The sequence below is a fragment of the Halomonas sp. BL6 genome (assembly GCF_006228115.1).
GTDB classification, from domain to species: domain Bacteria; phylum Pseudomonadota; class Gammaproteobacteria; order Pseudomonadales; family Halomonadaceae; genus Vreelandella; species Vreelandella piezotolerans.
In genome coordinates, this window is the sequence record NZ_VDGL01000005.1 from 284,898 (window position 1) to 340,934 (window position 56,037).

At 56.9% G+C, this 56,037-nt stretch carries 54 protein-coding genes, 1 tRNA gene and 1 pseudogene (1 of these 56 cut by a window edge); 28 read left to right on the plus strand and 28 right to left on the minus strand.

Annotated features, from left to right (window positions below; all coding sequences use genetic code 11):
- Window positions 1-202 precede the first annotated feature (202 nt).
- From FHJ80_RS12570 to yidD, 6 genes are read left to right on the plus strand one after another with little or no spacing between them, the layout of a single operon-like run.
- Complete coding sequence (locus tag FHJ80_RS12570) at window positions 203-1,039, plus strand: ATP-dependent zinc protease (RefSeq protein WP_139527596.1); 837 nt, start codon at window positions 203-205, stop codon at window positions 1,037-1,039.
- A gap of 38 nt (window positions 1,040-1,077) precedes the next feature.
- Complete coding sequence (locus tag FHJ80_RS12575) at window positions 1,078-2,601, plus strand: inactive transglutaminase family protein (protein WP_139527598.1); 1,524 nt, start codon at window positions 1,078-1,080, stop codon at window positions 2,599-2,601.
- Window positions 2,598-3,596, plus strand: coding sequence for an alpha-L-glutamate ligase-like protein (locus FHJ80_RS12580; RefSeq protein WP_139527600.1), 999 nt, complete (start codon window positions 2,598-2,600; stop codon window positions 3,594-3,596). The genes FHJ80_RS12575 and FHJ80_RS12580 overlap by 4 nt, the downstream gene beginning before the upstream one ends.
- 31 nt (window positions 3,597-3,627) lie before the next feature.
- Window positions 3,628-4,077 carry a transcriptional repressor gene (locus tag FHJ80_RS12585; protein WP_139527601.1) on the plus strand — a complete coding sequence of 150 codons (450 nt, stop codon included), beginning with the start codon at window positions 3,628-3,630 and terminating at the stop codon, window positions 4,075-4,077.
- Window positions 4,077-4,550, plus strand: a complete 474-nt coding sequence (gene hisI, locus FHJ80_RS12590) for a phosphoribosyl-AMP cyclohydrolase (protein ID WP_139527603.1) — start codon at window positions 4,077-4,079, stop codon at window positions 4,548-4,550. The genes FHJ80_RS12585 and hisI overlap by 1 nt, the downstream gene beginning before the upstream one ends.
- Window positions 4,551-4,567: 17 nt before the next feature.
- On the plus strand, window positions 4,568-4,879 hold the full coding sequence (gene yidD, locus FHJ80_RS12595) for a membrane protein insertion efficiency factor YidD (protein WP_239286386.1): 312 nt from the start codon (window positions 4,568-4,570) through the stop codon (window positions 4,877-4,879).
- An 18-nt stretch (window positions 4,880-4,897) separates the two neighbouring features.
- Here the strand turns inward: yidD and FHJ80_RS12600 are convergent, their stop codons facing one another.
- Window positions 4,898-5,311, minus strand: coding sequence for a SufE family protein (locus FHJ80_RS12600; protein ID WP_139527606.1), 414 nt, complete (start codon window positions 5,309-5,311; stop codon window positions 4,898-4,900).
- 38 nt (window positions 5,312-5,349) lie between these two features.
- The gene (locus tag FHJ80_RS12605; RefSeq protein ID WP_255303950.1) at window positions 5,350-6,561 is read right to left on the minus strand and encodes a site-specific integrase; all 1,212 of its coding nucleotides are present in this window, start codon (window positions 6,559-6,561) and stop codon (window positions 5,350-5,352) included.
- A 208-nt stretch (window positions 6,562-6,769) separates the two neighbouring features.
- Between FHJ80_RS12605 and FHJ80_RS12610 the strand changes: the two genes are divergently transcribed.
- Window positions 6,770-7,813: a DNA-binding protein gene (locus tag FHJ80_RS12610; RefSeq protein ID WP_139527608.1), complete on the plus strand. Its 1,044-nt coding sequence runs from the start codon at window positions 6,770-6,772 to the stop codon at window positions 7,811-7,813.
- 98 nt (window positions 7,814-7,911) lie between these two features.
- On the opposite strand, the gene nfuA is transcribed toward FHJ80_RS12610, so the two are convergent.
- On the minus strand, window positions 7,912-8,517 hold the full coding sequence (nfuA, locus tag FHJ80_RS12615) for a Fe-S biogenesis protein NfuA (RefSeq protein WP_139527610.1): 606 nt from the start codon (window positions 8,515-8,517) through the stop codon (window positions 7,912-7,914).
- A gap of 268 nt (window positions 8,518-8,785) precedes the next feature.
- On the opposite strand from nfuA, the gene metH reads away from it, so the two are divergent.
- The 4 genes from metH to FHJ80_RS12635 all read left to right on the plus strand — a co-directional run bounded on the left by metH (window position 8,786) and on the right by FHJ80_RS12635 (window position 16,135).
- Entirely contained in the window at window positions 8,786-12,481 is a 3,696-nt protein-coding gene (gene metH / locus FHJ80_RS12620; RefSeq protein ID WP_139527611.1) for a methionine synthase, read from the plus strand.
- An 11-nt stretch (window positions 12,482-12,492) separates the two neighbouring features.
- On the plus strand, window positions 12,493-13,827 hold the full coding sequence (locus tag FHJ80_RS12625; RefSeq protein WP_139527613.1) for an MATE family efflux transporter: 1,335 nt from the start codon (window positions 12,493-12,495) through the stop codon (window positions 13,825-13,827).
- Between the two features lie 120 nt (window positions 13,828-13,947).
- Window positions 13,948-15,606 carry a nitrite/sulfite reductase gene (locus tag FHJ80_RS12630; RefSeq protein ID WP_139527616.1) on the plus strand — a complete coding sequence of 553 codons (1,659 nt, stop codon included), beginning with the start codon at window positions 13,948-13,950 and terminating at the stop codon, window positions 15,604-15,606.
- Window positions 15,593-16,135: a DUF934 domain-containing protein gene (locus tag FHJ80_RS12635; protein ID WP_139527618.1), complete on the plus strand. Its 543-nt coding sequence runs from the start codon at window positions 15,593-15,595 to the stop codon at window positions 16,133-16,135. Before FHJ80_RS12630 ends, FHJ80_RS12635 begins: the two co-directional genes overlap by 14 nt.
- A 55-nt stretch (window positions 16,136-16,190) precedes the next feature.
- On the opposite strand, the gene smrA is transcribed toward FHJ80_RS12635, so the two are convergent.
- On the minus strand, window positions 16,191-16,781 hold the full coding sequence (smrA, locus tag FHJ80_RS12640) for a DNA endonuclease SmrA (RefSeq protein WP_139527620.1): 591 nt from the start codon (window positions 16,779-16,781) through the stop codon (window positions 16,191-16,193).
- Between the two features lie 134 nt (window positions 16,782-16,915).
- Between smrA and FHJ80_RS12645 the strand changes: the two genes are divergently transcribed.
- The 3 genes from FHJ80_RS12645 to FHJ80_RS12655 are packed head-to-tail and all read left to right on the plus strand — an operon-like array spanning window position 16,916 to window position 18,464.
- A complete protein-coding gene (locus tag FHJ80_RS12645) occupies window positions 16,916-17,434 on the plus strand; it encodes a gamma-glutamylcyclotransferase family protein (RefSeq protein WP_139527622.1) in 519 nt (172 codons plus the stop codon).
- 8 nt (window positions 17,435-17,442) lie between these two features.
- Complete coding sequence (gene wrbA / locus FHJ80_RS12650; RefSeq protein ID WP_139527624.1) at window positions 17,443-18,072, plus strand: NAD(P)H:quinone oxidoreductase; 630 nt, start codon at window positions 17,443-17,445, stop codon at window positions 18,070-18,072.
- Window positions 18,069-18,464: a DUF2069 domain-containing protein gene (locus tag FHJ80_RS12655; protein WP_139527626.1), complete on the plus strand. Its 396-nt coding sequence runs from the start codon at window positions 18,069-18,071 to the stop codon at window positions 18,462-18,464. Before wrbA ends, FHJ80_RS12655 begins: the two co-directional genes overlap by 4 nt.
- Window positions 18,465-18,470: 6 nt before the next feature.
- Here FHJ80_RS12655 and FHJ80_RS12660 read toward each other — a convergent pair whose 3' ends face one another.
- Window positions 18,471-19,157, minus strand: a complete 687-nt coding sequence (locus FHJ80_RS12660; protein WP_139527628.1) for a cytochrome b/b6 domain-containing protein — start codon at window positions 19,155-19,157, stop codon at window positions 18,471-18,473.
- A 184-nt stretch (window positions 19,158-19,341) separates the two neighbouring features.
- Between FHJ80_RS12660 and pdxH the strand changes: the two genes are divergently transcribed.
- Window positions 19,342-19,986, plus strand: coding sequence for a pyridoxamine 5'-phosphate oxidase (gene pdxH / locus FHJ80_RS12665; protein ID WP_139527629.1), 645 nt, complete (start codon window positions 19,342-19,344; stop codon window positions 19,984-19,986).
- A 69-nt stretch (window positions 19,987-20,055) separates the two neighbouring features.
- Here the strand turns inward: pdxH and FHJ80_RS12670 are convergent, their stop codons facing one another.
- Window positions 20,056-22,803: a bifunctional acetate--CoA ligase family protein/GNAT family N-acetyltransferase gene (locus tag FHJ80_RS12670; RefSeq protein WP_139527631.1), complete on the minus strand. Its 2,748-nt coding sequence runs from the start codon at window positions 22,801-22,803 to the stop codon at window positions 20,056-20,058.
- 106 nt (window positions 22,804-22,909) lie between these two features.
- Between FHJ80_RS12670 and FHJ80_RS12675 the strand changes: the two genes are divergently transcribed.
- Complete coding sequence (locus FHJ80_RS12675) at window positions 22,910-23,851, plus strand: histone deacetylase family protein (protein WP_139527633.1); 942 nt, start codon at window positions 22,910-22,912, stop codon at window positions 23,849-23,851.
- 69 nt (window positions 23,852-23,920) lie between these two features.
- Complete coding sequence (locus FHJ80_RS12680) at window positions 23,921-24,553, plus strand: helix-turn-helix domain-containing protein (RefSeq protein WP_139527634.1); 633 nt, start codon at window positions 23,921-23,923, stop codon at window positions 24,551-24,553.
- A gap of 14 nt (window positions 24,554-24,567) precedes the next feature.
- Here FHJ80_RS12680 and FHJ80_RS12685 read toward each other — a convergent pair whose 3' ends face one another.
- The 5 genes from FHJ80_RS12685 to FHJ80_RS12705 all read right to left on the minus strand — a co-directional run bounded on the left by FHJ80_RS12685 (window position 24,568) and on the right by FHJ80_RS12705 (window position 26,774).
- A complete protein-coding gene (locus FHJ80_RS12685) occupies window positions 24,568-24,918 on the minus strand; it encodes a TusE/DsrC/DsvC family sulfur relay protein (RefSeq protein ID WP_139527636.1) in 351 nt (116 codons plus the stop codon).
- 3 nt (window positions 24,919-24,921) lie between these two features.
- Window positions 24,922-25,212, minus strand: a complete 291-nt coding sequence (gene tusB, locus FHJ80_RS12690; RefSeq protein ID WP_139527638.1) for a sulfurtransferase complex subunit TusB — start codon at window positions 25,210-25,212, stop codon at window positions 24,922-24,924.
- A gap of 12 nt (window positions 25,213-25,224) precedes the next feature.
- Window positions 25,225-25,590 carry a sulfurtransferase complex subunit TusC gene (gene tusC, locus FHJ80_RS12695; protein WP_139527640.1) on the minus strand — a complete coding sequence of 122 codons (366 nt, stop codon included), beginning with the start codon at window positions 25,588-25,590 and terminating at the stop codon, window positions 25,225-25,227.
- 11 nt (window positions 25,591-25,601) lie between these two features.
- A complete protein-coding gene (tusD, locus tag FHJ80_RS12700; protein WP_139527643.1) occupies window positions 25,602-25,991 on the minus strand; it encodes a sulfurtransferase complex subunit TusD in 390 nt (129 codons plus the stop codon).
- 102 nt (window positions 25,992-26,093) lie between these two features.
- On the minus strand, window positions 26,094-26,774 hold the full coding sequence (locus FHJ80_RS12705) for a Bax inhibitor-1/YccA family protein (RefSeq protein WP_139527645.1): 681 nt from the start codon (window positions 26,772-26,774) through the stop codon (window positions 26,094-26,096).
- Between the two features lie 160 nt (window positions 26,775-26,934).
- On the opposite strand from FHJ80_RS12705, the gene FHJ80_RS12710 reads away from it, so the two are divergent.
- Entirely contained in the window at window positions 26,935-27,711 is a 777-nt protein-coding gene (locus FHJ80_RS12710) for a dienelactone hydrolase family protein (protein WP_139527647.1), read from the plus strand.
- Window positions 27,712-27,801: 90 nt separating this feature from the next.
- Here the strand turns inward: FHJ80_RS12710 and FHJ80_RS17325 are convergent, their stop codons facing one another.
- The 4 genes from FHJ80_RS17325 to FHJ80_RS12725 all read right to left on the minus strand — a co-directional run bounded on the left by FHJ80_RS17325 (window position 27,802) and on the right by FHJ80_RS12725 (window position 30,415).
- Complete coding sequence (locus FHJ80_RS17325) at window positions 27,802-27,972, minus strand: hypothetical protein (RefSeq protein WP_168444447.1); 171 nt, start codon at window positions 27,970-27,972, stop codon at window positions 27,802-27,804.
- 102 nt (window positions 27,973-28,074) lie between these two features.
- Window positions 28,075-29,076 carry an aldo/keto reductase gene (locus FHJ80_RS12715; protein WP_139527648.1) on the minus strand — a complete coding sequence of 334 codons (1,002 nt, stop codon included), beginning with the start codon at window positions 29,074-29,076 and terminating at the stop codon, window positions 28,075-28,077.
- A 39-nt stretch (window positions 29,077-29,115) separates the two neighbouring features.
- On the minus strand, window positions 29,116-30,150 hold the full coding sequence (locus tag FHJ80_RS12720; RefSeq protein ID WP_139527650.1) for a hydrolase: 1,035 nt from the start codon (window positions 30,148-30,150) through the stop codon (window positions 29,116-29,118).
- Window positions 30,151-30,232: 82 nt separating this feature from the next.
- Window positions 30,233-30,415, minus strand: a complete 183-nt coding sequence (locus FHJ80_RS12725; RefSeq protein ID WP_139527652.1) for a hypothetical protein — start codon at window positions 30,413-30,415, stop codon at window positions 30,233-30,235.
- A gap of 123 nt (window positions 30,416-30,538) precedes the next feature.
- On the opposite strand from FHJ80_RS12725, the gene FHJ80_RS12730 reads away from it, so the two are divergent.
- The 3 genes from FHJ80_RS12730 to FHJ80_RS12740 are packed head-to-tail and all read left to right on the plus strand — an operon-like array spanning window position 30,539 to window position 34,835.
- On the plus strand, window positions 30,539-31,204 hold the full coding sequence (locus tag FHJ80_RS12730) for an ABC transporter ATP-binding protein (protein WP_139527653.1): 666 nt from the start codon (window positions 30,539-30,541) through the stop codon (window positions 31,202-31,204).
- Entirely contained in the window at window positions 31,201-33,678 is a 2,478-nt protein-coding gene (locus tag FHJ80_RS12735) for an FtsX-like permease family protein (protein ID WP_176558243.1), read from the plus strand. Before FHJ80_RS12730 ends, FHJ80_RS12735 begins: the two co-directional genes overlap by 4 nt.
- Window positions 33,675-34,835, plus strand: coding sequence for a lipocalin-like domain-containing protein (locus FHJ80_RS12740; protein ID WP_139527655.1), 1,161 nt, complete (start codon window positions 33,675-33,677; stop codon window positions 34,833-34,835). The genes FHJ80_RS12735 and FHJ80_RS12740 overlap by 4 nt, the downstream gene beginning before the upstream one ends.
- Window positions 34,836-34,842: 7 nt before the next feature.
- On the opposite strand, the gene FHJ80_RS12745 is transcribed toward FHJ80_RS12740, so the two are convergent.
- A complete protein-coding gene (locus FHJ80_RS12745) occupies window positions 34,843-37,161 on the minus strand; it encodes a putative inorganic carbon transporter subunit DabA (protein WP_139527657.1) in 2,319 nt (772 codons plus the stop codon).
- Entirely contained in the window at window positions 37,158-38,753 is a 1,596-nt protein-coding gene (locus tag FHJ80_RS12750) for an NADH-quinone oxidoreductase subunit L (protein WP_139527658.1), read from the minus strand. Before FHJ80_RS12750 ends, FHJ80_RS12745 begins: the two co-directional genes overlap by 4 nt.
- Window positions 38,754-38,862: 109 nt before the next feature.
- On the opposite strand from FHJ80_RS12750, the gene FHJ80_RS12755 reads away from it, so the two are divergent.
- A complete protein-coding gene (locus FHJ80_RS12755) occupies window positions 38,863-39,768 on the plus strand; it encodes a LysR family transcriptional regulator (RefSeq protein WP_239295764.1) in 906 nt (301 codons plus the stop codon).
- A gap of 106 nt (window positions 39,769-39,874) precedes the next feature.
- Here FHJ80_RS12755 and FHJ80_RS12760 read toward each other — a convergent pair whose 3' ends face one another.
- From FHJ80_RS12760 to FHJ80_RS12770, 3 genes are all read right to left on the minus strand, one after another.
- Complete coding sequence (locus FHJ80_RS12760; RefSeq protein ID WP_281997200.1) at window positions 39,875-40,594, minus strand: DUF6694 family lipoprotein; 720 nt, start codon at window positions 40,592-40,594, stop codon at window positions 39,875-39,877.
- Window positions 40,595-41,139: 545 nt separating this feature from the next.
- Window positions 41,140-41,230 (minus strand) — tRNA-Ser (locus FHJ80_RS12765).
- Between the two features lie 58 nt (window positions 41,231-41,288).
- On the minus strand, window positions 41,289-42,995 hold the full coding sequence (locus FHJ80_RS12770) for a potassium/proton antiporter (RefSeq protein ID WP_139527662.1): 1,707 nt from the start codon (window positions 42,993-42,995) through the stop codon (window positions 41,289-41,291).
- Between the two features lie 222 nt (window positions 42,996-43,217).
- Between FHJ80_RS12770 and FHJ80_RS12775 the strand changes: the two genes are divergently transcribed.
- Window positions 43,218-44,300 carry an ABC transporter substrate-binding protein gene (locus FHJ80_RS12775; RefSeq protein WP_343218260.1) on the plus strand — a complete coding sequence of 361 codons (1,083 nt, stop codon included), beginning with the start codon at window positions 43,218-43,220 and terminating at the stop codon, window positions 44,298-44,300.
- A 45-nt stretch (window positions 44,301-44,345) separates the two neighbouring features.
- Window positions 44,346-45,731 carry a 3'-5' exonuclease family protein gene (locus tag FHJ80_RS12780; protein ID WP_139527666.1) on the plus strand — a complete coding sequence of 462 codons (1,386 nt, stop codon included), beginning with the start codon at window positions 44,346-44,348 and terminating at the stop codon, window positions 45,729-45,731.
- On the opposite strand, the gene FHJ80_RS12785 is transcribed toward FHJ80_RS12780, so the two are convergent.
- The 3 genes and pseudogenes from FHJ80_RS12785 to FHJ80_RS12795 all read right to left on the minus strand — a co-directional run.
- The gene (locus FHJ80_RS12785) at window positions 45,712-46,515 is read right to left on the minus strand and encodes an alpha/beta fold hydrolase (protein WP_139527667.1); all 804 of its coding nucleotides are present in this window, start codon (window positions 46,513-46,515) and stop codon (window positions 45,712-45,714) included. The genes FHJ80_RS12780 and FHJ80_RS12785 overlap by 20 nt on opposite strands.
- Window positions 46,516-46,531: 16 nt before the next feature.
- Window positions 46,532-47,200, minus strand: coding sequence for a 7-cyano-7-deazaguanine/7-aminomethyl-7-deazaguanine transporter (locus FHJ80_RS12790; protein WP_139527669.1), 669 nt, complete (start codon window positions 47,198-47,200; stop codon window positions 46,532-46,534).
- 180 nt (window positions 47,201-47,380) lie between these two features.
- A pseudogene (locus tag FHJ80_RS12795) lies at window positions 47,381-49,303 on the minus strand (propionyl-CoA synthetase); the annotation flags it as partial.
- A gap of 296 nt (window positions 49,304-49,599) precedes the next feature.
- On the opposite strand from FHJ80_RS12795, the gene FHJ80_RS12800 reads away from it, so the two are divergent.
- Window positions 49,600-49,920: a metalloregulator ArsR/SmtB family transcription factor gene (locus tag FHJ80_RS12800; protein ID WP_139527673.1), complete on the plus strand. Its 321-nt coding sequence runs from the start codon at window positions 49,600-49,602 to the stop codon at window positions 49,918-49,920.
- 26 nt (window positions 49,921-49,946) lie between these two features.
- Here the strand turns inward: FHJ80_RS12800 and sohB are convergent, their stop codons facing one another.
- The gene (gene sohB, locus FHJ80_RS12805) at window positions 49,947-50,993 is read right to left on the minus strand and encodes a protease SohB (RefSeq protein WP_139527675.1); all 1,047 of its coding nucleotides are present in this window, start codon (window positions 50,991-50,993) and stop codon (window positions 49,947-49,949) included.
- Between the two features lie 160 nt (window positions 50,994-51,153).
- On the opposite strand from sohB, the gene FHJ80_RS12810 reads away from it, so the two are divergent.
- Complete coding sequence (locus tag FHJ80_RS12810; RefSeq protein ID WP_139527677.1) at window positions 51,154-51,465, plus strand: SCP2 sterol-binding domain-containing protein; 312 nt, start codon at window positions 51,154-51,156, stop codon at window positions 51,463-51,465.
- A 7-nt stretch (window positions 51,466-51,472) separates the two neighbouring features.
- Here FHJ80_RS12810 and nudC read toward each other — a convergent pair whose 3' ends face one another.
- The 4 genes from nudC to FHJ80_RS12830 are packed head-to-tail and all read right to left on the minus strand — an operon-like array spanning window position 51,473 to window position 54,236.
- Window positions 51,473-52,249, minus strand: coding sequence for an NAD(+) diphosphatase (nudC, locus tag FHJ80_RS12815; protein WP_139527680.1), 777 nt, complete (start codon window positions 52,247-52,249; stop codon window positions 51,473-51,475).
- Window positions 52,242-52,979, minus strand: coding sequence for a DNA polymerase III subunit epsilon (dnaQ, locus tag FHJ80_RS12820; protein WP_139527682.1), 738 nt, complete (start codon window positions 52,977-52,979; stop codon window positions 52,242-52,244). The genes nudC and dnaQ overlap by 8 nt, the downstream gene beginning before the upstream one ends.
- A complete protein-coding gene (gene rnhA, locus FHJ80_RS12825) occupies window positions 52,961-53,446 on the minus strand; it encodes a ribonuclease HI (RefSeq protein ID WP_139527683.1) in 486 nt (161 codons plus the stop codon). The genes dnaQ and rnhA overlap by 19 nt, the downstream gene beginning before the upstream one ends.
- Window positions 53,439-54,236, minus strand: coding sequence for a class I SAM-dependent methyltransferase (locus FHJ80_RS12830; RefSeq protein WP_139527684.1), 798 nt, complete (start codon window positions 54,234-54,236; stop codon window positions 53,439-53,441). Before FHJ80_RS12830 ends, rnhA begins: the two co-directional genes overlap by 8 nt.
- 113 nt (window positions 54,237-54,349) lie before the next feature.
- Between FHJ80_RS12830 and gloB the strand changes: the two genes are divergently transcribed.
- Both gloB and FHJ80_RS12840 read left to right on the plus strand, forming a co-directional pair.
- Entirely contained in the window at window positions 54,350-55,117 is a 768-nt protein-coding gene (gloB, locus tag FHJ80_RS12835; RefSeq protein ID WP_139527686.1) for a hydroxyacylglutathione hydrolase, read from the plus strand.
- A 30-nt stretch (window positions 55,118-55,147) separates the two neighbouring features.
- Window positions 55,148-56,037, plus strand: the 5' portion of a protein-coding gene (locus FHJ80_RS12840) for a transglycosylase SLT domain-containing protein (RefSeq protein ID WP_139527689.1). The gene runs 334 nt beyond the window's last position; 890 of the gene's 1,224 nt are visible here — the first part of the coding sequence; its start codon is at window positions 55,148-55,150; its stop codon lies beyond the right edge, outside the window.

A 56,037-nucleotide genomic window follows, 5' to 3' on the forward strand; every position in this document is an offset into this window, starting at 1 on the left:
GTATAGTTATTGTAGGAGAAAATATGGCGGTTCAATAGATGCCGTTAGCGCGTTGCCATGCTAGACGTTATCCTCAGTTCGCATAATATATATTATGTTAAATCAAGTGAAATGGTCTGATGAAAAACCGCTACCATGTTGGACAAGCGGACTGCCTTCTCCTTATCATTCGTGCTCTTACTGTCCAAGGATATCCCTCGTTATGCGCTCAGGTGTTTTATGGCTAATGGCCGGTTTGTCAATGTCGTTTGCAGGCTGCGCAGTGACACAGCCAGAGTCGAATGAACCGCCGCCGTTGAGCGAGGCCTCGTTCAATAACCGCATCCTTGAACTTGAAGCGTCCCTTTCACAACGTTGTGAAGCGACGACGCAATTGCATGAACAGCAGAGTAGTCAGCAGCAGGTGCTAACGGCCGACGTTCGCGAGGTAGGCAGCTTGTTGCGGCTAATGCGCCAAGATATTGCGAGCTTGGAAGCACGCGGTGAAGAGCCCGTCATCATACGTGAAGAGTGCAGTGTCACAGAGCCTGCAGACAACAAAACGCTGCTGGGACGCAGCGAATGGGTGGGATTACCCAGCATTGGTACTTATCTGAAGGCTCGGGTGGACTCAGGGGCCAACACCTCTTCCCTGTCTGCCGCTGACATCACGCGTTTTGAGCGTGACGGTGAAGACTGGGTGCGTTTCAAGTTAGCGCTCAATGATGACGACGTCGTCGTCGATCAAGTGCGCGATGAGTGGATCGAGGCGCCTATCGAGCGACGCGTCAAAATCGTGCAGGCTTCTGGCGAAGAGTCCCGTCCTGTCATTTCTCTACTCATGACATTGGGCCCCATCCGCGAAAATGTCGAATTCACCTTGAACGACCGTACGCATTTGGATTACCCGGTGCTACTGGGTCGTCGCTTCATGATGGATATTGCCACGATCGATGTGGCCGAAACGTATCTGCATGACCGCCCGGAATTTCCAGGTGGTGAGCCCTCTGAAGAAGCGGCTGACGATGAAGCGGCCGATCAAGACGATACCGAAGAGTAATACCACTCCCCTGCCGCTTTACGCTGAAAGGAATCACCATGTCCCGGTTGCCGTTTTATTTTATCGTTGGGTTACTACTGCTGGTCGGGATCGTCGCCAGCGTGCATCGCCATTTACAGTTCGAGATTCCCTGGTTTCCAGGCGAACAGCGCCAAGTATGGGAAATTGAAGCAGTCATCAACTTCAACGCACAAAATGGTCCAGTGCAGGTCGATTTGGCGTTGCCATCTCACCAGGCCGGGTTTCGCGTACTGACTGAAAACACCGCCTCATCCGGTTATGGGCTTGCCTATCAGGCGGATGAGCTCGGTCGGCAAGCCCAGTGGACCATCCGTGAGGCAGCAGGCAGCCAGCAACTTTATTACTCCGTGCAGATGCTGGTATCCCCTGATTCGCGTGCGCCCGTACAAACGCCGCCCGGCATTCCAGCCGTCACTCCCTGGGAAAGCCCCTACGACACGGCGGCCAACCAGCTAATCGAGCGCGCCTGGGGGCGTAGCGCCAATAACGCCACGTTCGCTCGTGAACTTATCTTGGATATCAATGGCGAGCGACAAGGTGAAAACGCCCGCTTGCTGCTAACTCAGATGCAGCCTTCCGCGCTGATCGTTCGCCTTTTGAATCAGGCAGGCGTGCAGGCAAGAGAAGTCAGCGGTTTGCTCCTCGAGGACGGTCGCCGCCGCCAAACGCTGAGTAGTTGGATTCAAGTATTCGACCAAACCGCCGAAGAGTGGGCACTGTTCAACCCTGCCACTGGCGAGCAGGGACAGCCTGATAACCTGCTGCTGTGGGAAACCGGTGGTCGTGCCGTACTCGAAGTGCAAGGTGGCACTAACTCTCGCGTATCGTTCTCGATGTTGACCCATTATCAGCCAGCATCCGCGGCGGTCCGTAACCACTACTCGGACGATACGCTGCTGAATTTCTCGATTCACAGCCTACCATTAGAAGAGCAAGCGCTGTTCCAAACGATCCTTTTGATACCGATTGGCGCGCTGGTCGTGGTGTTCCTACGTGTGCTGGTGGGCGTAAAGACATCGGGCACGTTCATGCCGGTACTGATTGCGCTGGCCTTCATTCAAACGACGCTACTGACCGGTTTGATTGGGTTCTTGCTGATCGTCGCCGTTGGCTTGATCATCCGTAACTACCTTTCTTACTTGAATTTGCTGTTGGTGGCGAGGGTGTCGGCGGTCATCATTACGGTCATCGCGATCATCTCGATCTTCACTGTGCTGGCCTACCGTATGGGTTTGAGTGCCGGATTGACGGTCACGTTCTTCCCGATGATCATCCTAGCGTGGACCATCGAGCGGATGTCGATCCTTTGGGAGGAGGAAGGCCCCAAGCAGGTACTAATCCAGGGCGGTGGTAGCCTGCTGACCGCCGTGTTGGCTTTCCTGGCCATGAACAACCCGTGGGTGCGCCATATCACGTTCAACTTCCTGGGCGTGCAGCTCATCTTGATGGCATTCATTTTGCTGCTGGGTAATTACACCGGCTATCGCCTGCTGGAGTTGCGCCGTTTCAAACCCATCACCGAAGACGAGAAGCCGTCATGAGTTGGCTGAAAAACTGGACGTGGCCTACCCGTCTTCGGGATAAAGGCATCGTGGGTATGAACCGGCGTAACATTCGTTACATAGGGCGGTATAACGCACGTCGGCTCTATCCGCTGGTGGATGATAAGTTAAAGACGAAACTGCTGGCTCAGCAGTACGGCATTACCACCCCTGAGCTGATTGGCACGGTCACGACACAGTTTGGTGTTCAACACATTAGCGAAATGCTAGATGGCCATGCGGGATTCGTGATCAAGCCTGCCAAAGGGAGCGGTGGCAAAGGTATTTTGGTCATCGAGAAAGTAGAGAATGGTTTGTTCTACAAACCCAGCGGTGCGAGCCTAACGATCAGCGATATCGAACGTCACGTCTCCAACCTCCTCTCGGGGTTGTATTCGCTTGGTGGTTCACCCGACGTGGCCGTGATCGAAACGCTGATCAATTTCGAAGAGAGCTTATTGGAGTATACCTACGAAGGCGTTCCCGATATTCGCGTCATCGTCTTCAAGGGTTACCCAGTCATGGCGATGATGCGCCTCTCCACCGCCGCCTCCGATGGTAAAGCGAATCTTCACCAAGGCGCCGTCGGCGTGGGGTTGAACATTGCCACCGGGGCAGCGCTGCGTGGCGTGCAGTTCGACCGTCCTTGTTACAGCCATCCCGATACGGGGCACGACTTGGCCAGTCTGGTCGTACCCCAGTGGGAAACACTGCTGCACCTAGCGGCGGGCTGCTACGAGATGACCGGCCTTGGCTACCTGGGGACCGATATGGTGTTGGATCGTCAACACGGACCAATGCTGCTGGAGCTCAATGCCCGACCCGGCTTGGCGATTCAGATGACCAACGGCGAAGGCTTGCGCCGTCGCTTGGATCTCATCGAGCGTCAACCCGACAACGTCCCGGTGGCCAAGCGTGTCGCGTTTGCCCAGCACCACTTTGCGCGCAAGAGCGAGCTGGTCGATACCCCTGACACACCTTCGGCAACGGCGTAGACTGCTTGTCTAATGCCCAACGAGTGATCCAATGACAGAAGCCAATACGCTATTGCAGCAAGCAGAATCTCAGTGCCACACCCGCGGTGTTCGGTTCACCCCGATACGCCGCAGGGTGCTTGAGCTCATCGCAGAGCATGGCGGAGGGCTGAAAGCGTATGACCTGCTGGACCAGCTTTCTACGGAGCACGCTGCCGCTCGCCCGCCCACCGTCTACCGCGCGCTGGAATTTCTTATCGAGCAGGGGTTGGTGCACCGTATCGAATCGCAGAATGCGTATGTCGCCTGCGCCTGCCCTGAGCATACCCACGGCTTCCAGCTGCTCATCTGCCGTCAATGTGGTTACGTCGAAGAGCTGCACTTGGATGAAATCAGCGATCAGCTTGCGGCCCTGGCAAAGCGCCAAGGCTTCAACGTCGAGCGTCAAACCATCGAGCTTCAGGGTTTGTGCCAAGCGTGCCGAACAGCGAGTAATGCCTAATGTCTCAACTTGACTCAATGACTCCCAAGCAATTTTTCAAGGCGCTAGAGTCCGCCTCACCCACCGATAGCTTGCCCTCATTGGCCACACTGTTAGATGCTGTCCAATTCAACGAAGATGGCCTAATCCCCGCCATCGCCCAGCAGCACGATACCAAAGAGGTGCTGATGATGGCATGGATGAACCGCGAAGCCCTTGAGGAGACGTTGACCACGCAGCGAGTATGCTACTACTCGCGCTCGCGCCAGAAGCTTTGGCGCAAAGGCGAAACCTCGGGCCAACAACAGCGCCTCATTAACGCGGCGCTGGACTGTGACGGCGATACGCTGCTCGTACAGGTCGATCAAACGGGGCCTGCCTGTCACACTGGACGTCGCAGCTGTTTCTATGTCTCGTTAGGGGCAGACGGCGCAAAGATCACCAGCGAGCCGATGATCGATCCGGCAACGCTTTACGGTAAAAAAACACCGTGAAAAACGTATGGCGGCTCCTGCAGCGAGGCTGTCATAGATTACTGACCGCCATATTGGTGGGCTGCATACGCATCTACCAATACACTCTCAGCCCATTATTGGGCCCGCGGTGCCGCTTTTGGCCAAGCTGCTCTGCCTACGCCATCGAAGCGCTCCAGGTGCATGGTCCGATCAAAGGAGGCTGGATGGCCGCCAAGCGCATCGTAAAATGCCACCCTGGCCATCCAGGGGGCATGGATCCGGTACCCGGTGGGCGCAGCGAAGCGTTATGCCGTGATGATCAGGAGCAAACGTCAAAGCGCTGCTGCTCGACCTGCGGCCATCACTAATCGCGTGCTCCTCGTTTATCACTGCTTGGCTACTTGATAAATACGCTCTAGCATCGCGTGTAAGCCATTACTGCGCGTTGGCGAAAGATGTTTATCAAGCCCCAAGTCTTTCAAGAAATGCGGCTCGGTCTGACTGATCTCTTCTGGCGTACGCTCGCTATAGATGCGTAGCAGCACGGCGATCAGTCCAGAGACAATGGCCGCATCCGAGGTCGCTTTAAACACGAGCTTGTCACCCGCCTGTTCATGGCACATCCATACATTGGATTGGCAGCCCTGAATTTTGAACTCGTCGGTTCGCCGCTCTTCGGGAAAGTCAGGAAGCTGCTTGCCCATATCGATGATGTATTGATAGCGGTCCATCCAGTTATCGAACATCTCGAACTCTTCCACCAGCTCCTGCTGGGCTAGCTCTGCGCCTGAAGTCGCCATGGCGTATCCTTTGGGTTGATGAGTCTTTATAGCCGCTATTATAACGGTTCAGCCCGTTTTTTTGGGGGCGTTTTCAAGCGGTGTCGCTGCTGCTCGTGATGCCACTCGTCGGCTTCGGTGTGTAAATAGCGACGGGTGGTATCCAGCTTGGCGTGGCGGGCGCTTTCCGCCAAGTAGCGTAAGCTAACGCCTGATTGCGCTTGGTGGGTAATCGCCGTATGCCTCAGCCAGTGAGGCGTTGCTCGCCGAAGCGCCTCGACATAAGCAGGCTTGCCGCCCTTCTCTTCGAGTGCGTCAGCAGCGTTGGCCAACGTCTCTTTGATCAATCGGTAAAGCTGGTTGTCGCTTATACCTCTGCGCTTATCCAGCGCGCGAATCACCGGGGTTGGCTCGTGATAGCCTGGCAATGATACGAGACCCAGCGCTTCTCGCCAGGTTTGCAGGCTTTCGAGCATGTCCACGGGCACGGGTATGCGGGCTTGCTTACTGCCCTTCCCTATCACGCTCCACCACCAGCGACCTTCGACTTCGTGAAAGTCACTCATTTGAGCATTGGCCATCTCGCTAACTCGTGGCGCTAGTAGGTAGGCAAAGCTAAAGATAAACCGTCTTCGGGCACCCTCATAAACGAGCCGTGCGTCATTGCTATGGCTCGGCTGGTTTAGCCACTGCCACAACCAAGCCCATAGCGGCTGCTCCAGATAGCGCTCTATGCGCTGCCCCTGATTGTTCATTCGCCGCGCTTTGTCGCGCATCAGCGCAAAGGGGTTGTGCCCTACCCAGCCGGCCTCCACCAGCCAGCTAAACAAGCCCTGCAGAATGATCAGGCTCTGCCGACGACTCGTGGGAGAAAGACCGTTTCTAAACGGCCGCCACTCAGGATGCTCTCGGGGTTTTGAAGGCCCCACCCATACTGCCCGGGGCTGCGGGTTCTCTAGAAAAGCTTCGAACTGGCGCAGTAATTCACGGTTCATATCGGGCAGCCGTTTATCCTGGCTGGCTAGCCAAAGCAGCAATCGTTCGGCTTCTCGCCGGTAGCTTTTGAGTGTTTGTGGGCTGTCTCGATACTCCGTTAACCACAGCAGCACGGCCTGGTGGTCGTTGTCCGCTTCGATTCGTGAACGCAGATGAGGAGACAGCGCTCGTTGGCTCGCTGGCCAGTGACTCCCCTCCCGCTTATCGCTGATGCCAGTCTCCGCACCAATGGGTGCGTGCTCGTCCGGGCCAAATCGAGTCATTGAAGGGGGCATGCTGGCTCCTTGCTAGCCGTGGTCTATATCGCTGTGAGCAGTGTGGCGTTACAGCGTTATAAATTCAAGATAATGAGCGTAATCTTGAATTTTATTATTATTAAATAAATAATATTACGTTTTATGTTTTACGTAATAATTGTTTTTTTCTCACAAAGACAGGACAATGCCCCTCAAGTAACGCCACTCAACGCATGAGGAGGACGCCATGGCGCGCAACGGAGTTCAGTACAGTGACGTTCAGCAAGCAATCGACACGCTGCTTGCTCAAGGGGACTCCCCCAGCGTGCAGCGTATCCGCGAAGTGCTTGGCACTGGCAGTTTTACCACCATCAGCGAACACTTCCGGCAATGGCGCACCGAGCGTGAGCAAAATCGCGATGTACCGCCTCCCAAAGGGGTACCAGAAGTCGTCGTCAATGTAGCCAGTGAGCTATGGCGGGAAGCGCAAGAGTCGGCCTACCAAGCCCTAGTGCACTACCGAGAAGAGGCCAATCGTCAGGTGGAGGGCGCGCAGCAAGAAGCGGCCGAAGCACGTCAACAGGCTGCCAATGCCGAACAGCGTGAGAGCGCCCTGGCCGAGCACCTTCGCCACATAGAACTACGCCTGGAGGTGCTTCAGCGTGACCTGGGCGAAAGCCAGACCCATGAACGTCACTGGCAGCAGCAGGCAGAGAAAGCCGCTGAAGAAGTTAGCCACTATCGAGGGCAATTCGAGCAAGCCCAGCAAACTCTCAAAGCGGATCAGCAGCGTTTTAGTGAGCAACAGGCCGCGCAGCAAACTGCCTGGGAGCAGCGCTTGGCCCAAGAGGAACAGCGCAATGAGGCGTCAGAAGGCAAATTGATGGCGTTATTGGACACGCTGCGTCAAGAGCGGGCACAAGAAGAGAAAGTGCTGCAAAAGCGTCTACAGCAGCGGGAAGAGCGAGCAGAAGCGCTATCCAAAGAGGTTCGGCAGGTGACCGATGAACTACATCGCTATCAGCAGGAAAGCGCCTCTCAGCAGCAGCGCTTGGCAGAGCTCGAGCGCTACAATGCCGAGCTACAAACGCAGCGCAGAGAACTGCAGGTAGCGCTGGACAGGGCGAATCAGGCATTAGAGGCACAGCAACAGCAAGCACGCGATAGCGATCAGTGGCAAGAACAGCTATGGCAGCGTATGGCGTCCTTGCAAGCTCAGTTGACGGCACTACCAGAAGCACTCACGCCGCCTGCCAATGACCCGGCCCAACCAAAAAAGCCACCCCAATAGTGGGATGGCTATTCGCTATCAAGAGCGACGTTTAGCGCTGGCAGGTTAGTAAACCTAGCTCATGCGACCACGCTCTTTTTGGCATCTGCCGGTTACGCTCAGCGGTAGTAGGCGTTCGTGGTATCGGTGTGATCGGTCACGTCACGGATACCTGCCAGCTCGGGAATACGCTCCATCAGGGTCTTCTCGACACCGTCCTTGAGCGTGAGATCCACTGCGGCACACCCCTGGCACCCCCCGCCAAAGGCCAGGATGGCCACTTTGTCGTCGGTCAGTTCGACGAGTTTGATTTCACCGCCATGAGCCGCCAGTCCAGGATTGATTTCGCTGTAGAGCGTGTAATTGATGCGATCTTCGAGCGGACTGTCGGCATTGACCTTGGGCATTTTGGCATTCGGGGCCTTGATGGTCAGTTGACCACCCATGCGGTCGGCGTTGAAATCGACCACCGCTTCTTCCAAAAAGGCAAGGCTGTTTTTGTCGAGAAAAACGTTGATTTTCTCGAGTTCGAGTTTGACGTCAGTGGGCTCTTCTTCACCAGGACGGCAGTACGCCAAGCAAGTTTCTGCGTAGGGAGTGCCGGGTTGAGTGATGAAAATGCGGACGGCTATTCCCTCGACGTTCTGTTTTTCGAGCAGTTCGGCGAGATATGTTTGTGCGCTGTCGGTAATGTCGATACCAGGCGCTTCGATAGTCGTGGTCATATGGGACACTGTCCTCCCGTGGTAGTGGCAACGCCACATCACATGTCATTTGCCACTATGGTAAGCAAAACCGCCTGCCGACACAATCCCGAGTATTTTAGTCGGCTATTGCGGTGTGCATGAGAAAGCTTAATAGAGAGACTGCAATAACTTCACGCCCACGTTTGCTGCCCTACAGGGTGCCCTTTGGTATGATAAGCCCCGCTCACCTATCGACGACTATAAAAAACATCCTTTCCGACTGCGACGCTGGAGAATGTCCCCTGCCATGGCTGCTAGTGATTTGACTGCTTCCCTCACCCATCGCCTTTCCCAACGCATTCTCATTCTGGATGGCGGTATGGGCACCATGCTGCAGAATGCCCAACTCAGCGAGGAGGATTTCCGCGGAGAACGCTTCCGCGCTTGGCCATCGGATCTGAAAGGTAATAACGATCTACTTGCGTTGACCTGCCCCGATGTGGTCGCCCGTATCCACCGCGACTATCTCGAAGCGGGCGCAGACATCCTGGAAACGAACACGTTCAACAGTACTCGGCTCTCTCAAGCCGATTACGGCATGGAAGACCTGGTGCCGGAACTCAACCGCGAGTCGGCTCGCCTGGCGCGCGAGGTGTGCGACGCCGTGGCGGCGGAGACCGATGTCCCGCGTTATGTGGCCGGGGTGCTGGGGCCAACGTCGCGCACGGCGTCGCTTTCGCCCGACGTCAACGACCCCGCCAAACGTAACGTCACCTTCGACGAGTTGCGTGACAACTATTACGAAGCGGCCAGTGCTCTGATCGAAGGCGGTGCCGATTTGATCATGATCGAAACGATTTTCGACACGCTCAACGCCAAAGCAGCCATTTACGCCCTCGAGGAGTTATTCGATGATCTCGGTAGTCGTTTGCCGGTGATGATCTCCGGCACGATCACCGATGCCTCAGGCCGCACGCTGTCCGGCCAAACGACAGAGGCCTTTTGGAACTCCGTGCGTCATGCTAACCCGCTGTCGGTGGGCTTGAACTGCGCCCTGGGGGCCGAGGAGCTGCGCCCCTATCTGGAAGAACTCGCCACCAAAGCCGATACGTTCGTCTCTGCCCACCCTAACGCGGGTTTGCCGAATGAGTTTGGCGAGTACGACCAAACTCCAAAAGAGATGGCGGCGATCGTTGGTGAGTTTGCCCAGAGCGGCTTGGTCAACATCATTGGCGGCTGCTGCGGCTCGACGCCTGACCATATCCGCGCCATTGCCGAAGCCGTGCATTCTATGGCGCCCCGTCAAGTGCCTGAGCGCAGCAAAGCGTGCCGGCTGTCGGGTCTCGAGCCGTTTAACATCGAAGCCGACTCGCTGTTCGTCAACGTAGGCGAGCGCACCAACGTCACCGGCTCTGCTCGCTTCAAGCGCTTGATCGTAGAGGAAGATTTCACCACGGCTCTGGAAGTGGCTTTAGAGCAGGTCGAAAACGGCGCGCAGATCATCGACATCAACATGGATGAGGGGATGTTGGAGTCGCAAGAAGCCATGGTGCGCTTTTTGAACCTGATCGCAGGCGAGCCGGACATCGCCCGCGTGCCCATCATGATCGACTCCTCAAAGTGGGACATCATCGAAGCGGGCCTGAAGTGCGTTCAGGGCAAGGCAGTGGTCAACTCGATCTCGCTCAAGGAGGGGGAAGCCGCCTTCCGCGAACAGGCCACCAAGTGCCGTCGTTTTGGCGCCGCCATTGTCGTCATGGCGTTCGACGAAGAGGGCCAGGCCGATACGTTTGCGCGCAAGACCGAGATCTGCGAGCGCGCCTACCGGCTGCTCGTCGACGAGATTGGCTTCCCGCCGGAAGACATCATTTTCGACCCCAACATCTTCGCCATCGCCACGGGTATTGAAGAGCACAACAACTACGCCGTCGATTTCATCGAAGCCACCCAATGGATTCGTGAACACCTACCCCACGCCATGGTCTCTGGGGGCGTGTCCAACGTGTCTTTCTCGTTTCGAGGCAACAACCCCGTGCGGGAGGCGATTCACTCGGTCTTTCTCTACCACGCCATTCGTGCGGGCCTCACCATGGGCATCGTCAACGCGGGTCAGCTCGCAGTCTATGACGACCTGCCCACCGAGCTGCGTGAAGCCGTCGAAGACGTCGTGCTCAATCGCCGCAGCGACGGTACCGAGCGATTGCTGGAGATCGCCGATCAGTACAAGGGCGACGGCAGCGGCGCCGCCAAGAAAGAGGATCTCGAGTGGCGCAGTTGGCCGGTCAACAAGCGTATCGAGCATGCGCTGGTGAAAGGGGTCACCGCATACATCGAAGAGGATACCGAAGAAGCCCGAGCCCAGGCGGCCCGTCCTATCGAGGTGATCGAAGGTCCGTTGATGGATGGCATGAACGTGGTCGGCGACCTGTTTGGGGCGGGTAAGATGTTTTTGCCCCAGGTGGTCAAGTCCGCCCGTGTCATGAAGCAGGCGGTGGCGTATCTGATTCCCTTCATCGAAGCGGAAAAAAGTGAGGACACTCAGGCCAAGGGCAAAATCGTGATGGCCACGGTCAAGGGTGACGTCCACGACATCGGCAAGAACATCGTCGGCGTGGTACTGCAGTGTAACAACTACGAAGTCATCGACCTGGGCGTCATGGTACCGACCGAGAAAATTCTCCAGGCCGCCATCGACAACGATGCCGACATCATCGGCCTCTCTGGTTTGATTACCCCGTCGCTGGACGAGATGGTACACGTTGCCAAAGAGATGCAGCGCCGCGGTATGAACCTGCCGCTGCTGATTGGCGGCGCCACCACCTCAAAAGCACACACGGCGGTGAAAATCGAACCGCAGTATGAGCACCCCGTGATTTATGTCACCGACGCATCTCGCGCCGTGGGCGTGGCAGGCAGACTGCTAGCCCCCAATTTGAAGTCGGCCTACGTGGCCGAGATCCGTGAAGAGTACGAGAAAGTCCGCGAGCGCAACGCCAAACGCCGCCCCAAAGCGGCAGACCTGGACTATACCCAGGCGCGTAAACGACGCTTTCGCACCGATTGGGTAAATCACACGCCCGCCAAGCCGAATACCCTGGGTCTGATGACCTTCGACGATTACGACCTGGAAGAGCTGGTCGAACGTATCGACTGGACGCCCTTCTTCATGAGTTGGCAACTTGCCGGGAAGTACCCAAAAATCCTCAATGACGAAGTGGTGGGCGAAGCCGCCCAGAGCCTGTTTGCCGATGCGCAAGTGATGCTACGCAAATTGATCGATGAACAGCGCGTGCATGCCCGCGGGGTCATTGGTTTATGGCCCGCCAACAGCGTGGATGACGACGTGATCGAGGTCTACGCCGATGAGAGTCGCACCAAGGTTATCGAGCGTTTGTACCACATCCGTCAGCAAACCACTAAGGGCCGTGACGGTATCTGCTACAGCCTGGCTGATTTCATCGCCCCGAAAGAGAGCGGCAAACCCGACTGGATTGGGGGCTTTGCGGTGACCACCGGACATGGCGTGGATGAACTCTCCAAAGCCTACGAGGCCGCCGGTGACGATTACAACGCCATCATGGTACAGGCGCTGACCGATCGGCTAGCCGAAGCCTTTGCCGAACGCATGCACGAGCGGGTGCGTAAAGAGTTTTGGGGCTACGTGCCCGAAGAGGCGCTGGATAACGATGCGCTGATTGCCGAGAAATATCAGGGTATTCGCCCTGCCCCCGGCTATCCTGCGTGCCCTGACCATACTGAAAAAGCGACGTTGTTCCGCCTGTTAAACGCCACGGAGAATACTGGCCTAACGCTCACGGAAAACTTTGCTATGTGGCCAGCGGCCGCCGTGTCGGGCTGGTACTTTGCGCACCCCCAGTCGAAGTACTTCTCCACCGGCAAAATCACCCGAGATCAGGTCGAGGTGCTGGCCGAGCGCAAGCAGATGCCGCTGACCGAAATGGAGCGTTGGCTCTCGCCGGTGCTCTCTTACGACCCTAGTTGATCGACTCATTCATGACGCCGGTAGTGCGCCGTCAAGGTAAGGTCATGCGTCTGGCCCTTCCGATCATGTTGGGCATGCTTTCTCAGAGCGTGCTCAACTTGATCGATGCTGCCCTAGTGAGTCATCTGGGACAAGAGGCGTTGGCAGGGGTCGGACTCGGCGGCTATGCCATGTTCATGATGACAGCGCTGGTGTTCGGTCTCTCTTCCAGCGTCCAGTCGCAAACCGCCCAGGCAGTAGGTGCCAATCAAAGTTGTCTTACACGTCCCCTAGGGTCCGGGTTAGTCATTGGTGTGGCTGTCGGTTTACCCATCTCTTGCATCGCTTGGTGGCAGGCGCCGGAGCTAATCCGATGGATTGCTCCCTCGCAAGCGGTCACGCACATTGCCGTCGACTACTTTCGCTTGCGGATCGTCGCACTGACCGCCATCGCGCTGACGCTATGCCTGCGCGGCTACTGGAACGGGCGACAGCAAACGCACCTCTACCTTCGTATCATCGTCGTCGTCCACACAACTAACGTTGCACTGAGCGCGGCTCTCATTTATGGGGTCGCTGGACTGCCAGGCTTAGGGGTGAACGGAGCCGCCATCGGTACGACCTTGTCACTGCTCTTGGGACTGGGGATCTGGGGGGGCATCACGTGGCGACAGCGTCAGCCGAACGCGCTTTCGATACCCTCCTGGCAGAGCATTTTGTCGACGCTGACGCTAGCGTTTCCCCATTCGCTACAGCAGCTTTGGTTTGCCGCTGGTTATGTCGTGCTCTTTTGGCTACTGGGTAAACTCGGCACGCCGAGCGTTGCGGTCGGTCATGTCTTAGTGAATCTATCTCTACTGCTGATTTTACCAGGCGTGGGCGTTGGAGTGGCGGCCATGAGTCTTGTCGGCGAGGCGCTGGGCCGTGACGATCGGCAGGCGGCACACCGCTGGGGCATTGACGCCTTGAGCGTTGCCGGTATGCTGCTGACTGTTTTAGCGTTACCAATGCTGGTGATACCCGACACGATTCTAGGCATTTTCTTTACCAATGAAGCGTTGGTTCAGTTAGGGAGACTGCCCCTGCAAATTACTGGCCTGATGATCGTGTTCGACGCCGCCGCGCTAGTACTGGCGCAGGCGTTGATGGGCGCTGGTGCTCAGCGTACCGTCATGCTGCTCACGCTAGGGATGCAGTGGCTACTCTTTTTACCTCTGGCGTGGTGGGTCGGTATTTGGCTCGGTTACGGGTTAGTCGGGGTCTGGTTGACACAGCTCTTTTACCGGCTGCTCAACTCCACTGGCTTTTTATGGGTGTGGCAGCGCCGCCGCTGGTTAGTCCATGACACTCACTCACAGTTTAAATAGCATTTAACGATAAAAAGATAATTATATATTCTTTTGTAGAATATGACGCCCGCGTTAGAGTGACGGTACATTACCGTCCGTCTTGACGTGACCATTTCGCTTTTAGCAGGATCGTGCCACATGTACCGTTATGATATTCACGACCAAACGCTGGTTGACGAGCGCGTAGCGCAATTCCGCGATCAGATGGAGCGCTACCAAGCCGGTCGTTTGGGAGAAGAAGAGTTTCGCCCGCTGCGGCTGCAAAACGGCCTGTACATTCAAAGGCATGCGCCGATGCTGCGTATTGCCATTCCCTACGGCATGCTGGCGGGTCATCAGCTGCGTGCTTTGGCCGAGATCACTCGCCGCTACGACCGCGGCTACGGCCACTTCACCACGCGACAAAACCTGCAGCTCAACTGGCCTGCACTGGAAGACGTGCCGGATATCTTGGCCGAGCTGGCCAAAGTGCAGATGCACGCCATCCAAACCAGCGGTAACTGTATTCGCAATACCACCAGCGATCAGTTTGCGGGGATTGCCAACGATGAAGTCGAAGACCCCCGCCCCTGGTGCGAGCTGATCCGCCAGTGGTCGACGCTGCACCCCGAGTTTGCTTACCTGCCGCGCAAATTCAAAATTGCCGTCAGCGGCGCCGCCCAAGATCGGGCAGCGATTCAGGTTCATGACATTGGCCTGCGCTTGTGGCGCAACGCTGACGGCGAGCTTCGCGTCAAAGTATTGGCGGGTGGCGGTTTAGGCCGCACGCCGATGATTGGCGACGTGGTGCGTGAGGACCTGCCCTGGCAGCACCTGCTGACCTATCTCGAAGCGTGCGTGCGGGTTTATAACCAGTTCGGTCGCCGTGACAACAAGTTCAAGGCGCGTATCAAAATATTGGTGAAGGCACTCGGTATCGAAGAGTTCCGCCGACGTGTCGACGAAGAGTGGGCGCATTTGAAAGATGGCCCCCAGACACTGAATCAAGCCGCCGTCGACGCGGCCAAAGCGCACTTCCCCGAGCCTGAGCGCCGCCCGGTGGCCGACAGCTCGGTGGAAGCGTTCGACCAACTGCGTCGTGACAATCGCAGCTTTGCGCGTTTCGTCACCAATAATGTGACCGACCACAAAGTGCCGGGGTATAAAGCGGTCACACTGTCGCTGAAGCGCCGCGAGCATGCTCCAGGTGACGTGACTGCCGACCAGATGGACGCCGTGGCCGACCTCGCCGACCGCTACAGCTTTGGCGAAGTGCGGGTGACTCACGAACAGAATTTGGTGCTATCCGACGTGCCAGTCGACGAGCTCGAAGCGCTTTGGAAAGAACTGGATGCCCTGGGAATGGCCAACCCCACTGTAGGCACGCTGAACGACATCATCTGCTGCCCTGGTGGCGACTACTGCAGTCTTGCCAATGCGGTCTCCATTCCCATTGCTCAGGCGTTACAAGAGCGCTTCGAAGATTTGGATTTCCTGTACGACCTGGGGCCCCTGGATCTCAACATCTCAGGCTGCATGAATGCCTGCGGACACCACCACGTTGGCCATATCGGCATTCTTGGCGTGGATAAAAAAGGCGAAGAGTATTACCAAGTCTCGATTGGCGGTAATTCAACGGATGACGCCTCACTGGGTAAAATTCTGGGCCCCTCTTTCTTCCGTGAGGACGTGCCGGGCGTGGTCGAGAAGGTGCTCGAAGTTTACGTAGCCGAACGTCACGAAGATGAGCGCTTTCTGGATACGTATCGCCGTATTGGCCTAAAACCCTTCAAGGAGCGTGTTTATGCCCAGCAATGATACCCAAGTCGAGGCAATGGAACAGACCCCGGTCCACGTCGATCACTTGATCGACAACGGCGAACTGGCCGCGGAAAATGCTTGGTGCGTCTCCTACGATGCGCAAACACTGCCCGAGCAGCGCCCTGCCTTCGTCCCCCTTGCGCTATGGCAGAACAACCAGGCTGATACAGAACTGGCACCGCTGCTAGCGAGCGACACAGAGCTCAACGCTGAGCTGGCTAGTGAACTAAAGGCAGCACCCGCCGTCGCCGTCGACTTCCCCGCTTTCACCGACGGGCGTGGGTACACCATTGCCCGCCTACTCAGAGAACGTTACGGGTTTACGGGAGAGATACGTGCGGTAGGTGACGTTCTGGTCGATCAGTTGGATTACATGCGTCGCTGCGGTTTTTCGACCATGGCATTACGAGATGATCAGCACCCAGAAGATGCTCTGCGCGCCCTCAATGCGTTTAGCGTCCGGTACCAGACCGACGTAGAAGTACGCCAGGCGCTCTTCGAAAAGCGTTTAGCCACTACCCACTAAAGACAAGCTGCATCGCTAACGCCGACAAGGGCATGCCTTTGTCGGCGTTTTTTGTTTAGCCGCGCCGTTTCTGCTGGCGCTCGCGATTATTGGCTTTAGCACGGTCGCTTTTGCGTAGCATGATCCAGGTAGCGCCGAGCCCGCCTTCAGAGGGCTGGGCAGACACGTAAGCCTGCACCTCATCGAACTGAGCGAGCCACTTGGCGATATAGGAGCGCAACACGTTGGCCGGGCTGTCCACCTCCCGTCCTCGCCCATGAACGACCATTACCGAGCGAAGGTCGTGGGCATAGGCCTCCTGAATAAAGGGAAAGAGCATGCGTCGACACTCTGCTAGCGGTCGGCGAAGCAGATGAAGCTGTGCTTGCACGCTATATCCGCCATGCTTCAATTTGTCGACCACCCCTTGTTGAATACCTTCACGGCGAAACTCGATAGGATCGAAAGGTGGCAGTAAATCGACGAAATCGTCCGAGAGAAAGTTACGCTCATCCAAACGCTCTTCGGCGCTTTCGCGTCTGGCCAACTGTGCTTCCGATGGCCGCTGACGTTGGGGACCTGTATCTGCACGATTGCGCTTTGGCAGTGGCTTCACATCACCCACTAACGCGCGGAAGTCCATTTCATCACGAAGTGACTGGCTCATAACAGGCTCCTCCGATAGGGTCTAGGCCTAGACAGCGTAATGTATCTTAGCAAAATCACCGACACTGCTTAAGACTTGTCTTATCACAGGCCGTTCTGCACCCTATACATCTACCTATCACCAAGGAAAGAGATATGAGCTGGGGAAAGCGATTAAGCGTCGGGTTGCTGGCTGGCGCGGTAGGCGTGACCGCTTGGCTCTGGCTGACCATGCTCAGCCCATGGTTCTATGAACGGCCTGATGAGCTGCCCACGATCGAACAGCGCACCCACCAAGTATTCGTTTACGGCACGCTACGTTATTGGCCGGTTCGTTGGATTGTCATGGGAGACTCAGGCTCGCCAGAGCCGGCACGCCTGGAAGGGTTCGAGCGTCATGGATTGGATCTCTCGCCGAGTGATCATAGCCATGTCGATGGTCTATTGTTGACCGTGTCACCACGCGCGCTCGAGCGCCTCGATCGTTATGAACGGCTCGGCATTCGCTATGAGCGCATAGAGCAGACACTGGCCGATGGCACCACAGCATGGGTTTATGTTCGGCTTCCGGAAGTCAGCCTGATGGATAGCGCTCCTGCCAATGGGATAGCTCTGTTACCATATGAGGCGTTGCCAGTGACCGCTCAACGCCTGGTCGCTCTGCCCACCAATTAGGATACGTCATGAGTGAAGCCAAGCCCTTTGTCTTGATTCTGTATTACTCCCGTTCAGGAGCTACGGCAGACATGGCCCGCCAACTAGCAGCGGGCGTCGAGAGCATTCCCGGTATAGAAGCGCGACTGCGCACGGTACCTTCGGTTTCCCCCACCTGTGAAGCCGTCGACCCAGAGATTCCCGCTGAAGGGGCAGTCTACGCCGACCTGAACGATTTACGCCACTGCAGCGCACTAGCGTTGGGTAGCCCTACGCGCTTTGGCAATATGGCCGCGCCACTCAAGTTTTTTCTCGACACCACTAGCAGTCTTTGGATGAACGGCGCGCTAATCGACAAGCCCGCCTGTGCGTTTACCTCGACGTCTAGCTTGCATGGCGGCCAAGAAAGCACGTTGCTGACCATGCTGGTGCCACTTTTGCATCACGGTATGGTCTATGCGGGCATCCCCTACAGCGAGACGGAATTACTGAGCACTCAGCATGGCGGCACGCCTTACGGGGCCAGCCATGTGGCTGGCACACGCAGTGACCGACCGGTTGACGAGCACGAACGAGCGTTGTGCCAAGCACAAGGAAGACGGCTCGCCAAACTCGCGTTAGCCTTACATAAAATGCGCCAGGAGACGTCGTCATCATGAGACAGTGGTTAGAGACGCTGGAAGATAAACACGGACTCGACACGTTGACGCGACAAGCACGACTGTTAGTGCTCGTCAGTTTTGGCGTGCTGCTTCTGCTGGTGATTTATCGTGGCTTCTTCGTACAGGGCGAAACGTTCAATTGGCGACCCGTGGTGGCGTTCATTTTGCCTTTGGTGCTGTTCTTGCCATCGATCATTGGTCAACGTGCCCGTGGGCACGCTTGGCTTGCCTTCGTCAGCTTGCTCTACTTCACCCAGGGTGTGATGTTGGCGACCTTGCCAGAACAGGGAATGAGAGGCGTATTAGAAGCGCTTGTATCGCTGGCGCTCTTTACGGGCTGCATGGGCTACGCGCGCTTTCGAAGCCGACAACTCCGTCTTAACGGTTAAACGATATCAATAAAACCATAGCCAGCCACTGACGCCTGCTGCGATCAGCAGCGCCCCAACGGCGTAGCAAGTTTGCCTGCGCGACGAGACGGGTTTTGCGTCGACGGGCGGGCTATGAAATCTTTTCACTCCCGTCAACATGGCGGGAATGAGCCGCTCGCCTTGTAGCGTGTGCCAAAGTAGCCCTGCGACATGCAAACCAATCAACACTAACAGTAGATCGCTATTGAGTGAGTGTAACTGAGCGAGCAGATCGCCCATGTTAGCGCCTAACACTCCGTAAAGCGGTGCCTGAAAGAAAATATCATCGCTCAAGAACAGCCCACTTAACGCTTGAAATCCAAGCGACACTAGCAACAGCACGACCATCCACCCGCCGAGCGGATTATGGCTGGCGTAGGGAGATGCGCGCCGTGCCATTAGCGCTTTGCTATAGCGTGCGGTAGTCCTAGGGCCATATACGAACGTACTAAAGCGAGCATAAGGGGTGCCCATCCAGCCCCAGATCAAGCGAAAAACGAGTAACCCAATGATCAAATAGCCCGCCTGAGCATGTACTTCCAGCGGAAATAGAAAGGGCTGACCCATTGTTTTAGTGGTGTAGAAAGAAATAATCACCGCTGCCAGCAGGGACCAATGAAACAAGCGAATGAACGCATCCCATACGGCTATGCGTGTCGTGCGGCTCTGCATCGCGCTATCCTCAATCTTCGTACGGGTATATTTTCGCATTTATGGCAATATTCTCATAGAAGGATTCCGCGAGCGCTCCAACGCTGTGTCACTGGGCCATCCTGAACGAACAACACTTGAGCTTTAGCGTTAGACCAGCGAACATGACCTCAATGTAATTTATCACCTCAGGGGAGCTTCACCGATGACACGTAACATTGCCGACGTCAGGCGTGACTACGAGGGCGGGCGTTTGGACGAAACGCACACCTCCGACGACCCATTCGTGACGTTCGATGAGTGGTTCAGTCTGGCCCTTGACAGCGAAGGTAAAGATGGCAATGCCATGACGCTCTCTACGGTCGACAGTCAGGGTCGTCCCCATGCACGCGTTGTGCTGCTGAAAGGGTTCGACGAGCGAGGCATGGTGTTTTTCACCAACTATCATAGCCATAAAGGTAGCGAGCTGAGCAATGTGCCCTATGCCGCTCTCACCTTTTGGTGGCCGTCTCTATCACGTCAAGTGCGGATAGAGGGCCCGGTGGAGCAAGTTTCCGCCGAAGAGTCGGATGAATACTTTGCCAGTCGCCCACGCGGTAGTCAGCTCGGTGCTTGGATTGCCACCCAAAGCGTGGTGATTCCTGACAGGAACTGGATCGAAGAGCGTCAAAAGCGCTTCGAACAAGCTTATGAAGGCCAGGATATTCCCCGCCCTATTCACTGGGGAGGCTATCGGGTAAACCCGGAAATGATCGAGTTTTGGCAGGGGCAGCCCAGCCGCTTGCACGACCGACTGCGCTACGAACGGCGCGACGGCGGTGAGTGGAGCCGCTTCCGTTTAGCGCCCTGATGCCCAGGCGCAAGACGTAACACTCAAACGGTCTGCGGGTGACAAGCCACAGACCGTTCATTGGAAGGGTCAATCCGGTTGACTCTCCAAACGATGGCGCTGCCACTCGCTGTCGGGTTCATTCAGTCGCAGTACGGCATCGATCACCTGCTCTTCCATATTGTAACGGCAACGAAAACCAAGATGTTTCATCAACGCTCGCATGGGGTGATTATCCACCATGATCTTACCGATCATTTCGAGCGTGCCTATACTGGTGCAGTAGTCGATCATTTTCTTCATCAGTAGACTGCCAATGCCCAGTCCCTGAAGATCATCCCGAATGATCACGGAGAACTCGGTGCGGATATTGTCAGGGTCGTTCCATACCCGAACCACCCCCAACATCTCCTTACTGCCATCATCGTGCTGATGCTCGGCGATGAATGCCATCTGACGGTCATAGTTGATATGCGACAAAATCGACAAGTCGCGCTGGGTAAGGTTCGACTTGTTATGGAAGTAGCGGAAACGGATGCTCTCCTCTGAGAGCTGCCGGTGAAAGGTGGTGATCAGTGGTGCATCCTCTGCGCGGATGGGTCGCACTTCTACCTGCCAGCCATTTTTCAACGTCACCCACTGACGAAGCTCTTCCGGGTACGGCATGATCGCAAAACGCGCGGGGTGCCCCAGATCCATGGCAAAATCCACTGCCAACATACCGTCGCGGTTCAACAGCAATGGATTGAGCTCCAGGCCACGTAAATCGGTCAAATCCGACGCCATTTGGGAAAGTTTGACTAGCAACTGACATAGATGCTGGATATCCCGCTCGGGGTCGGCGGAGTGCTCGCGGATCAAAGAGGCCGCATGGGTGCGCCCCACGACGTCGGAGGCGAGGCTCATATTGAGCGGGGGCAACGCCACCTGCCGGTCAGCCAACACGTTGACCTTATAGCCCCCGATACCAAACACGATCAGCGGCCCAAATACCGGGTCCCGGGTGATGCCTGCACAAATCTGCATCGAATGTTTGCCCCGCTGCATCGGCTGCAAACAGTATTCGCGAATGGCATGCTCGGGAAATTTCTCCTGCACTTTATCGCCTAATTGCCTCACCCCGTCGGCGACTTGTTCGGGCGTCTCTAAATCTTGCAGTAACCCAGCGGAAATCTTATGCGGATGCTTGCGGTAGCGATACGGCCGACAGTTTCCTTCGTGAACCACTTTCAGCGCCTTTGGTCCTGGAAAGCGTTCGGCGACCACCAAGGCTTCTTCTGGTGAGTTCACGTAGGCGCTGGGGGCAGTGGGTATACCATAAGCTTCCAATACTTGGGCGGTTTCAGAGTGAGCGAGAGTTTGGCGGCCCTGTTCTTTTGCTTGCTTGATCAGCGCACGACACTCGGCGCGAATCTCTGGGCTCGTGGAAAACGGCAGGCTGGGCGGTATTTCATGCAGCAACGCCTGAACGCGCTGATAATCCACCATATGCATAAAGGCCTTCACCGCTTTTTCAGGTGACGTATAGGTAGGAATACCCGCGAGGTTGCAGACATGTCGCGCATTGAGCGCCTCTTTCAAACCCATCCAACTCGTGAGTAAATTACGTTTGAAAGAGCGACGGTGATCGATGAGCGCTTGGGCCGTGACCTGGGAAGGCGCTAAACGTGTAGGTGCATGAACGACTAGGACGGCATCGACGTTCGGGTCAGCGGTGACGATTTGCAGCGCCTCAACAAACCGCTCCGGAGTCGCGTTTCCGCCCAAGTCCACCGGGTTTTCGCCGGGCTTGCTCATATCGACTTGACTTTTATGTAACGCCGCTTGGGTTTCGGGGCTGAATTCAGCCAGCTTGCCACCCGCGCTAATTAACTTATCGATGGCCAGCATGGCAGGCCCAAGTCCATTGGAGACGATTGCCAAGCGATCACCGCGTAGCGGTTTCATACGTGACAGCGTTTCTAGGGCATCGAGCATTTCATCCGAATCGTTGACACGCACCACGCCGGCACGTGCAAAGGCGGCATCGAACACGACATCGCGATTGGCAATGCCCGGCGTGGGCGGCATACCAGATATGTCCGACTGAGCGGTGCGACCACTTTTGATCGCCACCACGAGTCGGTTGCGTGAGGCATCCCGGACAGACGTCATAAAGTGCTGGGCATCCGTCACCCGCTCGAGATGTAGAAGAATCGCTTGCGCAGGCGAATACTGATTGACGTAGTCGATGAGATCCGGCAATAACACATCGACACTATCGCCAACGGTAATGAGGTGAGAGAAGCCCACATCTCGGCCCGCTGCCCAGTCGATCATCGCATTGGCCAGCATTCCTGATTGGCCTAGATATGCCACGCGCCCCGCCTTGATCGGCTGGCTGGCATACGAAGCATTGAGTTTTTTTCCCGGTACGATTAGCCCCATACACTCCGGGCCTAGAACGCGGATGCCGGATTCACGGGCAGCCTGCAGCATGCGCTGGCGTATCGACCCCTTGCTGCCCTCCTCACGGTCTAGGTACGCACCCCCGGAAAGCACCAAAGCCGCCTTCACACCGTACTTACCCAACTTTTTAATCAGTCTGGGAACGCCCTCAATGGGCGAACACACGACGGCGAGATCAGGAATGTCGGGCAGTTCCTCCACTGTACGTACGCAATCTACGCCAAACACCTTTTCATAACCTTTCAGGTTAACGGCCCAGAGCTTGCCTCTGAATTGGCCATCTTGCAGGTTGCCCAACACCAAACCACCCAAAGATTCTGGCTTTTCAGAGGCACCGAACACCGCCACCGAGCGAGGTTCGAAAAAATGATGCAGAAAGCGTGTGCTCACGATGCGTCTCCCTCTGACATGAATGACTAATGTGTACGACTTATTGACACTGTCGCGCAAGCCCTCGAGGCGATTAAGGTGATGCTAACGTTACCGGAGCGCTCGAATGATCACTGCCTACCTTACCCACCCCGACTGCGTATTGCATCATATGGGGCCAGAGCACCCTGAAAGTCCCTTGCGGCTAGAGGCGATTCGGGCGCGCCTGTCACTTTCTGGACTGTTACAGCAAACCATGCAGGGTGATGCCAAAGAGGCGAGTGACGAGGCGTTAGCCAGAGTTCATCCTTTGCGCCACCTTCATGCCTTGGAGAAATGCCTGCCTAGCGAAGGAATCGTGACGCTGGATAGCGACACCATGATGAACCCGGATAGCTTGAAAGCAGCGCGTGTAGCCGCAGGTGCCGTCATTCGGGGCGTGGATCAGGTGTTCAAACGGCAAGCGGATAACGTCTTTTGCGCCGTGCGCCCCCCCGGCCACCATGCCGAAGCAGCCGATGCCATGGGCTTCTGCTTTTACAACAACATTGCCGTGGGGGCCGCTCATGCAAAAGCAACCTATGGTGCTCGACGGATCGCCATTCTCGATTTCGATGTTCACCAGTGCAACGGCACCATCGACATTTTTAAGAACGATCCAGACGTGCTCATTTGCACCAGCTTTCAATACCCGTTTTATCCTTGGCGTTACTTGCGCAGCGAATGGCAAAACGTGGTGAATACCCCGCTGGAAGTCGGTACCGGCAGTGAAGAGTATCGACGGGTCATCGAACGTCATTGGCTCCCCGCACTGCATGCCTTCAAACCCGACCTGGTAATGTTATCGGCAGGGTTCGATGCTCATAAAGAGGACCCAATGGGCGATATTTGCTTAGAAGATGAAGACTTCTATTGGGTAACGCACCTGGCCATGGAAATTGCGGCGCTTTATGCCGACAATCGCGTCGTGTCCGTACTAGAGGGAGGTTACAACCCAACCTCCCTTGCCAGCAGCGCCGAGGCGCATATCAAAGCGCTTTTGGGACTCCCCTTCACCGATGCTCCCTAGTGGCGCCCTGAGCGCAAGAGCTGTGGTACCATGCGGCGTTCATGTTGCCCTCTACCTCACGTGACCGTTATGACCGCCACTTCTGAAGAGCACGCAGCGCTGCGCATCGCGTCAGGGCGAAAGCCGTTCGTCGAACCACTACGGTTGGGCGAACGGCTCAAACAGATTCGACTAGCTAATCAATGGACGCTGGAGGACGTGAGCCAGCGCACCGGTATTGCTCGTTCTACGCTTTCTAAAATCGAGAACGACCAAGTCTCGCCAACGTTCAGCGTAGTACAGAAGCTAATGAGCGGTCTCGATATCGATCTACCGCAGCTTTTTACGCCTCCCAAGCGCGAGCGCTACACCATGGGACGTCGCGATCTGACGCGTAAAGGAAAAGGCCAACTGCACCCTACCCCAACTTACGAACATGAACTGCTGGGCCATCAGCTCGCGCAAAAGCGCATGATCCCATTTAAAACGATCGTTCGAGCACGCAGCTTTGACGAATATCATCAGTGGGTACGGCACGATGGCGAAGAGTTTTTGATGGTACTGCACGGCGACATCATGCTTTATACGGAATTCTATGCTCCGTTAGTGCTAGCGGAAGGAGACAGTATCTACTTTGACAGTGACATGGGCCACGCCCTAGTCTCTACCAGCCAAGAAGATGCGGTCGTGCTATCAGTATGCACCCGCGGCGATCTGGTATAACCCTGTTCAGTCGGCTATAGACAGTTCGTTGGCTTAGGTAACCCAGCAATACGAGCCAAACGTTTTGGCGGGCTGCCGGGGAATAAACGCATCAAATAGACCGAGCGCCCTTTTTCCTCGCCTAGGGCTTGCTTGGTGGCTTTGACCAATGGGCGCATCGCCGGCGCCATTTCGTAGCGCGTATAAAAATCCCGAACCACACGAATGAGCTCCCAATGCTCCTCCGTCAGTGCTAGCCCTTCATCCGCAGCTAATAACGCGGCAACGCTATGGTCCCAGTCGCTTTGCTTAACTAAATAGCCCTCAGGGTCTATTTTAACTTTTTGGGTTGCATCGAGATAACGGTATAAACTTGTATCGTTCATTAGTCAGTACCACGATAAAATCTTCGTATGCTGCTCGGTCAACGCAACAAACCCTCTCATATCCAGCCATCGATCTTGAGGAACGGGGGAAGCTGGATATACACCCCGAGATATTGCGTCTTCCTCCAATATGAACACGTGGATATCATTTTCCAGGTGCCAGCCCCGCCAATTAACGTGCAGTAACGCTTGAACGGCATCTTCGATGAGCAAAATACTATCGCCGTCGGCAACGGTGAGGAGCATCTGTTCTGCGGGCTCGCTATGCGTGGGCTTGTTCAAAATATGTAACATGGCGCTGCCCTTTCAAAAATTCATCACTTGAGAGTGGCGATGTAACAACTCGGGCAACCCCTCGTCGGCCACTACAGTCGCCCCCTCTACTAGCTGGTCGACTTGCAAGTGCAGCGCATCCAGCGCGCTTTGTGCCACTAACAGTTGATCGATGTCGTACATCTCCAGCATATCGATGGTCGGTAGCGTCGCCTTCTGCCCTGGCGCACCCGTTTTTTGCTCTTTTAGCAGGGCCAGTACACCCTGCCCAAGAAACAGTAGACTGACCGTTTGGCCAAACGCGGCCGCTACCAAAGCCACGTCCAGCCCCTCTCGCAGGGCATTGGAGCTATACGGCGCATGACGAATGATCACCAGCCGCTCTTGTTCATGACTCATCGTACTGCTCCCTACGCAAAAGTGATCACACGATCGCAACGCTGTTGAAGGGCGAGCAATTGCCCCAGGCCGGTCAATTCGAACGGCGCTTGTAGGTTGAAGTGCGTTTGGCCATGGCGCTTGGCCTCGGTCTCGCTCATTATCCCCCGGCGCAGCGCGGCAGCAATGCATACTTCCAGTGCAACGCCATGCTCGTGGTGCAACGCAATCCACGCATCACGCATGTTGAGTTCGTCTTGTGGCGGAGTCATTAACTGTGAAGCGTTATGAACTCCCTCTTGATAGAAGAAAATTCCCGCCACTCGGTGACCTGTATCAATGAGCGCCTTGGCAAAGCGAAGTGCCGAGTGCGGTGCTGCACTGGCGTAAGGCGCGCCCATGACCAATAAGCCGTACTCCATTGTATCGTCTCTTACTGAACCCGTGAAAAAAACAGACCCTACCTAGTAGGGTCTGTTGTCTGTTGGGGATGCCGCGTCAAGTGACAGCCTGCATGCTAACGATCAGTCGTTGCTCATGATACCCAGAATAGAGAGCAGGCTGACGAACAGATTGTAGATAGAGACGTAGAGCGTCACCGTGGCGAGGATGTAGTTCGTTTCACCAGCGCGGTGCACGATTTCACTCGTTTGATAGAGGATCGCGGCAGACGCAAATAGCACGAAACCTGCAGACACCATTAGCGACAGCGCGGGGATGTTGAAGAAGATACCCGCCACCATGGCGAGGATCAGCACGATGGCACCCGCCATCAGGAAATTACTCAAGAAGCTGAAGTCTTTTTTGGTCGTCAGCGCCACAGCAGACAGGCCAATGAACGTCAGGCCGGTCATGGCCAGAGCGTTCATGATCAACGCGCCACCGTTAGGCAGCGTCAAATAGGCAGAAATAATCGGCCCTAGGGTAAACCCCATGAAGCCCGTAAACGCAAAGGTTGCCAGCAGACCTGCCGCGGAGTTGGCGGTCTTGTGGACCAAGAACATCAAGCCATAAGCCCCAATGAAGAACACGAAAATGTTCATCTGCTGGATACCCATGGCCACAGAAGCGCCCGCCGTGACAGCCGAAAACAGCAGTGTCATCGCCAAAAGAGCGTAAGTGTTGCGTAACACCTTGTTGGCACTAGCGCCGCTCACCACACTCTGGGGTTGCGTTCTCGCCGTGTTCGAATCGTTAAAAGCCATGTATCTATGCTCCCTAGTGGTCATACTATCAACGGACAAGGATGCCGTTAGCTAGTTCCAGACGCAAGTCTTAGTCTTCCACGCTAAACATCCGCGTTTGTGTCTCTCCTTTCGATTGGGTTGACTATGCTTTAACTCCTACACCCACTTGGACAGATCCATGCGCCATAAAATTCCTACTTCATTTACTTGCTTCGGCCTTTTGACACTCGCGTCGCTGTCGTTCGCCACGACGGCTAATGCGTATACGCCCAGTGGAGAGGACGTTAGCTACGATGTAAACGGCGAACGTTTCGAAGGCTATTTCATCTCAGGGGGCGACAACGCCAAGGGGAGCGTCATCATCGTCCACGATTGGGACGGTATAGATGATTACGAACGACAGCGCGCCGATATGCTTGCAGAGCAAGGATACGATGCGTTTGCCGTCGACCTATTTGGGGCAGGCAATCGTCCCCAGGCCACTGAAGACAAGCAGGCAGCCACACAAGCCCTTTATCAAGACCGCGAACGCATGCGAACGCTGACACTAGCAGGGCTCGATCAAGCACGAGCATCAGGCGCCGCCACACAGGCGGTCATCATGGGGTATTGCTTTGGTGGTGCAGTCGCCCTAGAGATCGCTCGCTCGGGCGAAGCCAACGATATTGCTGCTTACACGAGTTTCCATGGCGGACTAGACACACCCGATGGGCAAGCCTATTCAAGTGACACGCCGCCGATTTTCATTGCTCATGGCGGTGCTGATGAGGCAGTGAGCCTAGACGATGTGGCAACTCTAGCGGAGGAACTGGAAGCCGCGGGAGTGACGTATGAAGTCGGCATCTATTCGGGTGCACCGCACGCGTTCAGTGTCTTCGGCAGCGATCGTTACCACCCACGTGCCGATGAGCAGTCCTGGGCAACGTTCAATCAGTGGCTAGAGGAGATGCTGTAGACACACGGTAGAAGGTCACCGAATAAAAAAGGGTAGCTGATGCTACCCTTGTTCGATGCCCGAAGGCTCGGCTTGTATGCCATGAAATGCTTACAGCAGCGGCGGCTCGTGATCGTCGCCATCTTCTTCTTTTTGCGGTGTGACGACCGTCGACGTGACTTGGCGAGCATCTTGAGCGTTATAAAGACGCGCATCGATAATACTCAGCACGCTTAACTGTGCTAACAACACCGCAAAACAAACGATTAAGCCTTTTAACATGGTCGTGGCCCTTTGCCAGACGAAACGCTCGTCTGAATGATGAGAATAGTAGCGCAGGGCCAATAGAAAGCAACGCGGCGCTCAAAATAAATGGCGCGTCTACTAGGCGAATTCTTCGGTGTCGATATCCGCCTGCTGTGCTTCGTTGTAGCGCGCGCCAGCGACGTCGTTGGGACGCATCATTTCGTTGAGCAGCGCAAGGTCTGGCTCGCTCAACACCAGCTGTTCAGCTCGTAGATTTTCCCGCATATGGGTGACAGAGCGTGTTCCGGGAATCGGCACGACATGCCTTCCCTGCGCTTTTACCCACGCCAACGCCAACTGGGCGGGAGTGATCTCCAAGCGGATTGCCACGGCCGTGAACTGCGCCAGCAGCGTGAGGTTATGGTGACGATTATCGCCATTGAAACGCGGCATTCCGGCGCGCATGTCGCCTTCGGCAAAGACGGTATCGGCATCGATGGCGCCGGAGAGAAACCCTCGACCCAAAGGGCTAAACGCCACCAGCGCCGTCCCTAGGATTTGGCACGTCTGGCTCAAGGCGATCTCGGGATTACGCGTCCATAGCGAGTATTCGGACTGCACCGCCGCAATGGGATACTCGGCGTGCGCCTTACGCAGCGTGTCGGCCGAAATTTCTGAAAGACCGACGGCCCTGATTTTACCCTCCTCGACCAGCCGCCCCAGTGCGCCCACACTCTCCTCGATGGGCACTTGGCGATCCATACGATGAAGGTAATAAAGATCCAGATGATCGGTTTGCAAGCGCGCCAGGCTCTCTTCACATTGGCGGCGCAGCGTCTCGGGCCGCCCGTCGATCACTCTTTTGCCGCTCTCTGGGTTCATGGCCATGCCGCACTTGCTAGCCAAGAAGAATCCTTGCCGTTTGGACGCGAGCGCCTTACCCAGCAAGCGCTCGTTAGCCGTCGCACCATATAGCGTGGCCGTATCAAAATGGCGATATCCCATTTCGAAGGCCTCGTTAAGTGCTCGTATGCCCGCTTGCTCGGGCACGTGTTGCCCATAGCCATGGGATAAATTCATACAGCCAAGCCCAATACGCGGCGAGGCCACTTCTTTCAAACGATCATAAAACGCTGACATACCACTCCTCACTCAATAGGCAGACCATCAATAGAAAGATCACGACGCTATCGTCTGCCTGGACTGCAAGATTGCACAAACAGGCACCTGTGTCCCCAGCCAATCCGGCAAGCGGTGTTCGAGATAATATCGCGGCCGCCAAGGGGCGCCCTCGATGAAACCAACATGGCCGCCACTGGCCCAGAGTTCCAGCGTCACACACTCTGGTATCATATCGGCCTCGGGTACGCTGTGCGGGTAAATGAAGGGATCGTCTTGGGCGTGCACGATCAGCGTCGGCACTTGAATGGCTGATACGAAGAAGGCGCTACTGCAGCGTCGGTAATACTCCTCAGCGCTGGCAAAGCCGTGCAAAGGGGCCGTGACGCGACCGTCGAAATCCCAAAACGTTTCCATTCCGTCCAACGTTTCCAGAGACGTCAAACGCTCAAGCTCTTGCTCTCGGCCCTGCGTACGGAAAGCTCTCTGTTTGGATTCCACATAATGACGCAAACCGCGTAGAAATCGCGCCTGGTAAACCCTCGAGAAGCCATGGCGAATTCGTTCGGCACAGTGGTCCAGCCGAAACGGTACCGATACCGCCACGGCGGCTCGGAGCATGCTTTGGCTGCCTGTCTCACCGAGATATTTCAACAGCACGTTGCCGCCTAGGGAGTAGCCCACGGCCACGAGCGGCTTATTCGGATAGCGTGCGGCTAACTGCGTGACGATATCGGCAAGGTCTTCGCTGGCACCGGAATGATAACCACGGGCTCGATGATTGGGTTCGCCGGAGCAGCCGCGCCAATTGACCGCCACACTTTGCCAACCCTGCTGGGCCAGCGCCTGCTGCTGGCCTAGAATGTACAGCGATGACGAGCTCCCGGTGAGGCCATGGAGTAGAATAGCGCAGCGCGTCGCTTCCCCTCGTGGCCCGTACCAGTCCAGATCGATGAAATCGCCGTCCTCCAGTGTGATACGCTCTCGATGACGCTGGAGCCGAGGCGTGGCTCGAAAAAGAGGGCTATACAGCGTTTGCAGATGCCCGCCGGGTAGCCAACGCGTTGGACGAAAAGTGAAAGGGGAAGAGCGCATGCCATGAGTACCCGCCGAGAAAATCGTCGATCAGCTTAGCAAATTTTCGATAAAAAACGGCGGTTGAGCGCTCTTCTCAGTTCTAATCGTCGACATCGACTTTACGTAAATCATCGACGGCCACCCCGCTTGGCAACTCCTCTGGTGATGCAGGCAGCCAAACCGGTGATAGATCACTATCTTCACGACCGTCTTTATGGGTATGGCCAGGAATGCGATACACCACCTGCTCATGTCGATGATCCCACGCGTAAATCCTTTCCATATGCGCTCCTTGTGACTTTGAAACTTTTCGATAGGGTCATGCACGCAACGATAGACCCGTAACGCCCGAGAGGATTCCCTGTGCTTTGCTATAGTCAGGCTTCCTCTCTCCTAGGAGACACCTATGCTTGCTCTGCAACGGCTTCGTAAAACCTTCAGCACGCCTCAGGGCAAACTCCAGGTACTGGGTGGGGTCGACCTCCATCTAGCCCGCGGCGAAAGCCTCGCGCTGATGGGCGAGTCCGGTAGTGGCAAGTCCACCCTGCTCCATCTTGCCGCTGGCCTGGATACACCCGATAGCGGTCAAGTCGTTATCGATGGCCAGTCACTCTCCGAGCTCAATGAAACCCAGTGTGCCCTTCTCCGCCGTCAGCAGTTAGGGCTGGTGTTTCAGCAATTTCACCTCGTGCCGAGCCTGAACGTAGCCGACAACCTAAGCTTGCAGGCAAGGCTAGCAAACAAAGAAGATCCTGGATGGAGCCGTCATTTAATAGAGCGGTTAGGGCTTGCCGGGCGTGAAGCGCACTACCCCGAACAGCTTTCCGGGGGCCAGCAGCAGCGGCTTGCCATTGGGCGAGCGCTCGCCGTGCGCCCGTCGCTACTGCTGGCCGATGAGCCCACCGGCAATTTAGACGAGCAAACGGCAGGGCGCGTGCTGGAGCTGCTGCTTGAACTGGTCAAGGAGACCCGCTGCGCGATGTTGATGGTGACGCACAGCGGCCGCGTTGCTGCGCCACTGGACCGCTCCCTGCGTTTACATCGGGGCCAACTTCAGGACGCTGTCGCATGATGGGACACGTACTGAGGACACTGCTCAGCCACTATAAGCGCCACCCGACGCAGTTGGCGATGCTACTAATAGGTTTATGGGTCGCCAGCGCGCTATGGAGCAGCGTGCAGGCGATTAACACCACTGCAAAAGAGAGCTATGCCCGCGCTAGCGCACTGTTCACTGCAAGCAGCGATCAGCTCGACCGCTTGGACGGCGCACCGCTGAGTATGGACGACTACCTAGCGCTACGCCGGGCGGGACTGCCTGTTTCACCGCTGCTCGAAGCCACGATCCTCCACCAGGGCACCACCCTAACGCTACTGGGTATCGACCCCTTCACGCTCCCCTCCGGTGACGGCACTAGCTCGCTCACAGCGTTCATGACACCTCCTTGGCAGACACAGCTCGCAGCGGACTCCCTACCCTCCATTGGGCTGAACCGCGCGGACGCGCCAGGCGCAACCCCCCTCCTTGGCGGATACCACTTACCGCCCTTAACGCTGCGTAATGATCTCCCTCCCGGCACACTGGTCATGGACATTGGCGCGCTATCTGCGCTGCTTGGCGAGCGGGCAACGCTTAGCTTGGTCGCCGAACCAGACGCCATTAGGCAACCCCCTAGCGGCTACCGAATGACCCGGGCGGCCAGCGTGGCCTCACCGGGCCAGTTGACCGATAGCTTCCATCTCAACCTGACGGCACTGGCTTTTCTTTCCCTGATCGTTGGACTATTTATCGTCCAAGCCACGCTTGGCTTGGCCATGGAGCAGCGGCTGGCGACGATGCGCACGCTACGGGCACTGGGAGTACCGGCCGCTACACTTACTGCCGCCATATTGTTGGAACTTTTAGTGTTAGGTGGCATTGGTGCCGCCGCCGGATTGGTCAGCGGGCTGTGGCTGGCAGGTAAACTCCTGCCTGATGTCGCTAGTACGCTAAACACACTCTATAGCACCGAGGTGCAGAGCGCCTTGAGCCTGCCTTGGCATTACTGGCTTGGAAGCCTCGCCATCACACTGGGTGGCTTGTTGCTTGCCGGTAGCGGTACGCTATGGCGTGCCGCCACGCTCAATGTGCTTGCCTTGGGCCATGACCACGCTTGGCGAAGCAGCTATCAGCGCCAGCTACGCCGCCTCACCATTGCGGGGGGCGCTGCAGCACTCACGACACTGGGGGTGGCACTCTGGTTGAGCAGACTTCCTAGCGGCAGCGGCTTACTGCTGAGTTTTGGACTCGTCGCGGCTCTGCTACTGACCTGTGCGCTCTGCTTACCGCCGCTTCTTGACATCTTACTACGCTGCTTGCAGCGCATCTTTCGCCGCGCCGCCCTGCTGCAATGGTCCGTGGCCGATATGCAGCGGCAGCTTCCTCGACTATCGCTGGCCATGATGGCACTTCTCATCGCCCTGGCTACGAATTTAGGGGTGAGCAGTATGGTCGGCGGCTTTCGGCTGACCTTTTTAGAGTGGCTGGACCAGCGTCTCACGGCTCCCCTATACATTAACGCCGCTCCCTCGACCCTAGCGCCCCTCAACATGTGGCTTCACGAACAAGCGAGCGTGTTGGACACTCTTCCCACCGCCAGAGGCACGGCGGAGGTACTCGACGTGAGCACGGCGTCCGCGCATCAAGCCCCTCCAGCAGGCGCTGTTTCGCTCTTCGGGATCCATCCCATACCCAGACTGACCGACTACTGGCCCCTGCTAGCCACCGAGCGAGGCATCTCTGTAGCTTGGCAAGCACTGCGCGAAGACGACGTATTCATCAACGAGCAAATGGCGTTTACCTATGGCTTTGTCCCCGGGGACACTCTGACACTCGCCACTCGACAGGGCAGCCAGGAAGCGACCATCGCTGCGATCTACCCTGATTATGGCAACCCGCAGTCGCAGATCGTCATGACCGTCGACGCGCTAACCCAACGCTTTGCGGGTGAGCTGGCTACCGTGGGGGTGGCTCTGCGAACCGACGCAGACGAAGCGCGGTTTCGTCGCGACCTCATGGATACGTTCGGCCTGTCAGGTGAGGCGCTGGTGGACCAGCAGGAGATCAAGCGAACGGCGAGGCAAATTTTCGAGCGCACCTTTACTATTACCCGCGCGCTCAATGCACTTACCCTCGGCGTGGCCGCCTTGGCACTGCTGGCCACACTGCTGGCCCAGGCGCATCAGCGCCAGCGTCATCTCGCCGCGCTATGGGCGCTGGGAGTGCCACGCAGGACGTTGGTGGTGCTACCGTTGATGCAGTTAGGCGGACTCTCGCTTCTCACCGGGCTATTAGCCCTACCGCTGGGCATTGCGATCACTTGGCTGTTGGTGGCCGTCATCAACGTCGCGGCGTTTGGCTGGCGATTACCGCTCCAACTGTTTCCCAGCGACATCATGACGATGTTGTTGACGGCGGTCGGAGTGGCACTGCTTGCGGCCATCCTTCCCTGCTGGAAACTCTGGCGCAGCGCGCCTAGCACGTTGCTCAACGAAGGAGTCACATGAACAAACGCACCCAGCGAGCGTTGCTGACCGCGTGGATGATCGGCATGGCCACCCTGCTGGTGGGCTGCAGTGAGCCAAGTGACATGTCGTCCCCCCAAGCCGGCTTTGCCGGACTGGGAGCGGAGGCAGAAGGTTACGCCCAGGCTAGCGCCGAGACGCCGCTCGTTTTCCCCGACGACCACGGTCCCCATCCCGACTACCGTATCGAGTGGTGGTATCTTACTGCCAATTTGGAGGATAGCGTCGGCCAGCCGCTAGGCCTTCAATGGACGCTCTTTCGCCAAGCACTGATGCCCCCCGATGAGCGTCCAGCGCCTATTGAGTGGGCCAGTGACCAAGTCTGGATGGCTCACATGGGATTATCTAAAGGGGGCACGCATTTGGCGGCGGAACGCTTTGCTCGCAGCCACAGTGAACAGTCCCAGGGTCAGGCGGGCGTCACGGCGTCGCCGTTTCAAGCTTGGATAGACGATTGGCGCTTTCAAAGTCCCGCCTCCGCGAACTTCGAGCACTTCACCCTTAGCGCCTACAGCGGTGAGGGCAATGAGCGCTTTGGCTACGCGCTAACGCTGTCGGCAAAAGGCCCGCTGGTGTGGCACGGCGACAACGGATTCAATGCCAAAACCGTGCAAGGCCAGGGGTCGCATTACTACAGCCAGCCCTATCTACAGATCGAAGGAAGCGTCACACTCAATGGCGAACAAACGAGCGTGACCGGCAGGGGCTGGCTGGACCGCGAGTGGAGTAGCCAACTACTCACCGCGGAGCAGACCGGTTGGGATTGGTTTTCCCTGCACTTGAACGATGGGCGCAAGCTAATGGCCTATCGGCTACGGGGCGGCGGAGAGAACGGCGGCGACTACTCGTTTGCCCATCTGTTCGACGCGAATGGCCACACCGAGCAGATAGGCTCCCAGGAGATTACCCTGGCCCCGCTTACGACCGAGCGCGTCGCGCAGCGCGATATACCGACGACCTGGCAATTGGAAATGCCCAACGCCGGGTTGGATCTCACGATCGAGGCCCGCCATCCCAATCGCTGGATGCCGACCACCGTGCCCTATTGGGAAGGGGATGTGACGGTGCGAGACACCATCACGCAAGAGGCGCTAGGAGTCGGCTATCTAGAAATGACCGGCTACGCAACGAGCAAATGAGCCGTATTCACTCGCGCTCGCCCGCGATGGGCTGCCAGCCTTGGGGTGAGTAGCGCTCCAGGCCATTTTCGCCCAATCGCGTTAGCCACAGCCAGCGGTGGTGAATCAACTCGGCAACGACCGGCTGGCGCTCGATGATGGCCTCGATACGCGCCTTGGGCGCATCCACGACCACCGTAAGACGCAGCGGTTCGTGGTGCAGCGTATCGCCATCGCGCAGCGACTGCTCTGGCAAACCGATACGTAGCTGGGGGGAGTTCCCTTCGATCACGCCCACGTGACCGCCCACCACCGAATGCAATAGCTTGTTGCCCCCACCGTACAGGTCGGGTACCACGGTCGACGCGTAGTACTGCAGATTGATCCAACTAGCGACCAGCATTGGCGCCATCATCAATCCTTCCAGTACGCTGCCTTCCGGGTCTTGCTCGGGGTAGTACTCGTGCAGAAAAGCGCGGCCATCCAACGCTTTACCTTGGGTGCGCGCCCTGGGCGCGAGAATCAACGCGGCGTTATTGACCAGACCCCACTCCGGGCGCGGCTGCGACCAGTCGGCGCCGCGCATGGCCATACTCTCCAAGCGCTCGGTGGCACCCTGTTTCTCGACGCCCAGAGCGGGAGCACGCTCCAAGCGGGTGGCCGCACCGGCGCGCTGGGCAGCAGTTTCGAAAGCCCTCAGTGCGCTTTCCAACGTCTCGGGCATCTGCTCGTCGTGATAGACGTGCACCCGGTCGGTCAGCGTACAGTGCGTCGCCGCTAGCGCGAAAAATGGCGAAGGCAGCACGATACCCATCTGTGGCAACGCCTGCTGAACCTCCGTGTCATTCAGTAGCGCAGCGGCGACCCGGGCATTCATGCCGCCACCCTGGCCGCCACAGGCACCGCAGGTCAGCCCGGCGTGGTGGGGGTTGTTGTCACTTTGTGAATCGTGCCCCACCAGTACCAACAGCGAAGCGCTTGGGTGCCCCAAGAGCGTGAGCAGGTTTTTCGCCAGAGCCACCTTGTCATGGCCTGCAATCGGTTCGCCGTCGTAGGTATGAAACAACCCTTCGGGCGCCTCGCACTGCGGCACCGGTGCCTGCTTGCGCAGACTGTCTTTGATCAGCTTCCAGCCCCAGGCAATCCCGGTGGTCTCGACGAGCGTGAACGTCGAGAGCGGCGCGTATTTGGCATGGCGTACGCTTTGACGCTGGCTCTCTTGCTGATAGCGCTGAATGCCTTGTGCATGAGGATCAGGCGTGCCGATGCGGTAGGCGGGCTTCAGCAGCCCCGGCACGCGGGGTTGAGCCCGCTCGGGGCCGGTGTCCGCATCGGCGACCGGCATGCCGAAAAACCCGGCTACCCCAAGCGTGCCCACCGAGGCGTCGGCGTTCTCCAAGTGGCGACGAAAGCGCTCCGAACGTACGTCGATACAAAACGCAGCTTGCACCTTGGGTACGTGGGGCAGCGGCTCACTCGGTGCCGCCAGCACCGATGCAAGCGCGCGCTGATACCCCAGCTCATAGGCGTGCTGCCAGCACCACAGCGCCTCGTGTAGGTCAAGCGTGCTCTGCCCGGTTTGCCACTGGGAAAACCATTCTCTTCGCTGAACGGTGGTGAGCTGATCGACTCCGAGCCACTCCCAAACCAGCGCCATGGCCGCCAGCTGGTGTATTCCAGCACTCGGCTGTTGATCAGCCGAGTGCCACCCAATCCCCTGACACCAGGAAGCCCAGCCGTTGACTCTCAATAGCAGCGTATGGGTCAACGCCTCGAAGGCCTCTGGCGTCAGCGCCCAATCCGCTGCGACCTGCTCGACCGCGGCCATGGGCTCATCGGGCAGCGTCCGTAGCGACTGGCGAAGCGTTTTAGGCCAGCGTAAATCGTGCTGTACCGTATGTTTCCAGAAGGGATACAGCGACTCCCCAGTAGGATTTGACCAGCGCTGCTGATGCTGGTCGAAGTAGCTGGCGCAGCTTTCTGCAAGCGCATTGAACCCATCGTGCCCTTTCAGCACCTCCCAGGCGCTGCGCAGCGGCGTGGCTGCTTTCGGCGGAGATGCCAAGTAGCCGACTAGGCTCTGTTCACTGTAAGCATAGCCGCCCTGACGCAGCGCTTGCTGCACATCCTGAGATGTGATGCGCCCCGCCTCCCATGCATGGCGATAAAACTCGGCGGGCATGGTCATTGGCTGCCCAGCACGGCGGCTCAACGCTTGGCTCACCTGCTCGATGGGCTGATGTTTGAGCCCCCACCAAGGGTTGACCGCAATCCACTGATCCAGAGGCCATACCGGGGCAATGGCGTCGGTGGCACGCTTCAAAGCATCGAGGTACGACGACGTCATGACCACTCTCCTTTCAAACCGTGGGCCAGCGGTGCAGGACGTGACCAATCATGAATGGGAGCAATGGCATCGACGGCGCGCTGGAACGGCAGCGCCAAGTAGAGGCCTTGGCTAAAGTGAACCCGCCAGCGCGCCACACAAGCCGCCTGCGGAAAGAGCGTGACCGCTCCGGCGGCCAGCACCAAACTCGCCAGCATCAGCGTGCCCAGCAAGCCCGCCATCAGCGTCAAGGGGGCATACGCACTGGGTAGCGCAGGCGCGAGCATGCTGTGAAGCAAGGCATACAGTGGCACCAGCCCCAGCGCCATGACGAATAGCGCTAAACGCTTGCGCTTTGCCGTGCCCACGGGCATGCCCAATAGCGTGCTACCCACGGCCAAGCTCAGCAGTGCCCCGAGTAGCGGGTTGTGGCTTACCAGCGTGGGGAACACGGCCAATACCACTGCGGCAAGCGCAGCCGCAGGCAGCGCAAGGGCCAGTCGCTGACGGATCGGGGCCAGCGGCAAGCGCTCACAGCGAGCCGCACGGGCGGTACGGCCAGACGCCAAGAACGAGTGAGCTTTGTAGAGCGAGTGCGCCAGCAGATGCGCCAACGCCAGGGTGTAGGCACCGACGCCGATTTCGAACAGCATGAAGCCCATCTGCGCACAGGTCGACCAGGCCAGCGCGTGCTTGACAGACGTTTGGGTCAGCATCGTCATGACGGCCACCAGAGCCGTGAAACCACCCACGGCGATGAGCAGATAGTGCCCCAGCGTCAAGCCATCGAAGACTGGAAATAGACGTAGCCACACGAAGCCCCCCAAGTTGATCACCCCTGCATGCAGCAGCGCCGACACGGGCGTGGGTGCTTCCATGACTTTGATTAGCCAGCCGTGCATGGGCACCTGGGCACACTTACACAGTGCCGCCACCGCCAGGGCAACGGAGGCCGCCTCTACCTGCCAGCCACCTGAGCCAGCGGCAGCCGCGGCAAACAGTTCGGGCAGTTCGAACGTGCCAAAACGCGCATAGAGCAGCGCTACCGCTGCGATCAGCGCAATATCGCCGATACGGCTGACGACGAATTTCTGCCAGGCCGCCCGCTGCGCCTCCACACGCTCGGGATAGAGTGTCAAGAGATGGTGCAAGGCAACACTGACGCCGACCCAGGCAATCAACATCACGACCAAGTGATGGGTAAACACCAACAGCATCACGCTGGCGAGGACGACCAGACACCACGGCAAAAAGCGACGCTCTCCCCGGTCACCTTTCAAGTAGCCCTCGGCAAAGCGCAGTAATACGGTACCCAGCAGGCTGATGAGCAGCGCCATCCACACCGCCAAACCGTCGGGGTACAATCCTAAAGGCTGGGCGGTTTCGGGCAGGCCGGTCGGTAACCCCCAGGCATCCATCAAAAGCAGCGCGCCCACGGCAAGGCTCGCTACCAGCGCACTTAGGGTCAGTAGACGGCCCGCTTTCCATGCACGGCCTAGCGATTTGGAGGTGCCAGCTCGGGCGCTCGCGCCTGCCACTACCAGTAGCGATACCGGAATCAGTAGCCATAACGCGAGCAGTGCCAGCACCGCGAAGTCGATGAATTGAGGCATAGCCGTTCTCCCTTGGTCGTATCCCAAAGACTATGCCGCCCTCGTCACCATATAAAAAATAGTTTATATCTGATAAAACGTTCGCTAAAAAAGAACGAAAAGACCCACCTTGCTGAGATCTCCTGCCATGAAGCTCAACTACCACCATCTTTACTACTTTTGGCAAGTGGCAAAATTAGGCCATCTCACCCGCACGGCCGAGGCGCTGCATGTCTCTCAGTCGTCCCTCTCGCAGCAGATTCGTCAGTTAGAGGAGCGCTTGGGCCAAGCGCTGTTCATTCGAGAGGGGCGCCAGCTGCATCTTTCCGAAGCCGGCAGGCTCGCCTTCGATTACGCCGAGGCCATTTTTACCCAGGGAGAAGAGCTCAGCGCGCTGTTCGCCGAGGGTGGCCACGCCCACCGCGAGGTCGTTCGCGTGGGGGCGGTCGCCACGCTGTCGCGTAACTTTCAGGAGGGGTTCGTAAGGCCGCTTCTAGGTCGAGACGATTTGGATTTGATTTTGCAAAGCGGTGGGCTCGACGACCTGCTCAGACGGCTTTCTGCCCATAAGCTCGACGTGGTGCTCTCGAACCAGCCCGTTCGCGGCGATAGCGAACACCCCTGGCACTCTCAGCGACTGGCGCGCCAGCCTGTGAGCCTGATCGCCACGCCTCATCTTTCCCCCCCGCCCATATTTCCTAGCGCGCTAAACGGGCATGCTTTCATCTTACCCGGCGTGGAAAACGCTACGCGCCACGCGTTCGATCAGCTTTGCGGCCATCATCGTCTCACGCCCAAAATCGCCGCCGAGGTGGACGACATGGCCATGATGCGTCTGCTGGCGCGGGATACCCAGCACATCGCCGTCATGCCACCGGTCGTCGTGCGTGACGAGCTCAATAACGGAACGCTCAAAGATTACGGCGCGCTCCCCGGCGTCTGGGAAGAGTTCTACGCCATTACCATCCAGCGCCGGTTCGAGTCGCCTAGCTTGAAAGCGCTGTTAACACGCACGGGGGAATCGCTGCTGGATTGAGCCAGAAGTGAACGTAACGCAATTCGCTAAGTTTGGCTAGGAATCGTGGACAGCTTAATTGGCATCAAAAAAACCCGCCGAAGCGGGTTTTTAGGCACCATTTACGTCAAGGTCTTTCCCAAAGCATGCTCCCTGAGGGATCGTCCAGGCGAAGCACCTCAATACTTAGACTGGCGTCATCACCAATCGATGGGTTGCCCCATGGGCCAGTGCTATCGGGCGCTAAATTCCATTCCAACGTTTCGCCCGGCTCGATACCGCCAGAAATGGTGTAGTAGAACGTCTCGTCGACCCAAGGCACCGAACGACCTGGGCTTTGCAATACACCTCGGAAGTGCGCCCTCGCGACTGGCTCGCCAGTGTTGTTGGTCACGCGCAACGTTATCACGGGAGCAGCATTCAACGAGTCATCTTCAATCAACTGGTACTCGGCGCTTTCGATAACGAAGCGGTCCAGCATTTCTTGCGCAATGGGAATGTCAAGATCGTCAGCCTCTTTGCTTTTCTCGGGGAGCTCTCCCGCGAGTTCGAGCACCTCAGGGCCGCTAAGGCCGTGCAGACTGCGACGAGCCTCTGTGGCCATGTCTTCAAGTTCATCATCACTTAGCTCGCTGATCTCGACAATCGTCATCCCTTGCTGAGATCGACGCATCAACAGAGCTTCGACGGCTTCGTTAAAGCGCTCTGCCTCTGCTTCATCTAACGAGGCGCGAATTTCTTGAAGTGACCTGTCGAAATAGCGCGGGTTTGAGCCGTCAATGGTCGGTTCTGCATGGGCAATGCCTGACATGGCCAACGCTATCGCTAGAGCTAATACCCGTTTCATAAACTCACCGTCCTATTGGTTGAGGTATCAACATAAGCCAAATGGCCGCGTTTGGACATTCTCAACTTTCATGGCCAAGCTACTCATAAGTCTTGATGGTCTTGATGGATTTACTGAGCTGTAATCCTACATTCTGCCAATAATACTGCCCCACACGTTGCTGAGGTGTACCTTTTGGCATGAACTCAATGTAGTCACCCGTTGGTCAAATCTCCATAACGGAGCCAGACGCACGAGCCTTGCGATGTGGTTTGATGCGTAATTTCATGTGTTAGCTTTTATGTTCCGCCCGCACCTACAGGTGTCCGCAAAACATCATTAACCTAAAGCTTGTGCTCATTATCCGTTAGAGACATCGCATTCTCCTGTTGAATTCCCATCATCTCAACAGAGGATTGTTAGTTGCTACATGGATTAGAGCAAAATCGTACCAGATGACACACTGAAAGACCGGTGCCTTTTATAAAGGGCTTGTAGGTAGGAAGGAAGCGCGGGGCCTAGAAACGAAAAAAGCCCCTGACGAATCAGGGGCTTTTCGAGATAAGTGGCGGAGGGACAGGGATTCGAACCCTGGATAGGCTATTAACCTATGCCGGTTTTCAAGACCGGTGCATTCAACCGCTCTGCCATCCCTCCGGCTTATGGGTGCGTATACTAACATCTTCTCCTTGTAAGTCAACGCCTTTTGAATAAATTAGTAGAGCCTTAAACCGACGCGGGTAATCATGCCACCCTCCATTTCGCTGACGACCCAGTGGATACCGTGCCAATCTACGTCGTCACCGACCACAGGGTGACCGCCGACTCTGAGAGAGACGAACTCTGCGAGCGTCATCTCCTGCTCGCCGGGGCTCAGTGTCAAGCCATAGGCTTGGGCGATATCCTGCATTTGGGCGTTGCCGTCCAAGGTAAAGGTGCCAAAGAAGGCGCGTTCTTGTTTGAGCTTGGCATCGCCATTGAACAGTCGGTTGAGCGCGACCAGGTCTTCCGTACGACCAATCACACAGATTACATCGCCAAGTTTCAACCGGGTGCTGCCCTTGGGATGCAGCATGACGTGATTGCGGAACAGCGCCGAAATCAGCGCACCCGAGGGGAAGCGCAGCAATCGGATTGGAACGTCTTCAAGGTCTTCGTTTTCGACGACATAAACGAACATCTCAAAGTCGTTATCCGGGAGGATGCCCAGTGGACCGCGACGGTTGGGCGTGGTACCCGCGGGTACTTCTACTTTCAGCCAGCGGGCCATGAGGGTGAGAGAGCCGCCTTGAATCAGCAGCGACATCAGCACCACCGCAAAGGCGACATTAAAGTAGAGCGACGCGTTTTCGACTCCGCCAATCACTGGAAAAATGGCGAGCACGATCGGAACGGCTCCGCGCAGGCCGACCCAGGCAATGAAGAGGGTTTCGCGCCAACGGAATTTGAAAAAGGGTTTAATGCTAATCAAGACGGCCAGCGGGCGAGCGACGAAGATCAACGCCAACGCAACGAAGCCAGCGGGCAGGGCCACGTCCCAAAGCTGGCTGGGCGTCACCAGCAATCCCAGCACCAAGAACAAGCCGATTTGGCTCAACCAGGCCAAACCATCGTGTACGGGCAGGATGAAATTGAGGTGGCGGCCTGGCTGATTACCAATCATCAGGCCCGCTAGATAAATCGCTAAAAAGCCGCTGCCTCCCAGCACGCTGGTCAACCCGAACACGCTAAAGCCAAGTGCCAACGCCAGCATGGCATAAAGACCAGGTGCCAAGTCCAGCCAGCGGAGCAGTTTGGCGCTAAGCCATCCGCCCCCAATGCCGACTGCCAACCCAATACCAAACTGAGAAATGAAGAACAGCAACGTTTCGCCGACACCGCCGATGTCACCGACCAGCAGCTCTACCAGCATCAGTGTTAGAAAGATCGCCATCGGGTCGTTGGTACCCGATTCGATTTCCAGCGTCGCCCCTACCCGTTCGTTAAGGTTCACTCCCCGCCCGCTCAACATGGAGAAGACCGCCGCAGCATCGGTAGATCCGACGATGGCACCTACCAGCAGCCCTTGCACCAAGGAGAGATCAAATACCCACATGGCGATGACGCCAACGATGGCGCTGGTAATGAAGACACCGAACGTCGCCAGAGAGAGCGCAGGACGAAACCCGACTCGGAACGTTTTAAGACGCGTGCGCAACCCACCGTCGAGCAGAATCATGGCGAGCGCTAGATGGCCGATCGTAAAGGCCATGGAATAGTCATCGAACTCGACGCCTAGCAGTCCTTCCTCTCCGGCCAACATCCCTAGGCCCAAGAAAATCAGCAGTATCGGTACGCCCACCATGGAAGAGAGACGACTCGCGAGGATGCTGAGCGCCATTAGGGAACCACCCACCAGGAAGAACGTATAAATTGCGTCCATGTCTCTCCATCTCTACATTAATGCCGTTCTATTATTGCATGTCGTTGCTGAATTTACTGAGCGTGTTCGCTAGGTTTATGCAAGGGACTAGCCAGATGCTTTGCCTGACAGCTAAACTCCGCCGTCCTACCATCGGGAGTTGAGGTTATGTTGAACGCTTTTTGGCGTGAACGTTCATTAATAGCTCTGTCATGGGTCCTTATTTTATTATTTTCATTTTCAGTGACTTACGCAAACGAAGAGCGTGAAGCAGAGATCACTGAGCCGCCGCTCTCTTTGGATAGCACCGTAAGACTACCCGAGGGGCTGTGGCCTGCCGATGACGACCGGGCAATAGAGGCACTCGAAGAAGCTCCCAGCATGGCAGTGGTACCGCCCCCGCCCCTTGATCCGCCACCGCTCAAACAACTTACGCTGATGCTAGATTGGTATTTGAGCCCACAGCATGCGGCGCTTATCGTGGCAAAAGAGCGCGGACTGTTCGCCGCCCAAGGCTTGGATATCGCCCTATCGACCCCAGCTGACCCATCCATTGCCATCAAGCTTTTGTCAGCCGGCGAGGTCGATTTAGCCCTGACTCGCCAGCCGCTTCTGCATCTACATGCCCATGAAGGGGCGCCCATCGTCCGTATCGCCACGTTGATCGAGACACCGCTCAACGCCGTGATCGTGGCGGGCGAAGCGCCCGCACCTGCCAACGTCGAGGACACCCTGGCCGACCTGCACTACGGCTTTTCTACCCGCGAAGGGCGTGACGTGCTGGTAGAGCGACTACTGCCACGCTCGGTGCGCCAAGTGGATGACTTCGTTGCGCCCGAAAGCGTGCATTTCGATGCCGCTGATGCCCTCCGTTCGAGCAGAGTCGATGCCGTGGCGGATGGTTTTTACCACAGCTTGCCCGCGCAACTGGCGGCCGATGGCATCGTCACCCACACCGTTCGCTACAGCGAGCTAGATATCCCCCGCCACGACGGACTCATTCTCGTAGCTAACAGCGATTCCGTGGCTCGTCGAGCCACAACGTGGTCGCGGGTACTGTTGGCGGTGGAAGAAGCCAGCAACTGGATGATCGAGCACCCGGACGAGGCGTGGTCGCTATTGGTTACGACTCACCCCGTGCTGGATAATCCCATTCATCAAACCACATGGGATGATCTGCTTCGCCGCGTCGCGCTAAGCCCGGCGGCGCTGGATGAGCGGCGCTATGCTGCGTTCGAGCGCTATTTACAAAACGCTGGTGCGATCTCTGACGAGCTTCCTGTAGCGCGCCTCGCGGTGAATCCACACCTTCTCATGACGCGTTGACCCACGCTTTAGCTACCTGCCACATCCATAACGCGCTGGAGCTCTATGCACGATACCCCACTAGTGTTTATCGATATCGAAACCACCGGCACTCGGGCCACCCGTGACCGGATCACCGAAATCGCGGCACTGAAGGTAGTGGACGGTGACGTCGTCGACCGGTTTGTCTGCTTGACTCATCCTCAGACCAGTGTGCCCGCCCATATCAGTCAGCTCACCGGCATCTATGATGACATGCTGGCCAACGCCCCTACGTTTTCTGACATCGCCGAGAAGCTGCTGGCATGGCTCGGCAGTGCCTGCCTGGTCGCGCATAACGCGCGATTCGACGCTAGTTTCTTACGCAACGAGTTCAAACGCGCTGGCCATCGCTACCAACCTTCGGTGATATGCACGCTGCGCCTTGCAAGACGCTTACACCCGACGCTGCCCACGCATAACTTGACCGCTCTGCTGGCCCATTTCGATATTCCTAGGGCACGTCAGCACCGCGCCGAAGACGATGCCAACGCGCTATGGGAGCTATGGCTAACCTGGCGACGCGAATGTGAAACGGAGCGTTTTCAGGCGGCCCTTACCGACGAACAGCGCCATCGCAGTCTGCCAGCGCAGCTCTCCAGCGATCAGATCGCCGATTTGCCTAGCGCCCCCGGCGTGTATCTTTTTTACGGGCATAACCGTTTGCCGCTCTACGTGGGTAAAAGTGTCAATCTGCGCAGTCGAGTGCTGGGTCATTTTCAGCGCGACCATCAAGACGATAAAGAAATGCGTCTTGCTCAACAGATCCAGCATATCGAGTGGGAAGAAACCGCGGGGGATATGAGCGCTCAGCTACGCGAAGCGCAGCTCGTCAAGACGTTGATGCCCATCATGAACCGCCAGCTACGCCGCCAAGGGAGTCTGAAAACGTGGTACTGGCCGAGCGATGCCCTTTGCCCCACACTGGTGAGCGGCAAGGCCATCAGCCAGCCTCAGCCGGGCAAGCTGTTCGGTCTATTTAGGAGTGCCAAAGAGGCCGAAGAAGCGCTACGCAGCGTGGCCGAAGAGCACGGCCTTTGCCCTCGCGTATTGGGCCTGGAGAAAGGCAAAGGGCGTTGCTTTGCACAACAGCTAGGCAAATGCCGTGGCGCGTGCTGTCAGCAGGAACCGTTGGAAGCGCATAGCCTGCGCGCGCAGCGAGCACTGGCCAAACTGCAGGTGAGCGCATGGCCGTGGCCAGGCCGTATCGTCATCCGTGAGCAGAGCCGCCGAGGCGGCCCCATTGCGTATCATGTGGTCGACCATTGGTGCTACTTTGGGAGCGCCACGACCCACCGCTGCGCTCAAGCGCTGACGGGGGACGCGCCACAATTCGACATGGATACCTATCGCATTCTCAACCGCTTTTTGAACGACCCAGAGCAACATAACCTTACGATTGCGCCGCTATGAAAGCATCGATGGCTTGCTGAAACGCCTCGGGCTGGTCGGCGTGTAGCCAGTGCCCGGCGTTTTTGAGGGTGACGAGCCGGGCTCGCGGCAGCACCTCACGCAGCGCGGGCAGCATGTCGTCACTAACGTAGTGAGAGTCGGCGCCGCGCAGAACTAACGTTGCCCCCTCGAACGGGACATTCCCATCGGGCTTGCCGATGATATCCTCGTAGCCGCGCTTGATCTCGTCCAACCCCACCCGCACGCCCATCACGCCCTGCTCGTCTCGCACCAGGTTGGTAGCGAGAAAGAGTCGTGTGGGCCGTGAATCGACATGCTCCGCCAGCAAGGCATCCGCTTCACGCCGATTGGTAGGCTGACCTTCGCGCACCTGCTCAAGCGCGGCGAAGACGTCGTCATGGCCGTGCTGATAGGCCACTGGGGCGATGTCGGCCACCATCAGTGAGAGACAGCGCTGTGGGGCTTGGCGGGCCAGCGTGATGGCCACCTTGCCGCCCATGGAGTGCCCTAACACGTGGGCTTGCTCGATGCCCAACTTATCCAGCGCGGCTAACACGTCCTGGCTCATGGCCCGATAGCTCATGCCTTCGGCGTGGGGAGAACGTCCGTGGTTACGCAGGTCCACCGCGACCACCCGACGCTTTCGCTGCCACACTTTCAAGTGTGAACGCCAATTGTCGGCGCTACCGAGCAAGCCATGAATCACTACTAGCGGCTGGCTTGTCTCATCGGCCTCGGCGGGCAGGTCCATCACGTAAAGATCCACGGGGGCACGGTCGGTCATGCTACGTCCTTATCGGTTAAGCGGTTCGCGGTGAGGCGTCGTGTTGTCCCGTCCATACCACCAAGCGACGCGTGAGCCACGCCAGCAGCAGCCCATAAAGCGGCAGGAAGAACAGTAGGCTAATGCTCAGCTTAATAGCGTAATCGACGGCAGCAATTTCTACCCAGTGCTGCGCCATGAAAGGATCAGGACTGTTATAGAAGGCGGTGGCGAAGAAGGCAAACGTATCCGCTAGGTTGCCCAGGATCGTCGAACAAACGGGCGCGACCCACCAAGCCCACTGGCGCAAGCGATCGAACACCTGCACATCCAGCAGCTGGCCGAGCACGTATGCCAGAAAACTTGCCACTGCAATGCGGGCCACGAAAAGATTCCACTCGCCAAGCGCTTCGATGCCAGCGAAGCTGCCTCTCGGAAAAATCACGGATACGACGTAGGAGACCAGCAGCGCGGGAAACATCACGCGCAAAATAATACTACGCGCAGGTCCTTTACCGAACAGGCGAACCGTCAAATCAGTCGCCAGAAAGATAAATGGGAAACTAAAGGCGCCCCAGGTGGTGTGAAAACCAAATAGCGTGAAGGGTAGCTGCACAAGGTAGTTACTGGCGGCGATGATGGTGATATGGAAAGCGACCATCACCATGAGGCAACGGCGATGCTGAGCGTCGGTTAAAGCGAACATGCGAATTGACCTTTTTTTAATGGAGAGGGGTTAGGGAACCCTCAAAAAAGCGCCATAAGCGCTACTGGGGCGCGCATTATACGCGTTACCAGCAGTAATGAAAGGCAGTGGAACGTATCTAGCCGCCCCACCGCCCCGGCAGCTAGGCTCTTACAGGGCGGTGGCGCGTGCAGCACAGCATTAGTGATCGGTGGGAGTAGCCTGATCAGCGGCACCCACATTGCGTTCGCGCATCGCGGTATGCACATCGTCCAGGCTGGTCGGATCATCGATGGTAGAGGGTATCCCGAAGGATTTACCATCGGCGATATTACGCAGCAGTTTGCGCAATATCTTACCAGAGCGAGTTTTGGGTAACCGGTTGACCACCAGCACTTGCTTGAAACACGCAATGGGGCCTATGTGATCGCGAACCCGCTCGATGAGCTCGGCTTCAAGCGTTGCCTCATCGCCATTAAAGCCATCTTTGGGGATCACCAACCCGACCGGCACCTGACCTTTCAACTCATCGTGAATACCGATTACGGCGCACTCAGCCACGGCAGGATGCGCCCCCACCACTTCTTCCATTTCACCGGTAGAGAGACGATGTCCGGCGACATTGATCACGTCATCCGTACGCCCCATGATAAAAAGATAGCCCTCTTCATCGAAGTAGCCGCCGTCACCGGTCAAATAAAAACCTGGGTAAGCCGCCATATAAGCGCTATGAAAGCGCTGTGGGTCTCGCCAAATGCCTACCAGACACCCCGGGGGGAGCGGCTGCTTGATGACGACACTGCCCTGCTGCATGGCGGGTGCCTGTTCGCCATCGCGATCTACTATTTGCACGTCGAACCCAGGCACGGGGTATGTCGCAGAACCCGCTTTGGTGGGCGCCGCTTCGATGCCTGGCAGGTTGGCAGCAATCGGCCAGCCGGTCTCGGTTTGCCACCAGTGGTCGATCACCGGCACATCGAGCAGGTCGTCTAACCAGTGGAACGTAGGCGGGTCTAGACGCTCGCCTGCCACGTATAAGTGCTGCAAGCTACTGATATCGTACTGCTCTAACTGCTTGGCTTCGGGGTCTTCTTTTTTGATAGCTCGAAACGCCGTGGGCGCCGTGAAGAAGCTTTTCACTTTGTACTCATCAATCAAGCGCCAGAACGCCCCTGAATCCGGGGTCTTAACGGGCTTGCCTTCGTAGACGATGGTCGTGCAGCCGCGCAGTAGCGGTGCATAGACGATATAGGAGTGCCCCACCACCCACCCCACATCGGAGGCGGTGAACATGACGTCGCCGGGATTCAACCCATAGATGGCTTCCATGGAGTAGGCCAAGGCGACGGCGTAACCGCCGGTGTCACGCACCACCCCTTTCGGCTTCCCAGTGGTGCCAGAGGTATACAGTATATAAAGCGGGTCGGTGGCTTTGACGGGGACACACTCAACATAAAGCGCCTCTGCCTCCAGCGTCTGCCAATCCACATCGCCAGGCTGCAGCTCGACGCGGTGCACATCGCGCTGGTAGATCACACAAGCATCGGGCTTGAAGCTGCTTAGAGAGATAGCTTTGTCGACGATCGGCTTGTAGGGCAGCACTTTATCGACTTCGACACCGCAGGAGGCAGCGATGACCACTTTGGGTTCGGCATCTTCGATACGAACCGCCAGCTCATGGGGGGCAAAACCACCAAATACCACCGAATGAACCGCGCCCAAGCGGGCGCAGGCATACATGGCAATCATCGCTTCGGGCACCATGGGCATATAGATGATCACGCGATCACCTTTGTTCACGCCCAGCTTGGCGAGCCCGCCCGCAACATGCGCCACTCGATCGCGCAGCGCTTGGTAACTCAGCGTTTGTTTTGAGTTGGTGACCGGGGAGTCCCAGTAAAGCGCAGGCTGATCGCCGCGACCTTGCTCGACATGGTAGTCGATGGCGGCGTAGCAGATATTCAGCTCTCCATCGTGAAACCAGCGCGCATGCTGCTGCTCATCGTAATGGAGAATGGTGCTAGGTGGTGTGTACCAGGGCACTCGCTTGGCTTGCTCGGCCCAAAACATGTCTGGATGTTCGATGGCGTGTTGGTAGGTACGCTGGTAGAGGCTCATGGTGACCTTGTGATTATTGTGTCAATGAAAGAGCATCTTTAAAGCAAAGATGGATTGTCGACACTTTATAAAGTAATTCACCAACCCACCCTCATACTATGGGTGTAAACGCGACCAAAGACGCATCCAAACGCCAGTATTGTCGACAACGCACGACCTATTATCATTGATAGAGCGTTAAACCCATATTTGGACAAAAACCCCTAAATTACTGATCATTAAATAACCCAATCCTCGCGACGCGACGATGGCTACATAACCTATAACAACGCTGTCATAACAGTGTAGGCAAGGAGATTTTCATGTCTGCTTCTACGAGCGCCGCTACACGACTTCTGGAACATAATGGTCACGCCATCGAGGCGGGCACGCAATTGCTTAAAGCACTAGCCAACGAAAAACGCTTGCAGATTCTGTGCCTACTGGCTGAGAAAGAATTGTCAGTGACACAAATCAATCAGCAGCTCTCGTTGAGCCAATCGGCCTTGTCACAGCATCTAGCCATCTTACGTCGTGACCAGTTGGTCAATACCCGCAGGGAGTCACAAACCATTTACTACTCTCTGAGCAGTGAAAGCGCCAAGGCGATCATCGCCACCCTGGCGCAACACTATGCGGCGTAGCGCACCATCGCCGCCAGCCACCGATGTTAGCGGCGCTGCCACCCTGCGGCATCGACCACGCCTAGCGCCTTCACAATGGCATGCTCTACCCCCGCCGACACCGCCAACCCCACCTTACGGCTAAGTGTTTTCGGCGGCTCTAGCTTGACGCGGTACACCTGTGCGTTGGCGATCCGCTCCACTAGGTAAGCCTCACTGGTACCGATACTATCCACCAGTTTTTGCTCCAACGCTTCACTGCCATACCAAATTTCGCCTGTCGCGAGCGTGTCGATATCCATCTCTGGACGATGTCGGGAGACATACTCTTTGAACAAACGGTGCGTGTTTTCCAAATCATCGATGAACTTCTCGCGCCCCTCTTCGGTGTTCTCTCCCAGAACCGTCAACGTACGCTTGTATTTACCGGCAGTCAGCAGCTCGACATCGATATCGTTACGTTTGAGCAAGCGGTGGATATTCGGCACTTGCGCCACTACGCCAATCGAGCCGATCACTGCAAATGGTGCGGCTTTGATGTGACTGGCCGTGCAGGCCATCATATAGCCTCCACTAGCAGCCACTTTGTCAATGCACACCGTCGTCGTCAGACCCGCTTCTCTGAGCCGATCGAGCTGGGCGGCTGCTAGGCCATAGGCATGTACCAGACCGCCCGCTGATTCGAGCCTGACGATGACTTCATCATCGCCACTGGCTACGTCGATCACCGCAGACACTTCCTGGGCAAACCGTTCCGCCTGAGACGCTTTGATATCGCCATGAAAGTCCAAGACCCAAACGTTTTGTTGCGATGAACTGCCACTATGACCTTGTTTGGCTGCTTTTTGCATGGCCTTCTCCTCCTGACGAAACGCTTTGATGAGCTTTTTACGCGCCCCTTGGACGGTCGTCGTCACACGCAGACGGCGCTGGCGTGCCCGACGCTGATCATTGAGCGACTCGACATGCAGCTTCAGGCCATGTTCGCCAGTCTCTTTGCTGCGCATAACGATGATCAGCAATAGCGCGACGGCCCCCATGATCAGCGTGGTTTGCAGTAAGAATGTGCCCATTTCCACGACCCACTCAGCCATCATCACTCTCCTCTGCTGTGTTTGAAACGTTTGCTTTTTTGTTATCAATCAAGCCTGCTTTTGGCGTTAGTTACCGCAGGCTTGATTAAAACAATTGTTTGAAATAATCTCATCCAAACATGGTACGTTAATGACACCACTCACACTTAGGAACGATCCTATGTCATCCACCACACTTGATAAGTTGCAATCTCGCTTTAACCCCGAGGCGGCCAAAGGGATGCACGAAGTCTTTCAGTTTCACTTCGCCGATGCGGGCAGTCACTACTTGGATATCCAGGATGGTACGCTCGGCGTGCATGAGGGCGAGCACGACGATCCGTCGGTCAGCCTGAGCATGAGTACGGACACGCTGAAGGGCATCATGAACGGTGAGATCAATGGCATGACGGCGTTCATGACCGGTAAATTGAAGGCCACCGGTAACGTCATGCTCGCCACCAAGCTGACCAGCCTGTTCCCCAGCCAATAAACACGTCCTACTCGCGCCACCTTGCTAAATGCGTTTCAATCAAGTCGCGAGAAATGGAGTAAGGCGGCGGCAGCGACGGAAGCTGCCGCGGCGAGAACCATGCAGCATCGCTAATCTCTACACCATCGATCCGAATGCGCTTTGTCGTGGCCTCGGCAAAAAAACCCAGCATGAGCGAGTGCGGAAAGGGCCACGCCTGACTATGGTGATATCGTAACCGATCCACGTGCACCCCTACCTCTTCGAAAATTTCTCGATGCACGGCCTCCTCCGCAGACTCTCCCGGTTCGATAAAACCGGCCAACGTGGAGTAGCGCCCGGGAGGAAAGCGCGGACTGCGCGCTAGCAGCATCGCCTCACCGCTGGTGACCAGCGTAATGATACAGGGCGAAATGCGCGGATAGTTACGGTGCCCACAGGCGTGACAGTGCATAGCAAACTCGGCTTCGAGCTTGGTGGCTCTTTCTCCGCAACGTCCGCAATAACGGTGATTCTCCAGCCAAGCACCCACTTGTAGTGCCGTCGACAGCAAGCTAAACCAAGATTCGGGCAACTGTCCCAGCCACTGTCGCCCCTCTATCCAGTCGTCGCCGGGTTGGGTTTCCACCAGCAGTGCCACCGGTTCATCGTACCAATAGCACAGTGGCTGCATCTGCTCAGTCCATGGTTGGAGAGGCTGCAGCGGCGATAGCTCACTCTTGATAGGCGCAGGCGCAATGTAACTGCGAGAGACACGTATCACACGCCCCTCTTTGACATGATGGGGGATTTGGCGCTTAAGCATCGGCAGCGGATCCGTCTAGCCAGCGCAACTGATGCGCCTCACATTTGGCCTGATGAGCTGCCCGCTCCTCTTGGGTGGGGCGAATGACACGCAGTTGCCCAGGCGACAGTGATAAGCGACGCACCGAAAGACCTTCGTTCGCTTCATTCTGCTGACGCTTGTCACTGCCGCTATCGGCATCCAAGGTCAGCGCCGTTTGGCCGCCGGTCATAGCCAGATACACATCGGCCAGTATTTCGGCGTCTAGCAAAGCGCCGTGAAGTACGCGGTGTCCATTGTCGATATCATAACGTTTGCACAATGCGTCAAGATTATTACGTTGCCCCGGGTGCATTTCACGCGCCATGACCAACGTATCGAGGATTCGGCAATGGTCTCGCACCGGTCCGAGCGCGGGTGCCCGACGGCGTTTGTTGAGCATGCCAAGCTCGTGATCGATGAACCCAACATCGAAGGGGGCATTGTGAATGACCAATTCGGCCCCTTCGATGAACGCCCAAAACGCATCGGCGATCTCAGCAAATACAGGCTCGTTCGCTACTTTGGCATCATCGATGCCGTGGACCGCGACCACCTCGGCGTCGATATGGCGCTCGGGATTGATGTACTGATGGTAAGTACGTCCGGTAAAACGACGATTGACCATCTCGACGGCACCAATCTCCACTAAACGGTGCCCATCTTTGGGATCGATACCCGTCGTTTCCGTATCTAGGATGACTTGACGCATGCCGCTCTCCTTTGATGTTCATCGATGGCTTCGTTGGCCAGCTCATCGGCACGCTCGTTGCCTGGATGGCCGCTATGCCCTTTCACCCAGTGCCACTCTACGCGATGGCGATGCGTCTCTTCATGAAGCGTTTTCCACAATTCGGCATTTTTGACAGGCTGCTTGGCCGCCGTTTTCCAGCCGCGTTTGACCCAGTTATGGATCCACTGGGTAATGCCCTGGCGGACGTATTGCGAGTCTGTCCATAACGCAACGCTGCAAGGCTTGTTCAAAGCACGCAGTGCCATGATCGCTGCCGTCAACTCCATGCGGTTGTTGGTGGTCTCGGCCTCATAGCCTTTCAATGTCTTTTGATGGGGTCCGCTTTCCAACACGACACCCCAGCCGCCTGGGCCCGGGTTTCCTCGACAGGCCCCATCGGTATACACCGTTACCTGGGGCAGCCCCTCGGCTGCTTGCTTAATCACGTTCACTATCCTTTTTTAAACGACGCTGGCTCTTCGAGTGGCTCCAGGGAGCGCCCGTCCGTGTAGCGCCCAACGAAGAGGGCGCGATCGGAGCACTTAGACCAAATTTGACGCGCTGAACGGGGGCATGACGCTGGCGTCGTTGGGCTTGGATCATATAACTTTCGCCCAGCGGCAAATTATGCCGCCTCCCCCAAGCCTCCCAGCGCACACCGCAAGCTGTACTGAGTGGGCCACGAAAACAGCAGTAGTCTACGCGCTCAACCTCAAAGTCGACAAACGCCAACCAATCCTTTAAACGGTTCGCCGAACGCCAGTGGCCGTTCCAGGGGAAGGCCGTTTGTTGCTTGCGCCAGCGCTGTGTTAAGCCATTCAAACCGAGCGGGTTGAATCCAAACAGAACCAGAACGCCATTATCCGCCGTTACGCGAGCCGCCTCCCGAAGGGTATGGTGAGCCTCATGAAGGTGTTCCAGCCAGTGGTGAATGACCACCGTATCCAGGCAACGGTCAGGCAGTGCCCATTGATCCGGCGGGCACACCAACGAGGCATCGCTCTCTGCCAAGGCGCGGCTGGGAGCCCAGCGAATCGGGTGTGTAATCAATGACATACCCATCATTGCTGGCCCCATGCCCATTTCGAGACTGTGGCCGCCTTTGCGGCCTTCTACCACAGGGCCCAGGCAGGCACGTTGGGTTTCCCAAAGCGCTCGGCCTGCATCGGATTGCCAGTAAGCCTGCGCGCAGGTCAAGCGCTGCGCCAAGCTGTCGGCTTTTGGCGAATTTGACATAAACGGCGCTTCCCTCCACAGTAACGGCTTTTTAACGTCTATTTGTATCAGTTTTGCGCGCGACAGCGCATGGTTGGACTTTACGCATTTTTAGCATTCAAAGGATCTCGCCCATGATGAGCGTGACACCGATACCCGCCCTAAGCGACAACTATATTTGGCTCATAAGACAAGATACCAGTCAAAGCGTTTGCGTGGTGGACCCCGGTGAAGCAGCGCCTGTCATTGACATCCTCGAACGTGAGGCGCTCACCCTAGACACCATACTGATCACTCACCATCACCAGGATCACGTTGGCGGTTTGGATGCGCTCATCAAACGCTACTCTCCTCGCGTCATTGGCCCCGACAACCCTGACATCCAAGGAATCGACGTTCGCGTGAGGGACGGTGATCAGGTGCGCATCATGGGTCGCCTGTTCGATGTCATGGCGACACCGGGACACACTCTTGACCACATTAGTTATTTCGCTCCCGGCATTCCCGCCTTGCTTTTCTGCGGCGATACGCTGTTTTGCGCAGGCTGCGGGCGCCTGTTCGAAGGCACACCCGAGCAAATGTTCAGCTCATTGAATCGTTTAGCGGAACTCCCCGAGGATACACTGGTCTTTGCAGCGCATGAATATACGCAAGCGAACCTGACGTTTGCACGTGCTGCCGACCCTGACAATGACGCTGTGACATACGCACTGCAGGAGTGTGAGAAGGCACGGGCATTGGACCGGCCGACGTTACCCAGCACGATAGGACGCGAGCTGACGATCAACCCCTACCTGCGCGTGGGCACCGACAGCGTGCGCCAAGCGGCGGGATGCCAGGGGTCTAACGATGACAATCTCGCTACGTTCACCACTCTTCGGGAGTGGAAGAACCGTTTTTAAGAACGCTATCGACTAGAAACGAACCCGACTATGACCTATCGAACGATTCGCCAGCGCTTATTGTTAAGCGCTGGGAGTACCGTAGTAATGGGCCTTTTTTTGGCCGCTGCAGCCAGCTCACAAGCGTCTGCCACCGATCCAAATCTGACCTATACCACCGTCAATGATGCCGTGGCGAATAATGGGAACGAACGCACCGCACGCTTCCAGCCCACTGCGCTGCATCACCACTTCTGGGAGTCGCTGGTACTGGAGCCCCAGGATGCGTGGAGCTCGCTACGCTCGAGCTTCCAGTGGCAGGATAAGAACCTTCCCGCCGATGCTCAATCCAGAGTCGATGAATGGATCGAGTACTATCGCTCTAGCCCGGAAAACATCGCGGCCATTACCGAACGTGCCACACCGTGGCTCGCTTGGATTGCTCAACAAGTGAGCGACCGCGGCTTACCCGGTGAAATCGCTCTGATTCCATTTGTCGAGAGCTCCTTTGACCCTAGCGCACGCAGCCATCTCGGTGCAGCCGGCTTATGGCAGTTCATGCCCGGTACGGGTGACGCATTGGGGCTAGTACGCAATGGCAACTATGACGGCCGATTGGATGTGGTCACTTCGACGGAAGCAGCGCTAGATTATCTGGAAATGCAGGCCGATGAGTGGTACGAGGGAGATCTGATGCTCTCGCTAGCCGCTTATAATGCGGGCGCAGGCACTGTTAACCGTGCCCAGCGCCAAGCACAGAGTCAAGGGCTAGCTGGCAAATATTGGGACCTATCACTGCCCCATGAAACCATGCAGTACGTACCCAAGTTAAAAGCCATTGCCACCATCATCAACGAACCTGACAAGTATGGCGTCAAACTGCCGGACATCCATCCAGATCCTGCCTTTGCCAAAGTGCAGCTGGAGCAGCCCGTCAGCTT

Excerpts from the sequence above, each read along its gene's own strand:
- FHJ80_RS12570 (WP_139527596.1), top strand. The coding sequence starts at position 203 with ATGCGCTCAGGTGTTTTATGGCTAATGGCCGGTTTGTCAATGTCGTTT.
- FHJ80_RS12575 (WP_139527598.1), top strand. The coding sequence starts at position 1,078 with ATGTCCCGGTTGCCGTTTTATTTTATCGTTGGGTTACTACTGCTGGTC.
- FHJ80_RS12580 (WP_139527600.1), top strand. The coding sequence starts at position 2,598 with ATGAGTTGGCTGAAAAACTGGACGTGGCCTACCCGTCTTCGGGATAAA.
- FHJ80_RS12585 (WP_139527601.1), top strand. The coding sequence starts at position 3,628 with ATGACAGAAGCCAATACGCTATTGCAGCAAGCAGAATCTCAGTGCCAC.
- hisI (WP_139527603.1), top strand. The coding sequence starts at position 4,077 with ATGTCTCAACTTGACTCAATGACTCCCAAGCAATTTTTCAAGGCGCTA.
- FHJ80_RS12600 (WP_139527606.1), bottom strand. The coding sequence starts at position 5,311 with ATGGCGACTTCAGGCGCAGAGCTAGCCCAGCAGGAGCTGGTGGAAGAG.
- FHJ80_RS12605 (WP_255303950.1), bottom strand. The coding sequence starts at position 6,561 with ATGCCCCCTTCAATGACTCGATTTGGCCCGGACGAGCACGCACCCATT.
- FHJ80_RS12610 (WP_139527608.1), top strand. The coding sequence starts at position 6,770 with ATGGCGCGCAACGGAGTTCAGTACAGTGACGTTCAGCAAGCAATCGAC.
- nfuA (WP_139527610.1), bottom strand. The coding sequence starts at position 8,517 with ATGACCACGACTATCGAAGCGCCTGGTATCGACATTACCGACAGCGCA.
- metH (WP_139527611.1), top strand. The coding sequence starts at position 8,786 with ATGGCTGCTAGTGATTTGACTGCTTCCCTCACCCATCGCCTTTCCCAA.
- FHJ80_RS12625 (WP_139527613.1), top strand. The coding sequence starts at position 12,493 with ATGACGCCGGTAGTGCGCCGTCAAGGTAAGGTCATGCGTCTGGCCCTT.
- FHJ80_RS12630 (WP_139527616.1), top strand. The coding sequence starts at position 13,948 with ATGTACCGTTATGATATTCACGACCAAACGCTGGTTGACGAGCGCGTA.
- FHJ80_RS12635 (WP_139527618.1), top strand. The coding sequence starts at position 15,593 with ATGCCCAGCAATGATACCCAAGTCGAGGCAATGGAACAGACCCCGGTC.
- smrA (WP_139527620.1), bottom strand. The coding sequence starts at position 16,781 with ATGAGCCAGTCACTTCGTGATGAAATGGACTTCCGCGCGTTAGTGGGT.
- FHJ80_RS12645 (WP_139527622.1), top strand. The coding sequence starts at position 16,916 with ATGAGCTGGGGAAAGCGATTAAGCGTCGGGTTGCTGGCTGGCGCGGTA.
- wrbA (WP_139527624.1), top strand. The coding sequence starts at position 17,443 with ATGAGTGAAGCCAAGCCCTTTGTCTTGATTCTGTATTACTCCCGTTCA.
- FHJ80_RS12655 (WP_139527626.1), top strand. The coding sequence starts at position 18,069 with ATGAGACAGTGGTTAGAGACGCTGGAAGATAAACACGGACTCGACACG.
- FHJ80_RS12660 (WP_139527628.1), bottom strand. The coding sequence starts at position 19,157 with ATGCAGAGCCGCACGACACGCATAGCCGTATGGGATGCGTTCATTCGC.
- pdxH (WP_139527629.1), top strand. The coding sequence starts at position 19,342 with ATGACACGTAACATTGCCGACGTCAGGCGTGACTACGAGGGCGGGCGT.
- FHJ80_RS12675 (WP_139527633.1), top strand. The coding sequence starts at position 22,910 with ATGATCACTGCCTACCTTACCCACCCCGACTGCGTATTGCATCATATG.
- FHJ80_RS12680 (WP_139527634.1), top strand. The coding sequence starts at position 23,921 with ATGACCGCCACTTCTGAAGAGCACGCAGCGCTGCGCATCGCGTCAGGG.
- FHJ80_RS12685 (WP_139527636.1), bottom strand. The coding sequence starts at position 24,918 with ATGAACGATACAAGTTTATACCGTTATCTCGATGCAACCCAAAAAGTT.
- tusB (WP_139527638.1), bottom strand. The coding sequence starts at position 25,212 with ATGTTACATATTTTGAACAAGCCCACGCATAGCGAGCCCGCAGAACAG.
- tusC (WP_139527640.1), bottom strand. The coding sequence starts at position 25,590 with ATGAGTCATGAACAAGAGCGGCTGGTGATCATTCGTCATGCGCCGTAT.
- tusD (WP_139527643.1), bottom strand. The coding sequence starts at position 25,991 with ATGGAGTACGGCTTATTGGTCATGGGCGCGCCTTACGCCAGTGCAGCA.
- FHJ80_RS12705 (WP_139527645.1), bottom strand. The coding sequence starts at position 26,774 with ATGGCTTTTAACGATTCGAACACGGCGAGAACGCAACCCCAGAGTGTG.
- FHJ80_RS12710 (WP_139527647.1), top strand. The coding sequence starts at position 26,935 with ATGCGCCATAAAATTCCTACTTCATTTACTTGCTTCGGCCTTTTGACA.
- FHJ80_RS17325 (WP_168444447.1), bottom strand. The coding sequence starts at position 27,972 with ATGTTAAAAGGCTTAATCGTTTGTTTTGCGGTGTTGTTAGCACAGTTA.
- FHJ80_RS12715 (WP_139527648.1), bottom strand. The coding sequence starts at position 29,076 with ATGTCAGCGTTTTATGATCGTTTGAAAGAAGTGGCCTCGCCGCGTATT.
- FHJ80_RS12720 (WP_139527650.1), bottom strand. The coding sequence starts at position 30,150 with ATGCGCTCTTCCCCTTTCACTTTTCGTCCAACGCGTTGGCTACCCGGC.
- FHJ80_RS12725 (WP_139527652.1), bottom strand. The coding sequence starts at position 30,415 with ATGGAAAGGATTTACGCGTGGGATCATCGACATGAGCAGGTGGTGTAT.
- FHJ80_RS12730 (WP_139527653.1), top strand. The coding sequence starts at position 30,539 with ATGCTTGCTCTGCAACGGCTTCGTAAAACCTTCAGCACGCCTCAGGGC.
- FHJ80_RS12735 (WP_176558243.1), top strand. The coding sequence starts at position 31,201 with ATGATGGGACACGTACTGAGGACACTGCTCAGCCACTATAAGCGCCAC.
- FHJ80_RS12740 (WP_139527655.1), top strand. The coding sequence starts at position 33,675 with ATGAACAAACGCACCCAGCGAGCGTTGCTGACCGCGTGGATGATCGGC.
- FHJ80_RS12745 (WP_139527657.1), bottom strand. The coding sequence starts at position 37,161 with ATGACGTCGTCGTACCTCGATGCTTTGAAGCGTGCCACCGACGCCATT.
- FHJ80_RS12750 (WP_139527658.1), bottom strand. The coding sequence starts at position 38,753 with ATGCCTCAATTCATCGACTTCGCGGTGCTGGCACTGCTCGCGTTATGG.
- FHJ80_RS12760 (WP_281997200.1), bottom strand. The coding sequence starts at position 40,594 with ATGAAACGGGTATTAGCTCTAGCGATAGCGTTGGCCATGTCAGGCATT.
- FHJ80_RS12770 (WP_139527662.1), bottom strand. The coding sequence starts at position 42,995 with ATGGACGCAATTTATACGTTCTTCCTGGTGGGTGGTTCCCTAATGGCG.
- FHJ80_RS12780 (WP_139527666.1), top strand. The coding sequence starts at position 44,346 with ATGCACGATACCCCACTAGTGTTTATCGATATCGAAACCACCGGCACT.
- FHJ80_RS12785 (WP_139527667.1), bottom strand. The coding sequence starts at position 46,515 with ATGACCGACCGTGCCCCCGTGGATCTTTACGTGATGGACCTGCCCGCC.
- FHJ80_RS12790 (WP_139527669.1), bottom strand. The coding sequence starts at position 47,200 with ATGTTCGCTTTAACCGACGCTCAGCATCGCCGTTGCCTCATGGTGATG.
- FHJ80_RS12800 (WP_139527673.1), top strand. The coding sequence starts at position 49,600 with ATGTCTGCTTCTACGAGCGCCGCTACACGACTTCTGGAACATAATGGT.
- sohB (WP_139527675.1), bottom strand. The coding sequence starts at position 50,993 with ATGGCTGAGTGGGTCGTGGAAATGGGCACATTCTTACTGCAAACCACG.
- FHJ80_RS12810 (WP_139527677.1), top strand. The coding sequence starts at position 51,154 with ATGTCATCCACCACACTTGATAAGTTGCAATCTCGCTTTAACCCCGAG.
- nudC (WP_139527680.1), bottom strand. The coding sequence starts at position 52,249 with ATGCTTAAGCGCCAAATCCCCCATCATGTCAAAGAGGGGCGTGTGATA.
- dnaQ (WP_139527682.1), bottom strand. The coding sequence starts at position 52,979 with ATGCGTCAAGTCATCCTAGATACGGAAACGACGGGTATCGATCCCAAA.
- FHJ80_RS12830 (WP_139527684.1), bottom strand. The coding sequence starts at position 54,236 with ATGTCAAATTCGCCAAAAGCCGACAGCTTGGCGCAGCGCTTGACCTGC.
- gloB (WP_139527686.1), top strand. The coding sequence starts at position 54,350 with ATGATGAGCGTGACACCGATACCCGCCCTAAGCGACAACTATATTTGG.